At 44.1% G+C, this 54,580-nt stretch carries 40 protein-coding genes, 2 tRNA genes and 2 pseudogenes; 25 read left to right on the forward strand and 19 right to left on the reverse strand.

Annotated elements, in window-relative coordinates:
* Positions 1-434 precede the first annotated feature (434 nt).
* The 8 genes and pseudogenes from AACQ42_RS05675 (at position 435) to choV (ending at position 10,609) form a co-directional block, all read left to right on the forward strand.
* Positions 435-2,582, forward strand: coding sequence for an AAA family ATPase (locus AACQ42_RS05675; protein WP_254918595.1), 2,148 nt, complete (start codon positions 435-437; stop codon positions 2,580-2,582).
* Positions 2,583-2,753: 171 nt separating this feature from the next.
* Positions 2,754-3,529: pseudogene (locus AACQ42_RS05680) on the forward strand (lipase family protein).
* Positions 3,530-3,745: 216 nt separating this feature from the next.
* On the forward strand, positions 3,746-4,339 hold the full coding sequence (betI, locus tag AACQ42_RS05685) for a transcriptional regulator BetI (protein ID WP_017046103.1): 594 nt from the start codon (positions 3,746-3,748) through the stop codon (positions 4,337-4,339).
* Positions 4,340-4,360: 21 nt separating this feature from the next.
* Positions 4,361-5,821 (forward strand): betaine-aldehyde dehydrogenase, encoded by a 1,461-nt coding sequence (gene betB / locus AACQ42_RS05690; protein ID WP_088733435.1) that lies wholly within the window; start codon positions 4,361-4,363, stop codon positions 5,819-5,821.
* Between the two features lie 18 nt (positions 5,822-5,839).
* Positions 5,840-7,540 carry a choline dehydrogenase gene (gene betA / locus AACQ42_RS05695; protein ID WP_088733436.1) on the forward strand — a complete coding sequence of 567 codons (1,701 nt, stop codon included), beginning with the start codon at positions 5,840-5,842 and terminating at the stop codon, positions 7,538-7,540.
* A 36-nt stretch (positions 7,541-7,576) separates the two neighbouring features.
* The gene (locus AACQ42_RS05700; protein ID WP_094166100.1) at positions 7,577-8,521 is read left to right on the forward strand and encodes a choline ABC transporter substrate-binding protein; all 945 of its coding nucleotides are present in this window, start codon (positions 7,577-7,579) and stop codon (positions 8,519-8,521) included.
* 49 nt (positions 8,522-8,570) lie between these two features.
* A complete protein-coding gene (gene choW / locus AACQ42_RS05705) occupies positions 8,571-9,419 on the forward strand; it encodes a choline ABC transporter permease subunit (protein ID WP_017048787.1) in 849 nt (282 codons plus the stop codon).
* 2 nt (positions 9,420-9,421) lie between these two features.
* Positions 9,422-10,609: a choline ABC transporter ATP-binding protein gene (choV, locus tag AACQ42_RS05710; RefSeq protein ID WP_094166101.1), complete on the forward strand. Its 1,188-nt coding sequence runs from the start codon at positions 9,422-9,424 to the stop codon at positions 10,607-10,609.
* Positions 10,610-10,742: 133 nt separating this feature from the next.
* Here the strand turns inward: choV and AACQ42_RS05715 are convergent.
* The 4 genes from AACQ42_RS05715 to AACQ42_RS05730 form a co-directional block, all read right to left on the reverse strand.
* Positions 10,743-10,816: transfer RNA gene (locus AACQ42_RS05715), tRNA-Cys, on the reverse strand.
* 37 nt (positions 10,817-10,853) lie between these two features.
* Positions 10,854-10,940 (reverse strand) — tRNA-Leu (locus tag AACQ42_RS05720).
* A gap of 346 nt (positions 10,941-11,286) precedes the next feature.
* Positions 11,287-12,732, reverse strand: coding sequence for an ATPase RavA stimulator ViaA (viaA, locus tag AACQ42_RS05725; protein WP_019283198.1), 1,446 nt, complete (start codon positions 12,730-12,732; stop codon positions 11,287-11,289).
* A gap of 9 nt (positions 12,733-12,741) precedes the next feature.
* Positions 12,742-14,400, reverse strand: a complete 1,659-nt coding sequence (locus AACQ42_RS05730) for an ATPase RavA domain-containing protein (protein ID WP_013867938.1) — start codon at positions 14,398-14,400, stop codon at positions 12,742-12,744.
* Between the two features lie 277 nt (positions 14,401-14,677).
* On the opposite strand from AACQ42_RS05730, the gene AACQ42_RS05735 reads away from it, so the two are divergent.
* From AACQ42_RS05735 to AACQ42_RS05745, 3 genes are all read left to right on the forward strand, one after another.
* Complete coding sequence (locus AACQ42_RS05735) at positions 14,678-15,193, forward strand: NUDIX hydrolase (protein WP_017048791.1); 516 nt, start codon at positions 14,678-14,680, stop codon at positions 15,191-15,193.
* 145 nt (positions 15,194-15,338) lie between these two features.
* Positions 15,339-16,352, forward strand: a complete 1,014-nt coding sequence (ltaE, locus tag AACQ42_RS05740; protein WP_094125724.1) for a low-specificity L-threonine aldolase — start codon at positions 15,339-15,341, stop codon at positions 16,350-16,352.
* A gap of 114 nt (positions 16,353-16,466) precedes the next feature.
* Positions 16,467-17,177: a TetR/AcrR family transcriptional regulator gene (locus AACQ42_RS05745; protein ID WP_013867941.1), complete on the forward strand. Its 711-nt coding sequence runs from the start codon at positions 16,467-16,469 to the stop codon at positions 17,175-17,177.
* A gap of 10 nt (positions 17,178-17,187) precedes the next feature.
* On the opposite strand, the gene AACQ42_RS05750 is transcribed toward AACQ42_RS05745, so the two are convergent.
* Positions 17,188-18,453: a DEAD/DEAH box helicase gene (locus tag AACQ42_RS05750; protein ID WP_094166102.1), complete on the reverse strand. Its 1,266-nt coding sequence runs from the start codon at positions 18,451-18,453 to the stop codon at positions 17,188-17,190.
* 606 nt (positions 18,454-19,059) lie between these two features.
* On the opposite strand from AACQ42_RS05750, the gene AACQ42_RS05755 reads away from it, so the two are divergent.
* Together AACQ42_RS05755 and AACQ42_RS05760 are read left to right on the forward strand one after the other, a co-directional pair.
* Complete coding sequence (locus tag AACQ42_RS05755; RefSeq protein WP_094166103.1) at positions 19,060-20,277, forward strand: aromatic amino acid transport family protein; 1,218 nt, start codon at positions 19,060-19,062, stop codon at positions 20,275-20,277.
* A gap of 187 nt (positions 20,278-20,464) precedes the next feature.
* A pseudogene (locus AACQ42_RS05760) lies at positions 20,465-21,888 on the forward strand (methyl-accepting chemotaxis protein).
* Between the two features lie 95 nt (positions 21,889-21,983).
* Here AACQ42_RS05760 and galE read toward each other — a convergent pair.
* The gene (gene galE, locus AACQ42_RS05765; RefSeq protein ID WP_029189705.1) at positions 21,984-23,000 is read right to left on the reverse strand and encodes a UDP-glucose 4-epimerase GalE; all 1,017 of its coding nucleotides are present in this window, start codon (positions 22,998-23,000) and stop codon (positions 21,984-21,986) included.
* Positions 23,001-23,208: 208 nt separating this feature from the next.
* Here galE and AACQ42_RS05770 point away from each other — a divergent pair, with 208 nt between their 5' ends.
* Genes AACQ42_RS05770 through AACQ42_RS05780 form a run of 3 tightly spaced genes read left to right on the forward strand, consistent with a single transcriptional unit; the run spans position 23,209 to position 25,651 of the window.
* The gene (locus AACQ42_RS05770) at positions 23,209-23,952 is read left to right on the forward strand and encodes a 5-oxoprolinase subunit PxpA (protein WP_026028339.1); all 744 of its coding nucleotides are present in this window, start codon (positions 23,209-23,211) and stop codon (positions 23,950-23,952) included.
* Positions 23,953-24,005: 53 nt separating this feature from the next.
* Positions 24,006-24,725 carry a 5-oxoprolinase subunit B family protein gene (locus AACQ42_RS05775; RefSeq protein WP_094166104.1) on the forward strand — a complete coding sequence of 240 codons (720 nt, stop codon included), beginning with the start codon at positions 24,006-24,008 and terminating at the stop codon, positions 24,723-24,725.
* Positions 24,722-25,651, forward strand: a complete 930-nt coding sequence (locus AACQ42_RS05780; RefSeq protein WP_176429712.1) for a 5-oxoprolinase subunit C family protein — start codon at positions 24,722-24,724, stop codon at positions 25,649-25,651. Before AACQ42_RS05775 ends, AACQ42_RS05780 begins: the two co-directional genes overlap by 4 nt.
* 44 nt (positions 25,652-25,695) lie before the next feature.
* On the opposite strand, the gene AACQ42_RS05785 is transcribed toward AACQ42_RS05780, so the two are convergent.
* The 3 genes from AACQ42_RS05785 to AACQ42_RS05795 form a co-directional block, all read right to left on the reverse strand.
* Positions 25,696-27,177, reverse strand: a complete 1,482-nt coding sequence (locus AACQ42_RS05785; protein WP_094166106.1) for an FAD-dependent oxidoreductase — start codon at positions 27,175-27,177, stop codon at positions 25,696-25,698.
* Between the two features lie 275 nt (positions 27,178-27,452).
* Positions 27,453-29,894, reverse strand: coding sequence for an ABC transporter permease (locus tag AACQ42_RS05790; RefSeq protein WP_094166107.1), 2,442 nt, complete (start codon positions 29,892-29,894; stop codon positions 27,453-27,455).
* Complete coding sequence (locus AACQ42_RS05795) at positions 29,894-30,568, reverse strand: ABC transporter ATP-binding protein (protein ID WP_019283206.1); 675 nt, start codon at positions 30,566-30,568, stop codon at positions 29,894-29,896. Before AACQ42_RS05795 ends, AACQ42_RS05790 begins: the two co-directional genes overlap by 1 nt.
* Between AACQ42_RS05795 and tesA the strand changes: the two genes are divergently transcribed.
* The 4 genes from tesA (at position 30,567) to AACQ42_RS05815 (ending at position 36,304) form a co-directional block, all read left to right on the forward strand.
* Entirely contained in the window at positions 30,567-31,169 is a 603-nt protein-coding gene (gene tesA / locus AACQ42_RS05800; protein ID WP_069212086.1) for a multifunctional acyl-CoA thioesterase I/protease I/lysophospholipase L1, read from the forward strand. The two genes, AACQ42_RS05795 and tesA, sit on opposite strands and share 2 nt — an antisense overlap.
* Before the next feature lie 81 nt (positions 31,170-31,250).
* Positions 31,251-32,450: an enoyl-ACP reductase FabV gene (gene fabV, locus AACQ42_RS05805; RefSeq protein WP_017043170.1), complete on the forward strand. Its 1,200-nt coding sequence runs from the start codon at positions 31,251-31,253 to the stop codon at positions 32,448-32,450.
* A gap of 200 nt (positions 32,451-32,650) precedes the next feature.
* Complete coding sequence (locus AACQ42_RS05810) at positions 32,651-34,561, forward strand: bifunctional diguanylate cyclase/phosphodiesterase (protein ID WP_094166108.1); 1,911 nt, start codon at positions 32,651-32,653, stop codon at positions 34,559-34,561.
* 87 nt (positions 34,562-34,648) lie between these two features.
* Positions 34,649-36,304, forward strand: coding sequence for an ABC-ATPase domain-containing protein (locus tag AACQ42_RS05815; protein ID WP_094166115.1), 1,656 nt, complete (start codon positions 34,649-34,651; stop codon positions 36,302-36,304).
* 166 nt (positions 36,305-36,470) lie between these two features.
* Here the strand turns inward: AACQ42_RS05815 and AACQ42_RS05820 are convergent, their stop codons facing one another.
* Complete coding sequence (locus tag AACQ42_RS05820) at positions 36,471-37,094, reverse strand: DNA-J related domain-containing protein (RefSeq protein WP_174223880.1); 624 nt, start codon at positions 37,092-37,094, stop codon at positions 36,471-36,473.
* 306 nt (positions 37,095-37,400) lie between these two features.
* On the opposite strand from AACQ42_RS05820, the gene AACQ42_RS05825 reads away from it, so the two are divergent.
* Positions 37,401-38,069 carry a DUF2238 domain-containing protein gene (locus AACQ42_RS05825; RefSeq protein ID WP_064626276.1) on the forward strand — a complete coding sequence of 223 codons (669 nt, stop codon included), beginning with the start codon at positions 37,401-37,403 and terminating at the stop codon, positions 38,067-38,069.
* Between the two features lie 114 nt (positions 38,070-38,183).
* On the forward strand, positions 38,184-38,396 hold the full coding sequence (locus tag AACQ42_RS05830) for a hypothetical protein (protein ID WP_010318303.1): 213 nt from the start codon (positions 38,184-38,186) through the stop codon (positions 38,394-38,396).
* On the opposite strand, the gene AACQ42_RS05835 is transcribed toward AACQ42_RS05830, so the two are convergent.
* From AACQ42_RS05835 to AACQ42_RS05845, 3 genes are all read right to left on the reverse strand, one after another.
* On the reverse strand, positions 38,353-39,045 hold the full coding sequence (locus AACQ42_RS05835) for an HAD family hydrolase (RefSeq protein ID WP_172859073.1): 693 nt from the start codon (positions 39,043-39,045) through the stop codon (positions 38,353-38,355). The genes AACQ42_RS05830 and AACQ42_RS05835 overlap by 44 nt on opposite strands.
* Positions 39,046-39,185: 140 nt before the next feature.
* Entirely contained in the window at positions 39,186-40,976 is a 1,791-nt protein-coding gene (locus tag AACQ42_RS05840) for an HD domain-containing phosphohydrolase (protein WP_094166110.1), read from the reverse strand.
* A 70-nt stretch (positions 40,977-41,046) separates the two neighbouring features.
* On the reverse strand, positions 41,047-41,556 hold the full coding sequence (locus AACQ42_RS05845) for a hypothetical protein (RefSeq protein WP_094166111.1): 510 nt from the start codon (positions 41,554-41,556) through the stop codon (positions 41,047-41,049).
* Positions 41,557-41,744: 188 nt separating this feature from the next.
* Between AACQ42_RS05845 and AACQ42_RS05850 the strand changes: the two genes are divergently transcribed.
* The 3 genes from AACQ42_RS05850 to AACQ42_RS05860 all read left to right on the forward strand — a co-directional run bounded on the left by AACQ42_RS05850 (position 41,745) and on the right by AACQ42_RS05860 (position 45,652).
* Positions 41,745-42,221: a CreA family protein gene (locus AACQ42_RS05850; protein ID WP_141195664.1), complete on the forward strand. Its 477-nt coding sequence runs from the start codon at positions 41,745-41,747 to the stop codon at positions 42,219-42,221.
* 113 nt (positions 42,222-42,334) lie between these two features.
* Positions 42,335-43,639 carry an inosine/guanosine kinase gene (locus AACQ42_RS05855; protein WP_013867964.1) on the forward strand — a complete coding sequence of 435 codons (1,305 nt, stop codon included), beginning with the start codon at positions 42,335-42,337 and terminating at the stop codon, positions 43,637-43,639.
* Between the two features lie 297 nt (positions 43,640-43,936).
* The gene (locus AACQ42_RS05860) at positions 43,937-45,652 is read left to right on the forward strand and encodes a putative bifunctional diguanylate cyclase/phosphodiesterase (protein WP_088733452.1); all 1,716 of its coding nucleotides are present in this window, start codon (positions 43,937-43,939) and stop codon (positions 45,650-45,652) included.
* A gap of 120 nt (positions 45,653-45,772) precedes the next feature.
* Here the strand turns inward: AACQ42_RS05860 and AACQ42_RS05865 are convergent, their stop codons facing one another.
* From AACQ42_RS05865 to AACQ42_RS05890, 6 genes are all read right to left on the reverse strand, one after another.
* Positions 45,773-46,492, reverse strand: coding sequence for a carbonic anhydrase (locus AACQ42_RS05865; protein ID WP_088733453.1), 720 nt, complete (start codon positions 46,490-46,492; stop codon positions 45,773-45,775).
* 158 nt (positions 46,493-46,650) lie between these two features.
* Positions 46,651-48,333: a pyridoxal phosphate-dependent decarboxylase family protein gene (locus AACQ42_RS05870; protein WP_094166112.1), complete on the reverse strand. Its 1,683-nt coding sequence runs from the start codon at positions 48,331-48,333 to the stop codon at positions 46,651-46,653.
* Between the two features lie 53 nt (positions 48,334-48,386).
* On the reverse strand, positions 48,387-50,297 hold the full coding sequence (locus tag AACQ42_RS05875; RefSeq protein WP_094166113.1) for a methyl-accepting chemotaxis protein: 1,911 nt from the start codon (positions 50,295-50,297) through the stop codon (positions 48,387-48,389).
* A gap of 266 nt (positions 50,298-50,563) precedes the next feature.
* The gene (gene speB, locus AACQ42_RS05880; protein ID WP_013867969.1) at positions 50,564-51,493 is read right to left on the reverse strand and encodes an agmatinase; all 930 of its coding nucleotides are present in this window, start codon (positions 51,491-51,493) and stop codon (positions 50,564-50,566) included.
* Positions 51,494-53,404 carry an arginine decarboxylase gene (gene speA, locus AACQ42_RS05885; RefSeq protein ID WP_176429714.1) on the reverse strand — a complete coding sequence of 637 codons (1,911 nt, stop codon included), beginning with the start codon at positions 53,402-53,404 and terminating at the stop codon, positions 51,494-51,496.
* Between the two features lie 187 nt (positions 53,405-53,591).
* On the reverse strand, positions 53,592-54,422 hold the full coding sequence (locus tag AACQ42_RS05890; RefSeq protein WP_254918596.1) for a tetratricopeptide repeat protein: 831 nt from the start codon (positions 54,420-54,422) through the stop codon (positions 53,592-53,594).
* Between the last annotated feature and the right edge of the window lie 158 nt (positions 54,423-54,580).

The raw sequence follows: 54,580 nt of genomic DNA on the forward strand, positions 1-54,580 counted from the left end.
ATCGTAAATACTAGGGGCCGACAGGTATAGGAAAATAATTAATATAGTATGATCGCTTCTAATCAAACTTGATCATTTACAACAAAATTTGTCAGTTTTCCCTCTGTCAAGGCAGCAGAAGTTATTTAAACAACTTAAACACGCTCATTATGCTTTCGAGTAGAAGCTTATGACGAGGTGTTCCTCCTCTTTTAGGGGGAGGGAATTAATTTCGTGAGTATTGGGTATGCTATTTATGATGAGCGATATAGGTTGTTGGAATGTTTTTGTCCCATTCTGAGTTTCCACAAAAATCTTGCGAACTACCTTAGTAATAAATAGCCCTAATTTTCCTAATAGTAGGTAATGCAGCAAGCGGCTGATTTGAATGCAATGTTGGGATACGGAAGGGAAAGCACAGTTTTATCAGAATATCATCCCTAGAATTGCACTTTATGCAACTTACTGCTTTTGTGGTGAGCTTAGAGACTGATCTTTGTATGGAATTTAATATGCTAATAGACATAAGTAACTGTAATAACATTGACAGTGCCAGCTTAGAAATTAAAAAAGGTAAACTGAATATAAAATTTGCCCCAAACGGCACAGGCAAGAGTACTATAGCCAAAGCCTTAATCTCTAATAGTGATGCAGAAAAGCTCTCTGAGCTGATGCCCTTTAAACTAAGAACTGAAAATCCAGATAAGCTAAAGCCACAGGTGACAGTTACAGAAGAGTTGAACACGGTAATGTGTTTTAACGAAGATTATGTCAGTCAGTTTACATTCCAGTCAGATGAACTCTTAAGTAATAGCTTTGATATATTTATTCGCAATGAAGCATATATTGAGACTGAGAAAGAGATTGAAGATATTGTTAATAATATCAAAGTATTGTTCTTAGATAACATAGAATTAGACACGTTTATTGCAAACCTGAAGGAACTAGGAGCAGCTTTCAAGCTTACAAAAACCGGAATTTCAAAAGCCTCGACTGGTATGAAAGGTTTGTCTTCTGGAAATAAGATTGAACATATTCCTGCTGGTTTAGAAGTATATAAACCGTTTATTAGAAGCACTAGTAACGTAAACTGGATTGATTGGCAGACTAAGGGACAAAAAGAGTTTTCAGAAATATCAAATTGTTGCCCATTTTGCTCTAGCGACACTCAAGAAAAAAAAGAGCAGATAGAAAAAGTTGGGAAGGAATATGATAAAACAGTCATCAAAAACCTCGTTGGCATAATCGCTGTCATAGAAAAGCTAGGAGACTATCTTTCAAATGATACTAAAGAAAAGCTAGCGGTAATAACCTCTCTACCCGATGGTTTGGGTAAGGAGCACGAACAATTCTTAAGTGATATAAAAAACCAAATTGATAACCTTCTTGAAAAGCTTGAACTACTAAAAAAACTCAATGGATTCGATTTTAAACAAGGTGAAAAAGTTAACGAAAAGTTAAGTAATTACAAGTTAGATTTGCAATTTTTCGCCATTATCGACTCAAAAAAGACTCAAGTGGCAATTGCCTCAATTAATAATTCCATTGATAACGTCAGTAAACAGGCGGGTAAGCTTCAAGGTAAAATCAATATGCAGCGGGCAGGAATGCAAAAACTCATTAGTAAGCATCAAACAGATATAAACGACTTCTTGTCTTACGCTGGGTATAAGTATTCAGTCGAAATTTCTGGTGAGGATGACAAATCACAGTTAAAACTTCGACATATAGATTACAATGATTTTGTTAGTAGAGGTGATCAACACTTAAGTTTTGGTGAAAGGAATGCCTTCGCAATAGTCTTATTTATGTATGAATGTTTAGCTAAAAAACCAGACTTAATTGTATTGGATGATCCCATTTCATCTTTTGATAAAAATAAGAAGTACGCAATATTAGAGATGTTGTTCCGTAGGAAGTCAAAAGAATGCTTACAAGGTGACACTGTCCTGATGCTAACGCATGATGTTGAGCCAATTATCGATACTGTCAAAGCTGTTTCTGATCAGTTTAATAATACAGTAGGGGCATCTTTCTTAAAGTTCACTCAAGGGAAATTATACGAGCAATCAATAACAAAGGCTGATATCAAAACTTTTTCTCAGATCTGTAGTGGAGTCATAGATAAAGAGTGTGATGTCATCCTTAAGCTCATTTATCTTCGAAGACATTATGAAATCTTGGATGACAAAGAAGATGTTTATCAAGTGCTTTCGAACTTGTTCCATCTAAGAAAGGTTCCTGTTGATAAAAGGGAACCTATCGTTGGTGAAGAGTATCCTGAAATGGATGCACAGAAATTTGATTTAGGCTGCTCAACTATTGCAAGTAGAATCACTGATTTTGACTATGCTGTCACTTTGGAACGTTTGAAAAATCAAGCTTCTTTAAAAGAAATTTATAAGGGGTGTGGCAACGGTTATGAAAAGCTGCAAGTATTTAGGCTGTTTAATATGGATGTTAAAAACTCTGTCATACGTAAATTTATTAATGAGACTTACCATATTGAGAATGAGTACATCTGTCAGCTTGATCCCAGTGAGTTCGACCTCATACCTGAGTATGTCAGGATAGAATGCGATAAATATTTAGAAATAGAGTGAATTAAGGTTCTACCCCTCCCCTTGAAGGGGAGGGAATTTTGATATTCTGTCCTTCGCATCTTTATGGCTGACTGCATTTAAATACAAATACTCCCCCACCCTAAACTGCATCATTCATAAAGTGTTCACATTCAATCGCTACGTTAGCTCAATATCTTCGAGAGCTGTCATGTGAAACCACTTAAACGCTATCAATACGAACGCTATGCCGTGCTGTGCAACCTTGCTTATCCCAGAGTGTTTAGGCAGACACGTTACGGTTTTGACCCGAACGGTCAGCACATCATCCGTAACCAGTTTGGTAAAGTCATGATTCGAGTGCTGTGGAGTAAAAACCAAGAAGAGGCGGTGGTCGTCATCAAAGGTTCGCACAGTGTCGGTACTTTGCAATGTGGACACGCAGTTGCAAACACTTAGGATTGGATTACCGTATTCATGCGGGCTTTTACCATCTCCTGCATCAAGAGAGCCTGCCAACGCGCAACGAAGATAAACTCGGCTTATCGGTTTTACAGCGGCTGGAAGCCGTCGTTGTTCCTCTGATCGAGAGCGGCAAACGAATTGCCATCACTGGTCACTCTTCGGGTGGGGCTATTGGGTGTATCTTTGCTGACTACATCGAAAAGAAATACCCAAAATGCATCAAACGCATTGTGACATTCGGCCAACCCGCGATTGGTAATTGGCGTTTTCGTCAACGCTACGCGCTTAGTCACAAAACCTATCGTATCTGTTGTGACCTCGACATCGTCACCTTTATGCCACCCATTCCTTTAATTTATTGGCATGTGGGTAAATTGCTGTGGCTTTACAATGGGCGTATTTACGAAAACACACCAACGTTCATTCGATTAGGCAGGTCTTTATTGAGCTGGCTAGTTCGCCCCTTCTCTTATCACCTCATGAGTAAATACATCCGCAATAAAGATTTCTTCGATGAACGATAGAAGCTAGCACCGAACAAAAAACACGGTGACTTCAAATATTTTTCACACTAAACAATTATGGAAAATTAATTGTAATCAATTGAATTAAAATAATATTTATTATTAACCATGCAAATTCAATGGCAATTATTACGCAAAAATAGATTTGAACTCTAAACATTATCATGGCATTTTATATTTAACTAATCGTTCAATATAAAATAATCAGGATGAATTATGCCAAAGGTAGGGATGCCAGACATACGCAAACCTCAACTTGTTGCCGCAACAATGACAGTCATTGAGCGCGTTGGATTACATGGCGCAAGCATCGCTTTAATCAGCAAAGAAGCGGGGGTCTCGACAGGGATTATCAATCACTACTTTGGCGGCAAGCATGGATTATTGGAAGAGACAATGCGTGTTGTTTTACGTGAGCTTTCAACCACCATCACTCAGCATTTAAACCAACTCCCAAAAGAGGCTCATTACGAACGCATTAATGCCATCGTAACCGGCAATTTCAAAGGGTTCCAAGCGGAAAACCAAGTTGTTAAAACATGGTTAGCGTTTTGGGCTTACTCCATGCACGACGCACAGTTAAATCGCCTGCAATACGTCAATGAACAGCGTTTACTTTCTCATCTTAAGATTGAACTCAAGCCGCTGCTCCCATCAGAACAAGTCAACCTCGTGGCTCATGGCATCGCGTCACTGATTGATGGCATTTGGCTACGCGGAGCATTAAACCCCAAAGGGATAGACCCTGCTCAAGCACATTCCATCATTAACGATTACCTCAATAAACAATTAGCGTTTTATGCGCAATAACAACTCACTTCAGGCCTTAAAATGGAAATACAATCGCTTTATATCAACGGAACGCTCCGATCTGCGACTTCAGGAGAACGTTTCGATACCTACAACCCAGCAACAGGTGAAGTGATAGCAAGATTGCAGCACGCCAGTGCCAATGACGTTGAACAAGCTATCACCTCAGCCAAGCAAGGATTCGCGATATGGTCAAGAATGACCGCGACAGAACGCAGCCGTATTTTGCTAAAAGCAGTAAAAATACTTAGAGAACGAAACGATGAACTTGCTGTACTTGAAGTTCTCGATACCGGTAAGCCGATTCAAGAAGCCAATTGCGTTGATATTGCTACTGGCGCAGACGTCATTGAGTACTTTGCAAACTTAGCCCCATCGCTTCAAGGCGAGCAACAGCCGCTCAATGAACATCAGTTTTTTTATACTCGCCGCGAGCCATTAGGCATCTGCGCGGGCATTGGCGCATGGAATTATCCGATTCAAATCGCGATGTGGAAATCAGCGCCAGCACTGGCTGCCGGCAATGTGATGATTTTCAAGCCCTCAGAGGAAACGCCATTAAGCGCATTAAAACTGGCAGAGATCTTCAGTGAAGCCGGAGTGCCAGACGGCGTCTTTAACGTGGTTCAAGGTGATTACCGCGTAGGTCAAATGCTGACGGCCCACCCAGATATTGCCAAAGTCTCTTTTACCGGTGAATCGGGTACCGGGAAAACCGTGATGGCAGACAGCGCTCGCAGCTTGAAGTCTGTCACTATGGAATTGGGCGGAAAGTCACCGCTCATTATTTTTGATGATGCCAAGCTTGATCAAGCCGTTTCCGCTGCCATGGTGGCAAACTTTTATACCCAAGGTGAAGTGTGTACCCATGGGACACGCGTTTTCGTGCACGACAGCCTCTACGATGCGTTTGTCGCTCAGCTTAAGCTGCGTACTGAACAATTAGTGATTGGCGATCCTATGAATATCAACACCCAGATTGGCGCGTTAATTTCCAAACCTCATTTAAACAAAGTGCTCACAGCGATTGAGCAAGCCAAAGCTAGCCAAGCAACTTTACTCACTGGCGGTTATCAAGTTACCGATAACGACCTAGATAAGGGCAACTTTGTTGCACCAACTGTTTTCATTGATTGCACTGATGACATGCCTCACGTGCAGCAAGAAATCTTTGGCCCTGTGATGTCAGTGCTTAAGTTTAGCGATGAAGACGAAGTGATCGCGCGCGCGAATGACACACAATATGGTTTAGCGGCAGGAGTGTTCACACAGAACCTTTCTCGTGCACACCGAGTAATTCACCAACTTCAAGCCGGGATCTGCTGGATAAATACCTGGGGAGACTCTCCAGCAGAAATGCCTGTCGGTGGTTATAAGCATTCTGGGATTGGCCGTGAAAATGGCATAGAAACCCTGAAGCACTATACCCAAACCAAAAGCATTTTAGTGGAGCTAGATGATTTTGCTAGCCCATATGCTTAATCGTCAAAGGAGCCTTCTATGTTAAATCACTTTGATTACATTATCGTCGGTGCGGGCTCAGCAGGTTGTGTTCTTGCCGATCGCTTAACCGAGTCTGGCGAGCATCAAGTTTTACTGCTCGAAGCTGGCGGAAGCGATAAAAGCATTTTTATTCAAATGCCAACCGCCCTTTCTTACCCGATGAACAGCGAAAAATACGCATGGCAATTTGAAACCGAATCAGAGCCCGATCTTGACGGGCGTCAGTTACATTGCCCACGGGGAAAAGTACTCGGTGGCAGCTCGTCTATTAATGGCATGGTATATGTTCGTGGTCACGCTTGCGATTTTGATGAATGGGAATCACTGGGCGCTAAAGGTTGGAATTATCAAAATTGTTTACCCTATTTTCGCCGCGCTGAATCTTGGATAGGTGGCGAGAACGCTTATCGTGGCGGCAATGGGCCCGTCGGTACTTGTAACGGTAACGACATGCAATTGAACCCACTTTATCAAGCCTTCATCGATGCGGGCAAAGAAGCCGGTTATCCAGAAACTGACGATTACAATGCTTATCAGCAGGAAGGTTTCGGGCCAATGCATATGACGGTAGATTCTGGAGTTCGCGCCTCAACGTCCAATGCCTATTTACGCCGCGCGATGAAGCGCCCGAACCTCACCGTAAAGACAGGAATTGTGACACATAAAATCTTGATTGAAGAGCAAAAGGCCATCGGCGTTGAGTTTGAAAAATCAGGCAAGATCCAACAAGCGTTTTGCTTGCGAGAAGTGATCTCAAGTGCTGGTTCTATTGGCTCTCCTCAACTTTTGCAACTTTCGGGTATTGGCCCTAAAGCGCTGATTGAACAAGTTGGTGTGAAACTGGAGCAAGACCTGCCTGGCGTGGGTCAAAACCTGCAAGATCACTTAGAGATCTATTTTCAATACCATTGTAAACAACCGATCACACTAAACAGTAAACTCGGTTTAATCAGCAAAGGGCTTATCGGCACTGAATGGATCTTAACTCGTAAAGGATTAGGGGCAACCAACCACTTCGAGTCGTGCGCGTTTATTCGCTCTCGCGCAGGGCTCAAATGGCCAAATATTCAATACCACTTTTTACCTGCTGCGATGCGGTACGACGGCCAAGCGGCCTTTGATGGTCACGGCTTCCAAGTTCATGTGGGGCCCAATAAGCCAGAAAGCCGAGGACAAGTACAAATTGTCTCTCGCGATCCAACGGTTTCACCCTCTATCGCATTTAATTACCTATCAACCGAACAAGATCGCCAAGATTGGCGCGATTGCATTCGTCTCACCCGCGAAATTCTAGCGCAACCAGCATTGGATAGTTATCGGGGCGAAGAAATTCAACCGGGTGAAGAGATCCAAAACGATGACGATATTGATTCATGGGTCAAACAGAATGTGGAAAGCGCTTATCACCCCTCTTGCAGCTGCAAAATGGGCGCAGATGACGACCCAATGGCCGTGGTGAATGAACAATGCCAAGTGCGCGGAATTCAAGCTTTACGCGTGGTGGATTCCTCGATATTCCCAAGCATTCCCAACGGGAACCTGAATGCGCCAACCATCATGGTCGCAGAGCGCGCCGCCGATCTTATTTTAGGCAAACCGCTATTAGCCAGTACTGAAGCTCCAGTATGGATTGCACCAGACTGGCAAACCAAACAAAGAATAAAACCACCAATGAGAAAGCCGGACGCTTACTCATAAAATTTATAAAGTCAGTCAAAAATACAAGGAAATAACATGTCTATTACTAAAAAAACCGTGCTCACACTTGCAATGACGACTCTGCTCAGCGCCAATGCTTACGCTAATCAGTGCGATACCGTGCGCTTTGCTGATGTAGGTTGGACAGATATCACCGCCACGACGGCAATAACCACAGAGTTGCTCAAAGGGTTAGGCTATCAGACAAAAATCGATTTGCTCTCAGTACCCGTGACCTACTCATCTATGGCGAACGGTGACATTGATGTATTCCTCGGTAACTGGATGCCAACCATGGAAGGCGATATTGCCAAATACCGTGAAGCTGGAACGGTTGAAACTCTGCGCGCTAACTTGGAAGGAGCAAAATACACACTCGCTGTGCCTAAGTACGTTTATGATGCCGGTGTCCAATCGTTTGCTGATATCGCTCAATTTTCAGATAAATTTCGCGGCAAAATCTATGGTATTGAACCGGGCAATGACGGTAATCGCTTGATCCAATCGATGGTTGATGAAAACGCTTTTGAGCTGAAAGATTTTAGCGTTGTTGAGTCAAGTGAAGCGGGCATGGTGTCACAAGTGGCACGCTCGGTACGTCGTAATCAGTGGATTGTGTTTCTAGGTTGGGCTCCGCACCCAATGAACAGCAATGTTGAAATGGAATACCTTGATGGCGGTGACGATTACTTTGGCCCAAACTACGGTGGTGCAAATGTCTACACCAATGTGCGTCAAAACTACCTAGCACAATGCCCAAATGTCGGTAATTTATTAAAAAACCTATCCTTCTCGCTTGAAATGGAAAACCAACTGATGGAATCCATTCTCAACCAAGGCGTGTTACCAGAACAAGCCGCTCGCCAATGGTTAGCCAAACATCCAGAAAGTATTGTTCCATGGCTAAAGAATGTAAAAACCAAAGCTGGAACACCTGCACAACAAGCTATCAGCAACTATTTAGCGCCATTTAAAGCATAAATTAATTTAAAGGAGGAGGTGAGCATTTCACCTTCCAAAAGGCTATACCGTGAATTTTATTACAGAGAACAAAATCCCCTTAGGTCGTTGGATGGAAAGTGGCGTTGACTGGCTGACCATCCATGCAGCCACATTTTTTGATACTGTTTCCTACTTACTTGAGACCATCATTTTATCTTTAGTTGATGTGTTTAAATGGATGCCCCCTGCCGTGCCGATTTTAGTCACCGCAGCCATTGCATGGTATCTACATCGTCAGATTTCATTGGTGGTATTTGTTATTGCTGCCCTACTGCTTATTCTAAACCTTGGCTACTGGCAAGAAATGCTGGAAACCTTTGTCTTGGTGTTTGCCGCGACAACGATTTCCGTATTAATTGGCGTACCATTGGGCATTATCGCCGCGCATCGACCATGGCTTTATACTCTGATGCGCCCAATTCTTGACTTAATGCAAACGGTACCAACCTTTGTTTACCTCATTCCAACGCTAGTTCTGTTCGGTTTGGGTATTGTTCCGGGGCTCATTTCGACCATTATCTTTGCCATCGCCGCCCCCATTCGCCTCACCTATCTTGGGATTACTAAAGTACCGGAAGAGTTAGTTGAAGCGGGTAAAGCATTCGGCTCTAGTCGTATGAACTTACTGCTCAAAGTGGAGTTGCCAGCAGCGCTACCCAGCATAATGGCAGGGATCACTCAGTGCATTATGTTATCACTCTCAATGGTTGTGATTGCCGCCTTAGTTGGTGCTGACGGCCTTGGCAAACCCGTGATTCGTGCACTCAACACCGTCAATATTTCTCAAGGTTTTGAAGCTGGTTTAGCCATCGTTTTAGTCGCCATCATTCTTGATCGTTTATGCAAAACCCCACATCAAAATAATAAGGACGCATAATCATGGATGCAATTACCATTAAAAACCTCGATGTTATCTTTGGTCAGAACCCAAATGAAGCACTGCAACGACTCGACGCGGGTGAATCTCGCCAAGAGATTATCGATGCCTGTGGTCAAGTCGTAGGGGTAGACAATGTCAGCCTTACTGTTAAAGAAGGCGAAATTTGCGTCTTGATGGGACTGTCTGGTTCAGGGAAATCGAGCTTGCTACGCGCGGTGAATGGCTTGAATACCATCAGCCGGGGATCATTAGAATTAAAAGATGGCAAACGCTTTGTTGACCTTGCCAGCTGTGATAAAGCAACGCTTCAGCATTTAAGAACAAATCGTGTCTCGATGGTGTTTCAAAAGTTTGCCCTTATGCCTTGGTTATCGGTTTTAGATAACGTGGCGTTTGGCTTAGAAATGCAAGGAATGAGTAAGAAAAAACGCCACCAACATGCTCGTGCTCAGCTCTCGATGGTTGGCCTTGCTGAATGGGAAGATAAATTCCCCCACGAACTTTCTGGCGGCATGCAGCAACGTGTCGGTTTAGCACGTGCTTTTGCAATGGACAGTGACATCCTGTTAATGGATGAACCGTTCTCAGCACTTGATCCGCTGATTCGTGCGCAACTGCAAGATGAGTTATTAGAGCTACAAAGCAAACTCAACAAGACGATCTTATTTGTTAGCCACGATTTAGATGAAGCACTAAAAATAGGTAATAACATCGCGATTATGGAGTCAGGTAAGCTGATTCAACACGGTAAGCCTGAAGAAATAGTCCTTACTCCCAAAACGGACTACGTCAAAGAGTTCGTGGCACACACTAACCCTCTTAACGTACTGAAAGGACGTTCGTTAATGCAGCCCATCGAACAGTTAAAGCAACAAGACGAACGTTGGCAGGTCTGCAAAAAACAGGATATTTGGGTCGCACAACATGATAAAACTCTGACACTATATGGAGCAACGTCGACCGCTCTTATCAACTGGGATACCCAAGTCAGCGATATGTCGAACATTGATTCATCGATGATGATCATTACAACACCTGATATTGATATGCGTAGCGCGATTGAGTTGAAACATCGAACTCAAAATCCGATTCTTCTGATGGAAAATAATCAGCTCGTCGGCGTCTTAAGCGACCAAGAAATTTACAGTGCCCTATTGGGAAATTATCAAACCGAAAAGGCGGCTTAACACTCACCTCTGTGCATTGCTGTCAATGTCATAGTTAACGCCATCATACCGATGGCGTTATTTTCTAAGCAGGCTGTTGATTCTTAATCACATAGATCAAAAAAAGACGCTAAAAAGCGTCTTTTTTTGTTTTTGGAGGCGCGACCCGGAGTCGAACCGAGGTCCACGGATTTGCAATCCGCTGCATAACCAGTCTGCCATCGCGCCTTTAATTTTTTGTTGCTCTTAATGAGCAAAGAATAGATGGTGCCCCGGGCCGGACTTGAACCGGCACGACTCGAAAGTCGAGGGATTTTAAATCCCTTGTGTCTACCAATTTCACCACCAGGGCACGCAATTCTGGATTGCGATGCCGTCAACTGAATCAGTTACACACCATCGAAAATTTTTTGAAGTACATTCGCTAGCTTTGTTATTAATAACATTTGGTTATTAACAACATTTGTTATTAAACATTGCTTTGCAGCTTCTAATAACTTTGCTCATCTTGCTGAGCAACTAACTCCTGACATTGTTCTTTTGGGCTTTTCCGTGAGAACGAGGCGTACTTTAACGGATTAAGAAAATGAGTCAACAATAAATTTTCCACTTATGAATCAAGTGACTAAGAATCGACCCGCAAAGGATAGAAGGCGAACAATTAGAGCAACAATCCATCAGTTTTTATCAAGTGATCGTTACCATTTTTTCATCAGTCGCCCGACGAGATTAGGATGGTATGCCCAGCAGTGATCAAACATCGCCATCAACTGTGGATTACCATAGCGAGACAAACTCACCGCATGGAAACGATTTTTTTGATGTTTTAAGGTCGCGATTTTTTCTAGCAGAGCTTCCGGCGGTTTAGGTGCGATGAAATCCGACAATACGACCAAATCTGCATTACGGTATTTGTCACTGTTCATCAGTTCAACCGATTGTTCTAGCACAGGGTCTAAATCCGTTCCGCCGTGAAATGAATAACTTAAAAAATCACTCGCTTCACGCAAGCCATCTTGCTTGGTCAGCTCATAGGTAATTTGCTGAGTAGAAAACAGCATCACGTAGCACTCGCGCCTCTCAGCAAGCGCGATCTGCATCAGAGCATAAGCCATCGCTTTTGCACACTGTTCTGGGAAACCACTCATGGAACCAGAAGCGTCCACACATACGATGAACGGCCCTTTTTCAATCTCAAACTGTTTGTGTTCTGGTTGGTACGCTTTGACTTTACGCAAGGTGCGAGACTTGCCTTGCATGCGATAGTTCATCAAGCGCTTATCCACTAAATGCTTGTAGAAAACCACCTCAAGTTCAGGATAGGCAAGAAACATGGTTTCGTTGGGCAGTAGCTTGTTCAGATCATCACTTTCGTGGATGCCGACGATGTCATCCGTCGCTTCGTCCGATTTCTCCTCCACCATTTGCAGCGCTTCGGCTGGAGTGCGGTTGAGATCCGGGTCATCTACTTCGCCAGCCATGCGCCCAAGCTGTTCCGCAATCTCTTGCAATCCTTTGTTCTTTTTCAAAAATTCCGCATGGCGTTTCATGACACTAATGTCTGTTTTACTGAGCTTCGCCGATGCCATATCCCACAAGCGACCGACGCTGCTTTCATCACCCGATTCCGTGACTTTATCCATGTTTTTCATGGTTTCCATACGCTGGTACAAATCGGCCAACACTTTTTCTTTGTTACTTTCAAGTTCGTTGATTTGCGCTTGTTTAATCGCATGGCAAAGGCTTTGATACCATTGGTCACAAAAGAAATGAGGGAACATGGGGTTATGCAACCCCTTGTTTTTTTCGATTAAACGACGTGCTTGGAGATAAAATGCTGAGTGCCATTCCAACTGTTTGATTATCTCGTTAATCCGGGTAAAGAAGGTCTCTTCATCCCAGTGAATTACTTCTTGGTATAATGTCAGCTCTTGTTGAAAACGCTCAGTTTCACACACTTTTGTAATGCGTTTTTTGACACTACCACGCCACTTAGTTAGGTGATTTTTAACTGAATTCGCCACGCCGCGGTTTTCAGCCATCATCATCACTTGCGAGCGCGCAAGCAAATCATTCACTGCCGTATCAATGATGCCCGAATCGGCAATCATTAACGCTAAATTTAAACCATCGGCACCAAGCATCTTCTCTCCTTACGCAAAAAACTGGTTTAGGTTTTTAAAACGAAGCACCGTTTTTTCGCATTCGGTATGAGTCGATTCAAGTAATTGCTGCAGATGCTGCAGCGTCGCTTCCATAGCGGTGGGCAGCTCCGGATCAATGAAGTTATGCGGCAAAGCGCCGTGAAACTTAGAACGTACTTTACGCAAATGGTGTTCGGCATGTTGCAACTGTGCAACGGCTTGATCCGCTTTCGTAAGCCACTCTTGATAAAGACTTTCGTCTAAACCTTGCTCAGTCACCAAACTCACCAACACCGAGCGATTAGCAATATCTTTCAGAACGAGGTTATTACCAGCATCTAAATCAAACCTTAAACGGCACAAATTGGTATTTTGATTCACATAACCATACACATCGCCATGCCCCTCTTTGATCGTTCTTTCAAGCTCGCTTTTAGGCACATAAACCCAGCGGCTATCGCCTTTTTCGGCCTCAGAGACGGACATATTGCTTTGCAGCAATACCAATTTGACCAAGTCATGAGCGGTGCCTACCTGATAGGTTTTTGCCGATTTGGTATCAAACTGATGCACTTGCTTTTTAATCAAACCGGATGATGTTTCCAACGAGAGCAACATGCCAAATTCAGACTCTAGCTCTTCTTGAATCTCAGCCAGCTCTTCACGACACACTACGATTTGATGTTCAACTTCTTGTTGGTCAAAAGCATGTTTCAACGCAAAGTCGCGGATAACGCGGCGCACAATATCGCGAGAATCGGGGCTATTCCAAAGACAATCTTGCAGCAGCAGTAAATCAAGCGGGTTGATTGAGTCGCGGCCATTAAAAAACGCACTCGCTTTGAGCAACTTCACCGCTTTTTTCCAACGGCGGTCTGAAACGTACATATCAATACTTGCCGCAGCGGGCTGGTTTTCAACGGCATGCTCTAGCATGTTTTTCAGCTCAAATAACTTTTCAAACACGTCATCTGTCAACAGTAAATCGTCAAGTTGTCGCTGCCATGAGTGGTACTCTTCATCGGTAATCGCAAGCCCTTCAGGGATGCGCGCTTCTTGTGGCGTACCGACGGTCAGCATCGATTTAAAATTCTGCTTATTTTGAATACGGTTGACAAACACACGCACTAACATGCGATCGTATAAGGCGTCTAAACCACTCTCTTCATCCGGTAATTCATTCGATGCCGAAACCAGAAGACGCATTGGTACACGTTCAATATCGCTGCCATTTTTGAAGGTCTTTTCATTCACTACCGTTAATAAGGTATTCAAAATGGCGGGGCCTGCTTTCCAAATTTCATCAAGAAAAACCACTTGTGCGGTAGGAAGATAGCCTTTGGTTAGGCGAACATAGCGCCCATTATCTTTTAATTCTTGAATGCTTAATGGACCAAATACCTCTTCTGGTGTTGAGAAACGCGTCATGAGGTATTCAAAATAACTGCTGTTATCGAAGGCTTGGATCAGACGTTTCGCAATCAAACTTTTTGCAATACCAGGAGGGCCGAGTAGGAAAACACTTTCCCCCGCTAAAGCAGCCAGTAGACAAAGTTTGATGGTGTCTTCACGCTCATAAACACCATCCGATAAAGCCTTAGCAAGCTTATTTATGCGCTCTGAAAGTAGCGCTTTTTGCGCATGAGATGCAGGAGTAAAATTGATCACTTAAGCGCTCCAAATGGTTTGTATACATAACTTTATACGACTGTTATTGTTTTGTTACAAATAGATTTTAGTATAAGCGCCCACTTATAGCAGATCTCTTTTCTGTGAAATTCTTCGAAATCAATGTTTGCATATATGAGACTGACATCACTGATTGTGCAAGCAATATTGATACTTAGGTTATCGTTTTACTTTGTCTTAGCCACAGATTCTCGGTAAGGTTGAACCCTTATCACCATATCAGTCATTGGCTAGCCACAATTAAAGAAGAGTTTGCATGAGCAAAACCATACATACATGGAAAACCATTTCATTAGTGCAAGAGGATGTCACCCTTCCTACAGGCAAAAGCATTGAGCACACCACCATCGTCCATCCGGGCGCGGCCGTGATTTTGCCGATCACAGAACAAGGCGATATTATTCTGATTAATCAGTTTCGCCCCTCACTCAAAAAGTGGTTGTTAGAGCTCCCAGCAGGCACTTTAGAAAAGGGGGAGCTTCCAGCCGAATGCGCGCACCGTGAGCTTGAAGAAGAGACAGGATACAGCGCAAGTGAGCTGATCACTTTAGGGCAAGTCACACCATTAGCTGGATTTTGTGACGAAATACAGCACCTGTTTGTCGCTAAACAGTTAAGCAAAACTGCACGATTATCATGCGACGATGATGAAGTCATTGAGGTGGTGACGCTTTCGATCCAGGAATTGGAGCAAAAAATCATCACTGGGCAAATCACAGATTCAAAAACCATTGCCTGCCTAAGTAAGGCGAAGCTGTGTGGCTATCTATAAAATACTTAGCTATCGATAAAGTGCTTAGTTATCAATAAAGCACAAGCACAAGCACAAGCACAAGCACAAGCACAAGCACAAGCACAGATAAGCATTGAAGTGAAAATGCTTCTAGCAAAAATAGAAAAACGCATGAGGAGATTATATGGATTTTCGATCAGATACCGTTACTAAACCCACCGCCGCGATGCGTGAAGCAATGGCTAATGCCGACGTGGGTGATGATGTGTATGGCGATGACCCAACCGTCAACGCCTTAGAAGAGTGGGCCGCGCAGCGACACGGTTTTGAAGCGGCGCTATTTACCACGTCAGGCACACAAGCCAACCTGCTGGGTTTAATGTCACATTGTGAGCGTGGTGATGAGTACCTGTGTGGCCAACAAGCGCACAACTACAAATATGAAGCGGGTGGCGCCGCGGTTCTTGGCTCTATTCAGCCACAGCCAATCGAAAATAACCCTGATGGCACGTTAGACTTCGATAAACTGCGCGCGGCCATTAAACCTGATGATGCCCACTTTGCTCGCACTCGATTACTTAGCCTTGAAAACACCATCAATGGCAAAGTTCTACCACTCGCCTATTTAGCGCAAGCGCGAACGTTTGTTGATCAACACCATTTGGCACTGCATTTAGATGGCGCGCGCGTATACAACGCCGCTGTAGCACTGGATGTGGATGTTAAAGAGATTGCGCAATACTTTGACTCAATGACGGTCTGTTTATCTAAAGGGCTTTCCGCTCCTATCGGCTCGCTGCTGTTGGGTTCAAAAACCTACATTGCCAAGGCTCGACGTTTAAGAAAAATGCTCGGTGGCGGCATGCGTCAAGCAGGCATTTTGGCCGCAGCAGGCCATCTTGCATTGACTGAACAAGTCACTCAGCTGAAGACTGATCACGACAATGCCCAATATTTAGCGCGCAAATTAGCGGACTTAAACGGGTTTTCCGTCAATCCAGATTTAGTGCAAACCAACATCGTATTTGCCAAATTAGCCGACTCTATCGATATCCATACAATTACCAATCAGTTGGCGCAAGATGGAATAAAAGTTTCGCCAGGCAATCCGGTACGTTTTGTGACCCATAAAGACGTCTCACGCGATGATATTGATTTTCTAATCAGCAAACTCTCCCTTTATCTCCGATCCAATTAACATTGTGCAGTCATAACCTTATCATCGGCTATGACTGCCAAAGCGTTTTTTCCGTGAAACTACCTCTCAAATCTGGTACAACTGCGCTCGTTAAAAAATGAGACGAGTTAAAAAATGACCAAAAGACAAGGCCGCCGAAGTGCCACTGATGCCCAAAAAACCAAAAGAGACATTCTAGTGGTCGCTGCGGATCTGTTTTGCGAGCTAGGTTATGCACGAGTGTCATTACGAACGATCAGCGAAAAAGCTGGGGTTTCGCACAGTTTGCTGCGTCATCATTTCGGTAGTAAAGAGCAAATATGGCGCAGTATCAGCGATGGTCTCCATCTTTATATGGAGAATTATTTACGTCATATATTGAAAGAGATCCCAGCCAACACCCCCGCCAACGTGCAGTTGTATTTGTTCATTGTACGGCTGCTCGCGCATATGCTGACCGTCAAACAGCCGATTCAACTGATCGCCGATGCGGTAAGGCAAGAAGATGCTCTTTTTGATTATTTTATCGACAGTGCAGGTGAAATTGAGCAGCTCGTCGAACAACTTGCCGAGCAATACAACCGTGAATTTTCAGCCACACCAATAAAGGTGTGGGAGATAAAATGGCAGATGATCATGTACGCGCACGGCGCGGCGAGCCTCACGCCATTTTTAAAAGAAACATGGTCAGATGAAACTCAAGATGTGAACCAATGCTTACTAAAACATTGGCAACTCTTTAATGACTTGATGATCGCCAAGTTCCATATCGACGAAGCTCAGACGCTCTGTCCGAACTCCATCAATGAGTTGCTGTATGATATTGAATGTGACTGGGCCAGATAAAGCGGGCGCTTTATCGCTTACCTCTACCTGCATGGATGTTTAGTTTTGCTTTCATCTTTCTTTTTTCCGCTGAACGGCTAGGTTTACGGCTGCTACGCTCAGCCGGTAAGGCTTCCAACAAACTCGGCTCAAACCCTTTTAACCACTCTTGTGGCAGGCGTTGATTGAGTAAGGCCTCTATCGCTTCAAGCAGATACTCTTCATCTCGGCTCATCAAAGAGACCGCGAAGCCCGTTAGCCCGGCCCGACCTGTGCGACCAATACGGTGCACGTAATCTTCCGCTTTATAGGGCATGTCGTAGTTAACCACTTGCTCAAGTTGCTGAATGTCAATGCCACGAGCTGCAACATCGGTAGCGATCAACGCTCTAACTTTACCTGATTTAAAATCATCCAATGCTTTTTGGCGCGCCCCTTGGCTTTTATCGCCATTGATCGAGGCCGCTTTGATGCCGTCCAATTTCAGTTCTTTGGCTAGCTCATCGCTGCCTTGTTTGGTTTTGGTAAATACCAAGACTTGCTGCCAATTACGTGAACCAATTAGATAAGCTAATAACTCGCTTTTACGTTTTTTATCCACTGGATAAACGATCTGTTTTACAGTATCAGCGGTCGCATTGGCTGGTGAAATTTGCACGCCGACAGGGTCACGCATCATTTTGTGTGCTAATGCTTTGATTTTGTCATCAAAGGTGGCCGAGAAAAACAGCGTTTGGCGTTCATCATTCATGCGTTTCAAAATACGTTGGATATCAGGCAAAAAACCCATATCGAGCATGCGATCGGCTTCATCCAGCACCAACACTTCGGTTTGCGTCAGGATAATGTTGCGCACAAACAGATGGTCAATTAACCGCCCAGGCGTCGCAATTAAAATATCCGCACCACCACGTAAATTACGTGTTTGCACTTGCATGCTGGTTCCACCATACGCGGTGACAATCTTCAATGTAGTGCTTTGTGCATAAGCACTTAAGCTATCAAACACTTGTTGAGCCAGCTCACGAGTCGGAACCAAAACAAGCGCGCGCACAACTTTACTATTGGCTTCTCGCTCGGCTTGGTTATCAAGAAAACGTTGCAAAATAGGTAAACCGAAAGCTGCCGTTTTGCCGGTACCCGTTTGCGCCCCAGCCATGACATCTTTACCAGCCAAAACATGCGGGATAGCTTGAGATTGAACATCCGTCGGTTGTTCAAAACCTAAAGATTGCAGAGCGCTAACTAATGTGGTTGAAAGTCCTAAACGTTGGAATGGGTGCACAGTATCAGACATTGCAGCTTACCTATTGGAAATCAGGGCGCGGATTGTAACAAAGCGCAAGGTAATCGCCTATTCAAAATCAGCGGAAATTAATAGTGTTAGGGAATTGATACACGAGGGGGAATGTAAGGAGCATAGCCAGCATAGGCTGCTGGCTGGTACTATTCTGCGCTCTGTTCAGAGCATTCATGAGATACAGAGTCATAATCGGATAAATCAAATCCGATCTCCATGGCGTCGAGCCACTCTAAGCACTCATCGTTTTTATATTGGTCACTCATTAATCGACCTCCTTTGATATTGACTGAGACGGGATTATCACGTCGCAAGATCCTTTTTAAATGATTTATATGACAGTTTTTTGAAAGCGAATGGTCAAATTAATCATCACCACAATATCTATCACAGCGAAACGATTTCGACCACTCTTATTTAGCCGCCACCTTGCCATGTAAACAAAAAAATACGATCGTGGATTTTTATTTTTACAAATCTGTTGAAAATGAACTCGAAGTTCTACAATATAGCCCAAAATGAGTGGATTAATGGTCAACACCCCGTTGTATTCATATATATCACTCCCTGAAACACAACATAACGTATAAAGAACTTTACACCATGACTCAATCAAAGATTTTCGGCAGTACTTTGATCATCGCAGGGACCACTATCGGTGCAGGCATGCTAGCTCTACCGCTCGCTTCTGCAGGTATCGGCTTTGGCACATCATTACTGATTATGATCGCCCTCTGGGCATTAATGGCTTTCACTGCATTGTTAATGGTTGAAATCCATCAATATGCAGACAAAGACGCCACCTTACATACATTGGCTAAACAGATCTTAGGGCAAAAAGGAAAATGGGTAGCGAGCTTTGCTATGCTATTTTTGTTCTATTCGCTTTGTGCAGCTTACATTGCCGGTGGCGGCGCACAATTCACTCATCGCCTGACAGAGTTTGCTGGCATTGAGATCAGCAATCCGCTAGGCACCTTGCTTTTTACTTTACTGGTTGCACTTGTGGTGACGATCGGCACCAGCACGGTTGATAAAGTGAACCGCCTGCTGTTTGCCGGTAAAATGGTCGCGATGATTATAGTGCTCTCATTTCTTGCACCTAATGTTTCTCAGTCATACTTGCTTAGTATGCCACTTGAGCAAGGCTTAATCGTTGCTGCAATTCCCGTCATTTTCACCTCATTCGGTTTCCATGGCAGTATTCCGGCGATTGTGAATTACTTAGATGGCGACACCCCTTCGCTGCGCAAAGCCATCTTAATTGGTTCTGCTATCCCGTTGATTATTTACATTTTTTGGCAGATCGTCACGTTAGGTGTCGTTAGCCAACCTCAGCTGGTTGAGAATTCCGGCCTGAGTGCACTAATTGTGACATTAGGGCAAACCGTTCATCAATCCAATTTAAGCAGCATTATTGGCGTGTTTGCCGACCTTGCACTTTTAACGTCATTCTTAGGCGTAAGCTTGGGCTTGTTTGAATTCATGGGCGATACGATTAAGAAAAAGAACATTCCATTGCACCGTATGGCTGCCTCCGTCATCACCTATCTGCCACCATTAGTCTTTGCGCTATTTTACCCTCAAGGCTTTATTATGGCGCTCGGTTACGCAGCTATTGCGTTGACTATTTTGGCCATATTCTTACCGATTGTGATGGTGATTAAAGTGCGTTCAAACCAAATATTCCAACCGCAGGGTGGAACACAATATCAAGTCAGAGGCGGTAAACTGGCTCTGACCATGACAGCAACCATTGGTTTGATGATCGTCACTTCGCAAATCTTTATTAGCCTTGGTGTACTACCCGCTCTGGGTTAATCAATTAAAGTTAAAAGTGGGGAGAGTAATATTACTCTCCCCACTTTTTTTAACCTAAAATAAGATCAAAGTCTCAATCTTGATATTTAAGTCAACATTCATTTCATAAAATTCTGCACGAACACACACATTTAGCCTTAGTATATTTATAAAATTTACTATTACTTTTTTGCATATCGGAGCAGCAATGAAAGAAGTTCAGTTCAGGACGATTGACCGCGTGTTCATTAAAATGTCAATTAATGACAAGATGTGGGTGATCTTCGCTTTATTCCTCACCGCTTTAAGCTTTGTCGCAGGAAATCGCTATGTTGATTCACTGGCCCAGATAGAAGCGCAATCGAAGTTGGCCGTTGAGTACAAACTGCAAGGTCTGCTTGCCAGCGGCGCAGATCCACAAACCCTTTCAGCGGTTGAAACTCGCCATTCTTTAGCCGCAACTAGTTATCAAAAAGGGGTGATTACCGCCACAGCAAAACACAGCGATGGCAAAGTTTACGCACTGACAGAGAATCTCTCTTATCTTGAAAAAGACGCTCAGCGATGGGCACTCTCGACTTTTCTGTTGAGCTATTTGTGGGCAATCCCTTTTGCTATTTTCCTCTATTGGGTCGCTACTTTTATTGGCGGTGCATTGTGGGTGCTATACACAACAACCTTGAAAATTTCAAAAGGTGATTTAACTTCACGATTAGGTTTTCATCCCGGTCGAGATGAGTTTGGCACCATTGGCTGCGCGCTCGATAACGCCATGGATACCTTGACCGAACTGGTAGTTTCAGTAAAACAAAACGCCACCACTCTCGGTGAGACATCCAGCTCTTTTGCCCATGAGATGAAAGAGAGCGAGCAACAAATCAGTAGCCAGCTTCATTGGATTCCGTCGCCACGGCCATGGAAGAGATGACGGCCTCGGCGCAAGAAGTCTCCACAATTTCCCAACAAGCCAATCAGCAAGCCGATCAAGATTCAAAACAAGCGGAAGAGAGCTCACAACTAGTTCAGCAAGCGATTAATGAAATTTCCCAGTTGTCAAAGTTCATTGAACAAGCCTCTCATTCGGTGTCTACATTGAATGAAAATACAGCGCAGATTAATGATGTGATCACCACCATCAATGCCATTTCGCAACAGACGAACTTATTGGCACTGAACGCTGCAATAGAAGCGGCACGTGCTGGTGAACAAGGGCGCGGTTTTGCCGTGGTAGCTGATGAAGTTCGCACCTTAGCTAGCCGCACGCAAGCGGCTACTGTTGAAATTCAATCCATGATTGAGAAGCTGCAAACCGAAAGTCAAGATATCGCACGCATTACTGAGCAAACGGTTAGTCAAGCTCAAACCAGTAGTGATTTAGTCGCTAACATCGGCAATAACGTCAATCAAATTGCTGAATCAGCAAAAATGATCAATGACATGAGTATTCAAATTTCAACTTCAGCCGAAGAGCAAAGCGCCGTTGCTAATGATATTGCTGCTGAGCTGAGTGATATTCGTACACAATCCAATGCGATTCGCAGTGTTGCGCAAACCTCATCGCAAGGTGTCGCTAGCCTTGCAAACGCTTCGCGCAACCTTGGTGAAATTTTAAGCCGTTATCGGACTAACTGATCATTGGATTGCTTGAGTAATCAAGTCAGATCAAAATAGCCAGTCATTTGACTGGCTATTTATTTCATTCATCGCAGAGAAGTTGAAGCAAGAGCTTAAGACTCAGGATAACCTTGTGGATTATTTGACTGCCAACGCCACGTATCTTGTGTCATCGCTTCTAGGCTGCGAGTCGCTTTCCAACCTAGATCCGCCATCGCTTTGCTTGGATCTGCCCAACACTCCGCAATATCACCAGCGCGGCGTTCGACCAATTGGTACGGCACGCTTTTACCTGACGCTTGTTCAAACGCTTTCACCATCTCTAGTACACTGTAGCCATTTCCTGTGCCTAGGTTATAAATGTGCAAGCCTGCTTGTTGGCCTACTTTTTCCAGCGCAGCAATATGACCATCGGCTAGGTCCATTACGTGAATATAATCGCGAACCCCTGTGCCGTCTTTAGTTGGGTAATCACTGCCAAAAACAGAGAGAAATGCTCTTCGACCCACGGCCACTTGCGAGACAAAAGGCATTAGGTTGTTCGGAATACCTTGTGGATCTTCACCTAACTCGCCTGATGGATGTGAACCTACAGGGTTAAAATAGCGCAGCAGTGTAATGCTCCAATCTGGGTTGGCTTTATGGAAATCGGCCAAGCACTCTTCAACCATTAACTTACTACGGCCATAAGGGTTGGTCGCACTGGTTGGGAAGTCTTCGGTAATAGGCACTGAGGCTGGGTCACCGTATACGGTTGCAGATGAACTAAAAACAAGTGCCTTCACGCCAGCTTCACGCATGGCCGCCACCAGTACCAGTGTGCCATTCACATTGTTATCGTAATATTCCAATGGTTTTTCTACTGACTCACCGACTGCTTTTAAGCCTGCGAAATGGATCACCGCTTGAATATTTTGCGCTTTCATCACTTCAACCAGTTGTGCTTGGTTGCGTACATCACCATGAACGAACAGCGGCTTCACACCGGACACTTTTTCGATGCGCTCTAAAACCGATGCTTTACTATTGTATAAGTTGTCAAAAATTACGGGTGTCATACCGGCGTGGATCATTTGAATGCAGGTATGGCTACCGATATACCCCATCCCGCCTGTCACTAATACTTTCATTGTTTTTACCTTCTGACATTGGTTGTGCAAGTTTAACGACTTTCAACCTAAACTTCACTTATAAATCAATCTGCTTTAATGTTTGTCTATCAGGCCAATTCGCTCTCTTTCGGCCCATACTTATCGCCAAACAATGAATCGGATCACTGTATATTGCCTTTGATTACGGCAAGTTACTCAACATGGACACTCAAGGATGATGCAACCCGTGACAAGAAGAACAATCACTCTCAATTGTGACATGGGCGAGAGCTTCGGTGCATGGCAAATGGGCGCTGATGAGTTGGTGATGCCTTGGATTGACATGGCCAATATTGCGTGTGGCTTTCATGCCTCTGACCCACACGTGATGAGCCGAACGATTGAGCTGGCGATTCAATTTGATGTAATGATTGGCGCTCACCCGGGTTACCCCGATTTGCAAGGTTTTGGTCGCCGTTCAATGAGTTTTAGCGAAGAAGAGATATGCGAGTTACTGATTTACCAGATTGGCGCACTCAAGGCATTATGTGAGAGCAAAAATGCCGAGATAAGCTACGTTAAACCTCATGGGGCTTTATATAACGATATGATGCGTGACAAATCTGTCTTTCGCGCAGTGGTCGATGCAGTTTCTTGCTTCAATGTGCCCTTGATGATCTTAGCTTCAGGCAATAACCAGGATTACCTTGATATCGCCGATATTTATGACGTGCCATTGCTGTTTGAAGCCTTTGCCGACCGAACTTATCTCGCTAATGGTATGCTCACTCCAAGAGGCCAAGCCAATGCGGTGCTGACTAATGAAGAGGCGATCATCAATCAAATTAAACAACTGGTTGATTACGGAAAAGTGACCAGTTCGGATGGCTTTGTGATCCCTATCGAAGCCGATACGATTTGCGTGCATGGCGATAATCCGGCAGCGATTGAACTGATAGAGAAAATCCGAATTTGTCTACGAGAGCGTTGAACCATTACTCGTGTATCTCCTAGCAGCCACAACGTCATCACAAGGAGTGTTAAGTGCCATTGAACTACAGCATTGAACCCGTTGCGGAATGCAGTCTCTTACTGCGTTTTAACCATTCGCCATCGGCCGAACTGTCACTCGATATCGGACAAATTGCGCAACAGATCATGGTGCAGTTTTCTGCTTACCTGATGAATGTCACCCCTTCTTACACTACCATTTTGATCGATTACCTTCCTTATCGTATAAGTCAAAGGGAGCTAGAGCAGCAATTGATCACAGCGATCGCGGCTTTATTATTGCCTGTAGAAGCCACCCACAATTTGGTTGAGCTTGGCGCTTACTACGATGAAAGTGTCGGCCCAGATTTGAAGCGCTACCATGCGCTTGGTTTATCCACGCAACAAGTTATCGCGCTACACACTCAAACGGTCTACACCGTTTGTGCCGTCGGTTTTGCACCAGGCTTTGCCTTTATGGCTGAAGTAGATGAACAATTACGCTTACCGCGCCATGCCACCCCACGCCTTAGTGTGGCCAAAGGCAGCGTCGCGATTGCAGAACAGCAAACGGCCGTCTATCCGAACAACTCTCCCGGAGGATGGAATATCATCGCCAATTGCCCCCATGCGCTCTTTTCTCCTCATCAAACACCAATGACGCCTTTTTCGATTGGAACTAAAGTGAAGTTTACAGCGATGACTCGCGAGGAATTTTTATCATTAGGAGGTGAAATACCTCAATTAGCCGCGCAGTGGGAGCACCATTCATGAGCCCCCTACTACAGGTGATAAAACCCGGTCAACTGAGCTTAATTCAAGATTTTGGCCGCTTTGGTCTCAGTCATATAGGTGTGACTCAATCAGGACCAGTCGATGATTATGCCTACAGTTGGGCCAACCATTTACTGGGTAACCAAGTCAATTTAGCAACGCTTGAAATCACGCTTGGTCAGGCGGAATTTCATGTTAAACATCCATGTATGCTGGCAATTGCAGGTGGTGATTTATCGGCCACGTTAGATGGAAAACTTATTGGTAATTGGCAAAGCTTTAGCGCGCAAGCCGGGCAAACACTGAAATTTGGCCTAGCCAAAAATGGCTTAAGAGCTTATTTGGCCGTGCGCGGAGGGTTCATTGTGCCTCACCATTTAGGTAGTGTTGCCACCGTACCCAAAGAACAGCTTGGTGGGTTAACGCAAAACGGCGTACCACTGCAAGCGGGCGATTCACTGCACTTTAATCCCCACGCTATCGATAACAAACCCGTACACATCACTTTTCGTTATAAGCCTGATTATAATCTGCCACTTAAATTACGCGTCATTGAAGGCTACCAAGCCCTGCAATTTTCATCGCAGCAACTCGATCGCTTTTATCAAACCAGCTTCACTGTCAGTCAGCATGCCGATCGCATGGGCTATCGTCTTAATGGCGATACGGTTACCCCACCAGCGACACCTATTTTATCGGAAGGAATTGCTTTGGGGGCGATTCAAATCCCGCCAGATGGCCAACCGATCATTTTACTCAACGATCGCCAAACCATCGGCGGTTACCCTAAATTAGGGTGTGTGGCTCGCATTGATCTGCCCCGTTTGGCACAAGCAAAACCGGGACAGAAAATACGTTTTGTCAAAGGTGATATACAAGGCCTGCAAGAGGTTTGGTGCCAATGGGCGCGTTATTTCGGCTACTAACGACTATCACCTTGCTCCTTTAGAAAACCGCAAGGTGTCACCCATCAAACCATACCGACAATTTTTGCCAATGCTTCAGGATAAGCACGTGCCTTAGCTAACGCGATGGCTTTCTCTTCCACCTGTTCAAGAGCCAAACTCATGCTGATTGGGTGACGAGCTTCTATCGATTGTAGCAAGTCTTCATCGTTCACTAACTGCCAATGCTGAACAATTTTAGTTGCCGCTTCCAACGCGGATGAACCTTTGACCACTTCAATTCGCGCGTAATTATGAGCTTCAAACGTAACATCAGCGGCTCGTAATGTGGCATCTTGGCCGGGAATTTGCTGCGCACCAAACAGTGGCTTACCAGCCACTTGTGCTTGAATATACTGTGGGATGAACTGACTCATGTGGTGTATGGCTCGTTCACTGCGCTCTTGCAGTGCGTCCTGTTGCCAACCGTTCTTAATTTTGCGTTCGAGATAATCAGGCAATACGGGCTGTGATGATCCAGCTTGCGAGGCCACTAACCCATCTTTAAATAACGTGATTCCTTCAGTCATACCATGCAACTGAAATAGACCATCAGCATACGGTGTTAACTGAGCCATTCCTTGTGGGGTGCCTCTTGGCCCGTGAAAAATCACTTCTGGCCATTGCTGATCGCATTCTGCCCAACGGGTAACGTAGGCCGCTTTAAATTCCACCAAGCGTTGACGCGGAGCCTTAGCCAAATCATCGACTATTCCCGTTTCATAACCACATGCATTGACTAAATAATCGGCATGGATAACGTGTTCATGCTTATGAGCATCCAAATAAGCGAGCTGCCATTGCTCATCAATAAAATCAGATTTGATTAATTGAGCGTGCGTTAAAACTTGGCAATGAGGCATCGCCGCTAACGCAAGCTCAGCACTGGCCGCCAGCCGAAAAACACTCCAACCGTATTCCTGCACCGCAATGACTGGGTATTTCAACTGATTTAAATCTGCATGTTGAGCAAAAGGGATCACCCAATCATCGAATGATGTCGGTTGATCACTCTGTTGCTGAGTTGCTAATACCTGCAGTGCTTCACGGCTGTAGAGTTTGAAATACTCTTGGGGTTGACCAAGCTGCTGATTACGTGGGTCTTCATCAACCAATTGTTGATAGCTGCGCTGAATAAGCTCTAGCCTTGGTAATAAGGCTTGCGGCTCACCGCCATCACTATGCGGAACAGCAATCACAGTCGGTCGCTTATTCAACGTGTGGGGGTAGAGCCTGACGGTTTCAATCGACTGCTTAAGTAACTCAAGACACTGCTGCTGCGAAATTTCGCGATAGAGGTTACCACCCGCGTGCAGATGGCAAATCGGCGGCCCATTAACGAGACCGGCGCTTTTTTCCAAAAGCAGCACATTGAGCCCCAGTTCTCCCATATGAACGGCGGCAGTGGCACCAGCCACACCCCCACCAATAATTGCGACACATGGAGAATCTGTATTGAACTTTTTATATGACATAAGATACGAGTACTCTGGAAAACCCGGATGCATTCTAAAGCTTGTAAAGCGTTATTAAAATCACATTTTTCACGTGGTCTTATCTGTTTTACGACTAACAAGCAATACGCATAATCGACAAATAACTTAAAAAATTGCTTGACTCAATAAAGCCAAAACGACGTTTTTTCAACCTTGTGAATAACAAAACTGCGCAACCCAAGGTAACTACGGGGCTAAGCGCAAATAGGCCGTTATCAAGCCGTCGAGTTATCCCAAACTTTATCCACTGTTTTTGTGGATAACTCAGTCTGGGATTATGGATATCGCTAGTTAAACTCTTTATTTATAGGGGTTAGCAGCCGCTTAATTAAACTACTCACGACCAGCGATAATGTGCAAAACGTCGCCAAGGGTAGCACCAACCACAGGCTGTAATGCGCCATAGGTTCTAGTTCAAAACCGAACTTCATGACGCTGGCCACCACCGCGTCAGAGCCAAGGCTTGCGACAACTCCGGCAATGAGCGCCATCAAACCGTATTCAGCCCAAATAGTCTGCTCGACGCGGCGCTTGCTGGCTCCTAAAGTGCGGTATAAGCGAATTTCTTGTTGCCTCTGGCTTAAACTTAAACGCAACAGAGTAAAAATCAGCAAAATACCAGCAATCACGCCCATTGCGGCCAGTACCGTCACTGACCAGACAATTTGCGTCAACAAAGTTTGAATTTTATCGCCCATTGCCCGGATATCCATCAAACTGACGGTGGGATAAGTGCGAGCAAGCGTAGCAAGTAAGGCGTTATCTTGATCTTGCGCTCTAAAACTCACCAGCCACGTGGCAGGGATCTCCTGCAATAGGTCTGGGGTAAAAATGAAATAGAAGTTAGGCTTCATTTCTCGCCACTCGACTTGGCGAATCGAATTTACTTTCGCTTCCACGGTTTGGCTATTGATCACAAACCCCAAACTATCACCCAGTTTTAGCCCCAAATCACGAGCAACGTCGGATTCAACCGAAACGCCACCTTGCTCTGTCCACGCTCCTGCCGTCAGTTGGTTGTTGCTGGGTAGCGATTCTCCCCAAGTGAAATTGAGCTCTCGCCTCAACGCATCACTCCCCTCTTCACCTTGAGCTTGCTGCTGGGCCTCTATGCCATTAATGGTCGATAAACGCCCTCGGATAATCGGATAGGCTTGCGAACGCACAATGTTGGCACTGTCTAGCGTGTTGAGGTAATCATTAACTTCAGTTGGAGAAATGTTGAGTGCAAATGCGTTGTGAGCATCGCTAGGTAAGGTTCGCTGCCAATCAGAGAGTAAATCGGTACGCACTAACCAGATGATCGCCAATAACATTAACGATAGTCCTAACGCGCCGAACTGGACTCCGGTCGTGATTGCCGAACGATTGATTCGGCTGAGCGCTAATTTAAGCGCGGTAGAGAGCGGAAGACGTCCTAAACTACGAGCCACCAAAACACTGACCACAGCAAGCACCGCAAAAAGCGTCACGATCCCAGCCAACACAATCCACACTAAGAGATTATTCCAATAAGCCCACAGCATCGGCACTAACGGAATCAAGATGAGCAACCCATTACGGCGATGATTCGGTTTTGCTCGCTCTGTTTGCATGACATTGAGCGCACTGGTATCTAGCAAATGCAGTAAAGGAATGCCGAGTGCAGGAAAAGCGATCAATACACTCGCCATCAGCGCAATAAAAGCGGGTTTAGCGCCATAACTCGGTAAAGGCGTAGGCAATAAATCCACCAGCGGCACGCGTAATAAAGACTCTAGGCCAATGCCGATCAATACCCCAAGCACCGCAGCAGAAACAAACAAAATCACCACTTGTACGATCAACCATTGGCGGATCCAACGTTTGCTCGCTCCAAGGCTTTTTAACATGGCGATGGTTTTTTGCCGCGTAGAAACATAGTGCTGACAAGTCAGGACTAATGTGGTTGCCGCCATGATGATCACAATCGCTACGGTTAACGACAAATATTGCTCTGTGCGTTCAAAAACCTCATTCGTCCGGCTGGCGCTATTTCGGTCGCGCCAACGATCGCTAGGCGTTAAACTAACGGGCTGTTTTACTGCTTCAATCTGTCCATCATCACCATTAATGAACACGCTAAATTGCACTCGGCTCCCCAATTGAAGTGCACCAGTACGAGCCACATCGTCTTGGTGGATCAACACCGCTGGCATCTGTTGAAACGGATTAAAGCTGAGTCCCGGCTCCTCAAGGATGCGTCCCGATACCGTAAAGTCGGCATCGCCCAGCGTGACCTGATCACCAATTTGAACGTCTAATTGCGCAAACACTCGTTCATCTAACCACAGTTGATTCGGCGCAAGGTGCTGAAATGTCGTCACATCATCAGAAAGACGCATTTCACCGCGTAGCGGATAAGCACTATCCACTGCTTTGACAGTGACTAACTGCATACCGCGCTCACTGAATGCCATTGTCGCGTAACGTGTAAGTAGTGAAGACGGCAATTGCAAGCGCTCGATCTGATCGAGCAATGACGCTGGGGGTGGGTTTGCGGAAACAAACACACTATCGGCAGTGAGTGCGTCTTTACCTTGTTTAACAATCACTTGCTCCATACGCTCAGCTAAGGCAGTCAGCGCAAAAATACAAGCAATGATCAAGGTTAACGCCACTGAAATAGGCCACAGCTGTCCGTGGCGGATTTCACCTAAGCTCCAGCGAATTAATCGTTTATTGAGTGAACGGCTCGACATCTCGCTCATTACCGCTCCTCCAACATACCGGCTTGCATGTGGAAAATACGATCACATTGATCCGCAAGAGCGGGATCATGAGTAACCAGCACTAAGGTCGTTCCGTGCTGCTTATTTAATTCAAACAATAATGAAACCACTTTTGCCGCAGTTTCTTGATCAAGGTTGCCAGTAGGCTCATCGGCAAACAGCACTTTCGGATTGATCATAAAAGCTCTTGCTAGCGCGACTCGTTGCTGCTCGCCCCCTGAAAGTTGTGCAGGAGAGTGATGCATTCGATGCGATAAACCAACGGCCGTCAACAAGGATTTAGCACGATCCACATCCTCTTTTTCGCCTTTTAACAAACAAGGTAGCGTCACGTTCTCTAACGCAGACAAACTTGGGATCAGCAAAAAGCTTTGAAACACAAAGCCAACCGATTGACTGCGGATCGCCGCACGTCCTTCATCGTCCAGTTGAGACAATGGCTGACCCAATAGCTCTACCTCTCCGCGTGTCGGCGTATCAAGCCCAGCCAACAGCGTCATCAGGGTTGATTTCCCCGCACCAGACGTTCCGACTATCGCCACGCTTTCACCACTTTTGATCTCTAGGTTTACCTCTTTTAGGATTGTTAAATGCTCTTGATTGGTAGAGACTGTTTTAGATAATGAATGTGCCCTAATAACGGATGTTTGCATGACTCGACTTCTTTCCTTGATTTGTATTTTATTATTCTCGGCTAGCGCTAGTAGTACCACACTCTTGATATTGGGTGATAGTTTAAGCGCCGGTTACCAAATGCCGATTGAAAAAGCTTGGCCTAGCTTGCTACCTAATGCGTTACAAGCTGAAGGTAAATCAGACATTGATGTCATTAATGCCAGTATTTCTGGCGATACAACGGGCAATGGCCTAGCCCGCTTACCGTCACTACTCACCCTGCATACCCCTGATGCGGTGCTTATTGAGCTTGGTGCGAACGACGGATTGCGTGGCTTCCCACCTCAATTGATCAGCAGCAATTTAACCGCCATCATTGGCCAAATAAAAAAAGCAGGCTCAACCCCTCTTTTGATGCAGATCCGCATTCCACCAAATTATGGCAAACGCTACAGCGATGCCTTTTATAGCCTCTATTCTGAGCTTAGCCTCCAACATACTGTGCCGTTACTGCCCTTTTTCTTAGAGCAAGTGATCATTAAACCAGAGTGGATGATGGCTGATGGCTTACATCCGACGGTCGACGCTCAGCCGTGGATCGCCAATTTTGTTGCGCAACATTTAGCAGAGCATCTCTGATTTTAATGCCTCAGCTCAATGAACTTTACCTAGTTTTACGATATTTTTTAGACCATTCCCCTAACCGCAAAGGTACAAACTATGCACATTGAACCTGTGATCAAAGGTGTGGTCGCTCGCTCTGCTCATCCACTAGGATGCGAACAAGCTGTGTTACAACAGATTAATTACGTAAAATCTTGCAGACCGATCACTCACGGGCCAAAACGAGTTCTCATTTTAGGCGCATCTTCAGGCTTTGGGCTCGCCGCCCGCATTGCCCTGACCTTTGGTGGTTCAGAAGCCGATACGATTGGCGTTTCCTTTGAAAAAACGCCATCAGAAAAAGGGGTTGGTAGTGCTGGTTGGTACAACAATCTCTTTTTTAAACAACAGGCCGAGCAAGCGGGTCGAGTCGCCGTCAATATCGATGGGGATGTTTTTTCACCATCAGTACGCGAGCAAGTGATTGAAGCGATAGAGACCTATTTTGAAGGGGAAGTCGATTTAGTCATTTACAGTATCGCCAGCGGCATGAGACCAAAACCCAATTCAGATCAGTATTGGCGCTCCGCCATTAAACCGATTGGTGAGGCCGTTTCTGGTGCGACAATATTACTAGAAAACGATACGTGGGTAGAAACCACCATTGCCCCTGCAAATGACGAAGAGATCGAAAGTACACTGAAAGTAATGGGTGGCGAGGATTGGGAAAACTGGATAGATACGCTGATCAACACTGAATCGATTGCACAAGGGTGTAAAACCATTGCTTTTTCATACATCGGCCCTCAGATTACTCACCCCATTTATCTTGACGGTACACTGGGGCGCGCCAAAATTGATTTGCACCAAACCAGCCACTCTCTCAACCTAAAATTGTCTAACTATGGCGGCGGGGCTTATGCGACTGTTTGTAAAGCTTTAGTCACGAAGGCGAGCGTGTTCATTCCCAATTTAAGCCCTTACATTGTCGCATTGTATAAGGTGATGAAAGAAAAAGAGACGCACGAAGGATGTATCGAGCAGATGCAGCGTCTGTTTAGCGAAAAACTCTCTAGCAAAGGCAAAGTACCCGTTGATGGCGAACGACTGATCCGTATGGATGATTGGGAGCTCAACCCAGATACTCAGCAAAAAGTGGCCGATTTACTGGAGAAAATGGATCAGTACAACTTTAAGCAACTAGGTGACTATAAGGGCTTTAAGCGAGAATTCATGCAGCTCAATGGCTTCGACTTTGACTGTGTTGATTATGCTCAAGAAATTAATATCGACCATTATATCAAGCAAGCCGATTAACTCCTTCCGTATCATTTACGAGACACAGCTAACTATCTCAATGCCCCAATATTTTATTGGGGCTTTTTTTTGTTACATTGGCGGCGCGTTCTTATTCTTAATACCATACTATGGTCATAGGAGCGGATCTTGTCATCGTCAGTCTAGAGCAATGAATGCTCGGCTTTTTTAAGCTTTGTCGTCCAAAGGAATTTGATAATATGTCGAAAATAAAGACACATGAGATGCTCATCCCCTCTTCAATGATGGATGGATGGCAGCGCATTGTGAATTTACTCGCTGAAATTTTAAACGTCCCGAGCGCATTGATCATGCGTGCTAGCCAGCAAAAACTCGAAATATTCTGTAAAAATACCAACGTCGACAACCCCTATCAAACCGGACATAAAGAACCCTTAGGACAAGGTCTGTACTGTGAAACTGTGATGCAAACACAGCAGGAACTATTGGTCCCGAATGCTTTAGCCGATAAAAAATGGATGCATAATCCAGATGCACCACTGGGCATGATTGCCTATTGTGGCATCCCATTAAAGTGGCCGAATGGTGATATATTTGGCACCATTTGCGTACTCGATAACAAGGAGAACCATTTTGGCCCCACCTATCGGCAGTTACTGGAGAGTTTTCGCGATACCATTGAATCCCAGCTCACCACCTTATACCAACAAGTAAGACTTCAGCAGCTCAATGATGAGCTTCAGCTTCGCGTCGATAACCGAACACAAGATCTTGCTGATCTCAACTACTCGCTCACGCAAGAGATCGATAAACGCCGCGCCGCAGAACAACAGATTCAATATCAAAAGTGGCATGACATCAGCACAGGTTTTTTAAATCGCAACGCACTTGAACTGGAACTCAAAAATAGCCTTTTACAAGCAACAAAACAGCACACCGAAGTTGCCGCCATTCATATTGGTTTCACTAATGCTCGTCATATTCAATCTCACTTTGGCTACCGAGCATGGGATCAAGTCATCGCTCGATATCGTGAGCGACTAGGCCGCTGCGATAAAATTGAAATATTGACCGCTCGACCCACGTCGACAGATTTAGTCTTGATCGTCAAAACAAAACTATTAGCGCGTCACCTAGAAAAGTTGTGCCATAAATTGGTCGAAATCGGGCATTCTGAATTTAAGCTCGATGACCATAATGTTCATCTTCATTCCTATATTGGTATTGCAACGAGTTTAGACACTGACAATGCTATAGAACTGCTCAAACAAGCTTCTGCTGCCATGGTCTCTTGCAAAGATTCCGGTCATAAATTTTGCTATCACTCGCAAGTATTCAGTGACTCACTCCGGCAAATCAACCAATTAGAAAGCTACTTATTACGAGCAGTGCGCAACGATGAGCTCATGCTCTATTTTCAACCTAAGGTCTCTCCAACCACTCATCGCTGGACGGGGGCAGAAGCGCTACTACGTTGGCGGCACCCCGTATTGGGCGATATATCCAATGAAACCTTAATTCACATGGCCGAACAAAATGGACTGATTTTTGAAGTGGGTAACTTTGTCCTGCGATCGGCCATCGAAAAAACGAGCCAATGGGCAAAACAGGTCGATAATTTCAAAATGGCCATTAACGTTTCAGCCGTCCAATTGAAGAATGCCCAATTCGCAGACCAAGTTCGTGAGCTACTGAACACCTACCAACTTCCAGCTCGGTACTTAGAGTTGGAAGTAACAGAAAGCTGTTTGATTGCGGATGAAGTGGTGGCTCGCAACACACTGCGAATTCTACACCAACTAGGTGTGACGTTGTCACTTGATGATTTCGGCACGGGCTACGCCTCTTTCAGCTATTTGAAAAAATTTCCCTTCGATTGCATAAAAATAGATAAAAGCTTTGTACATCAATTGGATCAAAGTGAGGAAGATAAAGAAATTGTTCGCTCAATCATTCACGTTGCCAAAAAATTAAAGCTGAAAGTGATCCTCGAAGGGATTGAAAATCAAAGCCAAGAAGACTTTATCATCAGTGAAGGGTGTGAGTTTGGCCAAGGCTATTTCTATGGTAAACCAATGCCTTGTGACGAGTTTGAGACTGGGCTACTGAACCAAAATTATGCACACCCTGCCGAGACAAAGGTTTTGTAGGATAAAGGAATCCCTTATCATGTCTTTACTCTCAGTGTGGCGGTTCCTATAATCGCCGCCTTTCCTTTCCAAACGAGCGATATCGAGATGGATTTATTAACATCAATTCTCAAAAAGCTAGAAAAACAGAACTACCGCGCCTATCAGCAGATCAAAGGTCAATACGAATTTGGTGATTTCACCTTGCATATCGATCATATCCAAGCGGACCCTTACGCTTCTGCATCTCGCTTTCGCGCTACTCGAGCATGGTCTCTGACCGGTCTGGAATGGTTAAAAGAGAAATCACCTGCTTATCAAATGGCTGCAAGAGATTTTATCGCTCGTAGTTTTGCGGAGTTTGCTAAGCAAGAGAACCATATTGCCATCGCATTGACGGGCCAAACGGTGCTTGATAGTACCGCTGTTCTCTTTACGGAGCATGGTATTGAGCTTCGTTTTCGCATCAATTTACCCGCTGAAGGTCGTGACATTCTGGCCAAGAAAGCGCTCAACATCATCACCTTCTACCTGCCAAAATTCATTCGCAGGGCCACCATTGAACGTGAACTGGATAAAGATGCCCTACTTGAGCATTGCGCTGTGATCGAAGATCAAGAAGCAATGCGTGCACAACTAGCACAGTACAATCTGGTTGCTTTTGTGGCTAATGGCAGCGTATTACCTCGCTTGGCAGGTAACTGTGATCTGCCGATGAAAGACGCCGTTACTTTCCAAGCCCCTACATCGTTAGAAGTTGAGCTTGAGACACCAAACCAAGGCAAAATTAAAGGACTCGGCATCCCCAAAGGTATAACCCTTATCGTCGGCGGTGGTTTTCACGGTAAATCGACTTTGTTAACGGCGATTGAGCGTTCAATTTACAACCATATTCCCGGCGATGGCCGCGAGCGAATTGTTACGGATCATCAAGCCATGAAAATTCGCGCTGAAGATGGCCGTTGCGTACATAATTTAAATTTGTCCAACTACATCAATCACCTACCTATGGGTAAAGAAACCTCCGATTTCAGCACTCAAGATGCGTCTGGTTCAACATCGCAAGCAGCGTGGTTACAAGAATCCATTGAATCTGGCGCTAGTACATTACTGATTGATGAAGATACTTCCGCCACCAACTTCATGATCCGTGATGAGCGTATGCAAGCGCTGGTTAGTAAAGGTGATGAGCCCATTACACCATTGGTTGATCGTATCGGGCAACTTCGCGATGATTTGGATATCTCAACACTGATCGTCATGGGGGGATCCGGTGATTACTTAGATGTCGCCGATACTGTCATCCAGATGCATGACTACCACGCCGTTGATGTGACTAACAAAGCTAAAGAAGTCATCAAACAGCACCCAACTGCTCGTCACAACGAGTGTGAAACGCCACTGGCTATTTTCCCAGAACGCGCTGTGAATCGCACTGCGCTGCAAAAATTACTGGTTGATGGTAAATTCCGAGTCTCTGCCAAAGGCGTTGATTCGCTTCGCTTTGGCAAAGAATTTACCGATTTAAATGCGTTAGAACAATTGGAGTCACCTTCTGAAGTCAATGCGATTGGCTGGACTTGGTTCCAGTTTGCGCAGACTCCGGGGTGGTCAGCGCAACCAAGCAAAGAGATGATGGCTTTATTAGCAGGAACATGGCACCAAAATATGCCAAACCACGGTGACTTGGCGAAACCACGTGTCATTGATGTGATGGCGGCGTTGAACCGTATGCGCAAGTCGCAATTTAAAAACCACCAGTAAAGATTAACTCCCCAACAACAAAAGCAAAAAGAAGTGAGAGATCGCTTCTTTTTTACCTCAGTACCTTATTGCTTTAGTACATTACAGGTAGTTAGCTTAGGTATGCCTTACAGTGCCAGTTGACCTTATTCGGCGAACATCTTGTCTAGAGTTTAAGGTTTGGACTTTAACTATTTTGCCGCAAAATATTCCATGCTTCACACAACACTCTAAATGTTTCAGCATTGCCATTGTCTCTATCTGGATGCCACTTTAGTGCCAACTTGCGCCATGTTTTTCGGATTTCAATTTGCGTCGCTTCCGCTGGTAATTTAAACAACCTCAATGCTTGAAGACGATTCATATTAAGGTTACTCGTTCCACCCATTGCTTTACGGTAACGAGTCCAGAATTCGTTCAACAAGCGGCGCACTTCTCCTTCATCAGCCTCATAATTTTTCCACTGAGTGTAATAATCACGCAATGGTTCATCTGGGTCGATTTCACAATTAACGGCACGATGCGCAGGCATTAGTACAATGTCCATTGCTGATACTTGTAACCACTTTTCAGGGTAAAGCGTCTCTTGAAGCTGATAGAGCGCGTTCATGATCAAAAAATTACGCTTAAAGAGGTCTTTTTCAGGTGCGCTATCAAGTACAGGCATGAATCCCTGTTCACTTAAATGTGCCGCTAACGTATGGACTTTCCAACCGGAAGGCTGTTTACGCAACACCTCCAACATTGGCCAAAGCAGCGGATTTTCCATGTAAGATTGAAACTGAGCGGTAAGTTCTAAGCTTTCAGACATACTTTCGGGCCTACTTTGGGACATAGTCTCGACGTTCACATTAAGGTTCTCTCTTCATTCAAATCCAATATCGCTTTTTTGTCGAGTTTCTTACCGCATATTATCTTGGCTTTTTGAACTAGAGTCCGTTTATCACACGCACTATCTATCAATACATAAAAAGAGAAAGATCGAGTTGTTGCATGATCTTCTCCACCTTGCTGATCTCTTTGCTAAGACGATGCGAAAATCAATCACAAAACGAAGGTAGATACGCACATCTCAAACACAAATTTCTACGTCTATAAGATACAGAATTCAACAAAATTGAACATCGTGCAAAATAGTGGCACTATCCATCGGTATTTTGTGATAGGAAAAAACATGTCTCTCAACTTCTCACGCACGCTTTTATTTTTGACGGCGATCTACGGTGTACTCTTTCTATTTTCAGCGATCGCGCCGGTTTCTCGTGCTGTCTGGTTAGCAGAAATCATCCCTGCGCTAGGGATCTTAGCACTCGTCTATTGGGCTTCAACAAAACTACGCTTTAGCTCAACGGCTTATATTCTGATGTTTGTGTGGCTTAGTTTGCATACCATTGGGGCTAAATATACATTTGCAGATGTTCCGTTTGCTTGGTTCAACGAACTGATCGGATCATCTCGTAATAATTTTGATCGCGTCGCTCATTTCTCAATTGGCTTTTATGCCTACCCTATCGCTGAATATTTAATTAGAAAGCAGCTCTGTAAACCGCTAATTGCCTCATTGTTCGGGCTTTTCTCTATCATGAGTATCGCAGCAGGTTACGAAATTATTGAATGGTGGTATGCCTCAATCGCGGGTGGTGATGAAGGAATCGCTTTTCTGGGTTCACAAGGCGACATTTGGGACGCACAAAAAGACATGTTATGCGATACCCTTGGGGCAATGACGGCACTTTGCCTATTATGGTTTAGGCCAAAATCAAACATTCCTTACAGTGAAGTATGAAATGCCTCTAATTTTTGGAACTAAGGTAAATATTACCGAGAGCAAGTTTTGATTAGTGTTTATTCTGTGAGTACGGAGAACATGACTCTCCCTTTTTGCTGCTGAGAATTGATTATGAAAAATATAAATAAAACACTTGAAAAAATAGACTGCTGTCCACTTTGTCAACATGACGAATACTTTATTTCCACAAACAATGAAAAGTTTATCTGCGCACAATGTGGTTTTAAAACCGACCACTTACAAAGCGTCCAGCAAATGATTGGTGTACACACAGCGCTAATCAGTCATAAACACATTCATTGCTTGGCCAACAATGTGCATTGAGCCATGGCTTAAGCTCGAGTAATGTGTCGATAACAACGACATTAGGCGCTTGAGAAAAACCCTGTGGGTTAAGAGGTGCTAGCTGAACGGTTGGTACCTCTGCATTGATACCCGCTTCAACCCCTTTTGCTGAATCATCCACATAAATACATTCTTGCAAAAGAAATCCCATATTCATCGCACAATAACGAATCAAATCAGGTTCAGGCTTCCAGCTATTCGCATCAAAGGCTGAAAAAATGCGTCCTTCAAACAAAGGGAGCAAACCGCTCCGTTGTAAAATTGATGATATTTTTTCTTTAGGTGCATTAGAGGTGACACAGTATTCAATACCCTGCTGGCGTAAATACTCAAGTAGTTCTATCGCACCATCCATGGGTGAAAGATATTGCTCGAAGAGCTCATTAACTTTATCCCGATAAAGGTTCTCTAAAAGATCAAGATCGGCGTTAATGTTCGTATGTTCAAGTGCCTGAAACAGTATGTCCGCAATCTTCCCACCTTCAAAATGGTTACTCACTTGTGCAAAAGTAAGGTGGGCTCCTAGTTGGTTCAATACATTGACTAGCGCTTCGCAGCACAAACGCTCACTATCAACTAAAGTACCTTCACAGTCGAAAATAATACATTTTATTTTTTTCTCAGTCATAAACACTTCCTTCATCCAATGCTTAATTTTAACCGCTGGGTGAATGTATAAAATGATTGAGTTAACAGAATGAAGCGAAGATAAGAGTTGATATGCATAACTTATATCCGCATCACTCTTTGATACTCAATGGGGCGTATTTAGCCGGCTCTGTAGTAGCTTGTCGTATCGGGATACAAATTACGGATTTGGATAAAATCATCCAAATGATTAAGCAATAAATTGACTAAAGTAGGGTCAAACTGAAAACCGCATTCACGTTCAAATAAACTTACTACATTCTCAAGCGGCCACGCTTCTTTATAACAACGTTCACTTAGCAAAGCATCAAACACATCCGCTATCGCAGTAATGCGAGCAAATATATGAATGTCTGTGCCTTTTTTCTGATTAGGATAACCTTTACCATCCCAACGCTCATGGTGTTCATGCGCGACAATCGCAGCTAATTTAGTTATATCACCTTCGCTTGTATTGAGGATGTTATAACCAGCGGTAGTGTGAGTCTGCATGATTTCCCACTCATCTGGTGTTAATTTTCCAGGCTTATCCAAAATCGACTCTGGAATCGCAATTTTTCCCACATCATGCATTGGGCTGATGATCTCGATCATTTCTACCTCGCGCTGCGTTAACCCGCACAAACGAGCCAGCAGTGCAGAGAGCCTTGCTACCCGCTTAACATGATTACCCGTTTCACCAGAGCGCGTTTCTATTGCTTCTCCGAGTAAATGAATCATTTCCCGCTGTACGGCTAATGTACGCTCTTGCAATACCACTATTTTACGGTTTTTGACGCCAAGCTCTCTTTTTTGTCTGAGGGTCACCCCTTGCATAACAATCACAACCAGCAAACAGAGAATAATAAAGCTAGCCGCGAGTAACACTTTCCAATGCTGTTCAAAATAAGAGAGAGGACGATTAAGAACCAACACATCCTGTGGCAAGGCTTTCATGTCAATCTGATGTCGCTGCATGGCTTGGTAATCAAAAACCGCTCTTGTACTGCTGATTTGCATGTCAACTGCGGAGGCCAAATCTAATGATACAAATTGGTTTAACGCCATCAAGATATCTTTTCCCAGTTGCTCAGAACGATTAACATGCCCTCCAACGATACCATCACGAATATAAAACTCCCACAGTACAAAAATGGGGGCAGCGCTAGCTTGTGCTAGGCGGTAGGAAATCTCTTGATAAGTATGGTAAACACCTTGATTTGTCTCTGTATTAAAGTGCGATAGCAGTACCGCATCATCAGGGGACATCTGGAATAGCACCTTTTCTGCTTCAGCCAAAGTGATGGAGTTAATATCGATAAACTCGATACCTTTTAAAAGATCCGTAGCCAGCACTTCATCGACTTTTTTTCGGATCAATTGCGAAGTATGACTTTGATCTGATAAATAATAGATTTTCTTGAGTTTTGGCCGTAATGATTTGATTAAATGGAAGTTTTCTATGATAGCTTCAGATTCATAAATAATTTTATTGTACTTAGTCATGTCATCGAGTGTGGCACTTTTGTCGTTGATGCCAACCGCAACCATAGGCGTATCTGGTTTAAATAGGCTTGAGAGCCCTTTAGTGAACTTTAACGCATTGTCATCGGTAATAATAACCGCATCGAATGGATAATCACGATATTTAACGTGGAGGTATTTTTTGGCCTCCTCAAGATACTCTTGGCTATAAATTCTTTTTGTATCAAGGTATTCAATGGAGAGCTTAATCGGTGTTTTGCTGCTCTTAACTACAGCATCAATGCCCTTTTGAAATTCATATGTCCATTGATAAGATGATTCGTATGAATGCAGCACAAGAATATTTTTAGGCTCCCAGCGAGTTGACTTAGCAGGAAACGACAAAAACAGCGCATAACAGACCATAGCAGTCCAACTAAGCCAATATGTTATTTGCTGTTTATTCATACATAGCTCTCCGTGCAGGCTAAAATTAATACCAAACCAGGCGCTATAGTACCAATTTCATCAGGACAAGCTACTGTTCTATAAAAACATTACCATTGCACTCATGATTAGCACACCATTTTGCGAGCAACAACCGCGTGAATACATCCTCACCTCCAAATGCATTTTTATCCAGAGTCACGATGTCAGAGATGAGTATCTCATGTGAAGTGGAGGTGACGATACCAGCAGCCACAGGCTCCCCATTTTGAAAACCTAAGTAAAGTTCGCAAGGTGCTGAATAAATGATTTGGGTAAAGAATTCGATAACTTTTGATTGATCGTTTTTATCGCTCCATAAGCTTGCTTGCAACAGAGCAAACCATATTGTCATCCGATGAAAATCAACCAAATAAACCTCTTCGAGCAACGATAGGTTAGGCTCCTCAGTGAGCTCAATAAAAGGGCGAGAACTGCGTTGAACAACCGCTTTTTGGTAGAGATCTCGACCTTGTAAGCTCTCTTCTGTTGGAAATTCGACATTCACTTGGTCAAATAGCCATTGATTTTTAATGGCGGCAACGTCAGGTTGGTTAATCATTGTTATTTACTTCTTCTTCTAATTGTTGCAAGCAGGATACTGACCAGATCGATATGCGACAAGCCATTACTCACATTATCCTCATCTAAACTGCAGATATGCTGGTCAAAACATCAACATAACAGCCTATATCATTCTCCTTTGATGCTGCTATCATGTGCAGAAAGATGGATAAATGGATTATAGACATGAACAAGAAACTCATCACCACCGCATTCATACTTAGCTTTGGTTTAGTTGGCTGCGATAGCAATGAAGTTGGCGATGTATCGCTCGGATTTTTCACGCTTAAAGACGTAAAAATCGAAAATCTAAGTGATGATATTGTGACTGGTGTTACGTGCCATATTGCTTCAATTGAGGCTAATTTAAGTCTTTCTGATCCAAGTGATAGCTCAATCTCGTGTCGTCAGACTGGTGACATTACGCCAGAGATGATTGCAAAAATTGATAAGAGCAAATCAGGCGAAATCGTGTTTAAGAAGTCAAAAAGCATTTTCTTCAAGTCAATGAAAGTCAGACGTATCTACGATGCAGAAAATCAAACCCTGATCTACTTGTCTTATACTACCAAAGAAACAGATGGTAGCTTCAAGCACAGCCTATCGACCGTACCGCTTTGGGGGACCAAGGCTTATAGTACGGACATAACGCTCACTCAATAGCCGCTAATGCCTCGGCGATCTGGGTTTGGCTCACTTTTTTATGTAATAAAAATGAAAGTAACCTGTCATATCCGTGATATGATACGGGAAATTTTCAATTCTCATTTTTCAACATGAAGTTTCCTGGACAGCGTAAATCTAAGCACTATTTTCCGACTCATGCTCGTGACCCTCTTGTCAATCAAATTCAACAAACGGCTATGCTCCACCGCCCAACAGTGGTCGGTGTTGGGCAAACCATTGTTGATATTGAAGCTCGTGTAGACAATGAGTTCTTAGAGAAACATCAATTGAGTAAAGGTCACTCACTGGTGCTCGAAGAGAGCAAAGCCGATGCGCTCTATGAAGAGCTAGTCGAACGAGGTTTAATTACTCACCAATACCCGGGAGATACGATTGGCAACACACTGCACAACTACTCTGTGTTGGCCGATAGCAAATCCGTTTTGCTCGGCGTGATGTCCAAAAATATTGAAGTCGGCTCATACAGCTATCGTTATTTGTGTAGAACCTCATCGCGCATGAACCTAAACCATCTTCAAACTGTCGATGGTCCTATCGGGCGTTGCTACACCCTAATTTCTGATGATGGAGAGCGCACCTTCGCCATTAATGAAGGGCATATGAATAAACTTCGCCCTGATAGTGTTCCTGAAGAGGTTTTTGAAAAAGCTTCCGCTTTAGTTGTTTCTTCTTACTTAATGCGTGGAAAACCCGAAGATCCAATGCCACTTGCGGTCAAACGCGCTATTGAGATCGCTAAATCCAAGCACATTCCAGTAGTGTTAACCCTAGGCACTAAGTATGTAATTGAAGGTAATGCGAAGTGGTGGCAAGACTACATCAAAGAAAACATCACAGTCGTCGCCATGAATGAAGAAGAAGGTGAAGCGTTAACTGGTGAGAAAGATCCACTGCTTGCGGCTAACAAAGCACTCGAATGGGTAGATTTAATCCTCTGCACCGCGGGGCCCGTGGGTCTTTATATGGCTAGCTACACCGATGAAAGTGCAAAGCGCGAAACTGAACTGCCTCTCCTACCGGGTAATATTGCTGAATTTAACAAGTACGAATTTAGCCGTGCGATGCGAAAACAAGACTGCCTCAACCCAATAAAAGTGTATTCACACATTGGCCCTTACTTGGGTGGCCCATTGGAAATCAAAAACACTAACGGAGCGGGAGACGGAGCGCTATCGGCTTTATTGCACGATATGGCCGCGAATAGTTATCATCAACGCAATGTTCCAAACTCTGCCAAACATGATGTGCCGTACCTCACTTACTCTTCGTTATCTCAGATCTGCAAATATGCAAACCGTGTCAGCTACGAAGTACTCACACAGCACTCTCCTCGTTTATCGCGAGCATTACCAGAACGTGAAGATAGCCTAGAAGAAGCGTATTGGGATCGTTGAATCGTATGACTTCTACATGAATAAAAGCGACAATTTGTCGCTTTTATTATTTCCACAACGAATAAACCGCACGATGCGATCCTACGTTATTTAACGTCTCACCATTTCGTTTCAGAAATAACAACTTCCGTGAAATAAACTGATAACTTGTGCCTAATTGATGAATCAATAGTTTTATAATTGAGACATCCTAGTACAAGCGTTATAGTACTCTTTAAAGATGAGTCATAAAGCAATGTTTTGGATCAAGACTCACAATTATCATCCATTGCTGCTTTCGCTTGAATTAGGATTAACATGACCATGTCATTTCCGCAGGAAGAGTATTCAATTTCAGACCTAGACAGTGCCGTTGCAAAGCAGCGTCTGGTTCATATTCTCGATTTTTTTAGTCAAGGTCTGTTTTATATGAGCAGCGATGGAAACATGGTGCTCTATAATCCAACATTTTATGTACAATTTGGTGTAAACAGCGAAACTATTTCCTATGCTGATTGGCTGAGTTTGGTTCACCCTATGGATCGTGCACTGCTCAATAGCCGCGTCGACGAGCATATCAGCACCACTGAATCAAGGGAAACGATTCAATACCGAGTCAAAAAAGCAAATGGTCAATATATCTGGTTAGAGGGGAATGCGGTCACAAAAAGTGTGAACGGTGAACATTTTATGGTGGGTAGCCATAAAGATATCTCCGATCAAAAATTGATGGAAGATTACATTCATCAAGCTGCATTTTTTGACAGCTCATCAGGCCTCTATAATCGAAGTAAATTACTGCTCGATATTGATGAGAAAGCACTCAAAATTGGAGAGCCTTATTCACTTATCTACATCCAACTTGAAGATATTAAGTCTTATCTCAATCAATACGGCTCAGATATTGTTAAAGATTTACTGAATCACGTCGTCAGTGCACTGCGTGAACTGCCCGATGAATTTGCTGATTTTTACCGTATTCGTTCTGACGATTTTGCCATATTACTTAGAGGAGAACGCTCATACGATGAGCTCAAGCATATCTGCTCTCAAATAATGAAGCACTATTCGAAATCCGCCACGGAGCATGGGCACCTCTATGGTAATGATATTAGCATTGGTGTCTATCCTGAGATAAACCGTGCTATATCTGCCGATGAGTTGTTAAATATTGCATCACGAACTTGCCAATTTGCTAGTGCCAAAAATCATTCTCGTATCGAAATTTACAGTGGCCGAATTCAAAAAAACGTTGATCGTTATTTCTTCATCGAAAGAGGCTTAAAGGAAGCATTAGATCAACGTTCATTGTCCGTGAAATTCCAACCCATTATTCATGCACAATCAGGACAGGTATCCAGCTTTGAAGCCTTAGTCCGCTGGCGCTCAAAAGAGTTTGGTGAGATTTTCCCGGACGAATTTATTCCCGTTGCAGAAAAAAAGGGGCTGATTGTTGATTTAGGCTATTTTGTCTTCAAAAAAGCCTGTGAGTTTATTGGCCGTTACAATAAACAAAATGGGGTCAATATTCGGGTTAATATTAATGTTTCAGTCCTTCAACTTCTGAAAAGTGACTTCCCACAACAGATACTAACGACGGCTAAGGCTTCCGGTGTATTGCCCTCTTCTATTGTGTTAGAACTGACGGAAACTGTCATACTCGATGGCGATAAAAATGCGATTAACCAGCTTCACTCCTTAAATGAAATGGGGTTTCAACTGTCGCTGGATGATTTTGGAGCTGGTTTTAGCTCACTCAATAGCTTCTTTGATTTGCCCCTCAATCAAATTAAAATAGACAAAAGCATTGTATGGAAAACACTGACTAACCCAGCATCAGAACAATATTTGGCCTTTCTCATCCAGTTTTGTCACACCAATGGCGTCGACATTGTTATTGAGGGGGTTGAAAATGGCGACATGTACCAAAAATTTAAAGAGATGGGGGCAACTTATTTACAAGGTTATTGGTTTTCAAAACCACTATCTTTAGCCAGTGCAAGCCGCTATACATTAAATGCTGTTAATGAATAAGCACAAAAAATAGCTTAGCTAAATTAAGCACTTACACCTAAAATTTGAAGAAGCAGAGCGGAAAGGAAATAGTAAACCCTGTGAGCCCGACTGCGACTTCAAATCGCTTAAAGAACGTTGTTATTCTTTTTCTAGCACTAAGCGAGCATTGTGAGCTTGTATGGGCCGATTGTTATTTCCCATCACACTATGTAGTGCTGCACTTTGTTGCTGTGACAAACTTTTCGGCTGCTTGACCACCAACCATCTCACGCCTTCACTGCAAGGCGGCGTTGTGAGTGACCCATTAAAACGGTAATACTCATCTAGCTTAGGTAACAGTGACTGTACTGCTAACCCTTTTGCTAACTGCACACTCGTCCCAACTTTAGGCAACTCTGCAGTAAGCTGGGCTAATGGTTCATTCTGTGCGCCCGTTTCAAACATCACCGCCAAAACTGCCAGATTGCCAGCCGCATCAGCATGCACAAAATGCGCTTCTAAAGGATATTGATGTCCTTTAATTAAGTTTTCAGAAGGGGTATGGAAGTGAAATTGTTTGAGTTCAAATTCTGTACCATCCACTACCAGTGTATTTTTCCCTGAAACTGAGGCTTGCAGCGTGTGTCCATTGTTGGTCAATGTACCCACAACGCCTGAATAGTGGATATCTAAAGATTTTAAATCAGCTTCAACGAGGCCATTGATATCAATTGGGCTTTGATTTTTGCCCATTTCACAAATTTTAGAAACATGTCCCCAATGTTCAGGGCCACGTTCACCTTCATATCCCCATTCATTTGCTTGCGCCACATAGGTAAAGCAAACGCTAATTGCTAGAGTCAACAGTTGTTTTTTCATTATCGTTCCTTGAGACAGCTTGTTATCTAAAATGTAACATTCAGGTTAATATCACGCGCACATGGTAATACATTCTTCATACCGCATCCGTGGTGAAAAATAACATTACATTGACGTGACTAGTCATTCATTTCAGTTCGCGCTCACCCTTTCCATGGCTAGCGCCGAACAATGTTTTGGCAAAACTGTTCGATATGTTTTCGGGTGGTATTGGGGTTCATTAAAACCGCTTTTTCTCCCGGAATATGTAAACAATGTCCAGTGTCATCATAATGAGTGCGCGCAATCGAATCGACCCAATTGGTGTTGAGATGCTGGCCTTTATGAGATAAGAACTGATGACGATGGTAGAGCGTATTCTCTACTATCGAATCAACCATAGAACCCTGACGTGCGACGTTCATTTCTTGATCAAACATCGATTCAGCACACGTCACTTTCTGTGGGTCATAGAGACGAAAAGTAACACTTGGCCCTTGGTTTTCTACTGCTGCCACCTTGCAGTGTGGTAGAGCGGCTAATTGGCAGCGTAAATAATTAGCATTTTGCAATGTATGACCAATCACGGTTTGGTAGCCTTCGATACCTAAATGTTGCAGTGCTGAATAGGCAGAAAAAACACCCACGGCACTGCGTGAACATTCAATGGTCGATTGCAAATGGCTCTCTTCTCTTTGAGCATGTTCAAAGTAGGAGTAATAACCGGGATCTGTTTTTAATACCGCGAGATCGTGTTTATTTTTGAGCATCACCAAGCTGGAAGTATAAGGGACATAACCCCATTTTTGAAAATCGACCGTAAATGAATCCGCTAATTGTAAACTTTTAATCCTCGGCAATAAGGATTCAATACCCGTCAGTGTTGCCCGATTAAGCGATAAAGGGTTGCGTTCAAAATCATACTCTTGAAAAAACAACATACTCCACCCAACAGCAGCATCAACATGAATATGTGGTTTTATCGAAATCGCATATTCTTGGCATCTTCTTTCTCTTATCGCATAAACCTGTTCAATATCATCAGTTGCGAAGGTATCGGTACTGCCAAATGTCAGCATTATGCTAGGAACAGCAATGCCATTTTTAAAACAGAAAATCAATTGTTGGTCTAATTCAGCCAAATCCATTTCATTGTTATCTTTAACTTTGATCCGAATCGCTTTACCTTGAACATCAACCCCCAACAACGACAAATTTGTCATGTTTGAATAGTGACCTGCTTCTGAATTGAATATCCTGTAATCTTCTCCCGCCAAACCATTCAGAGCTGACTTTGGCAACACTTTTCGAATACCTAATAGATAGCCGTACAAATTACAAAATGTACCTCCTTGTGTGAATACTCCAGTCGCTTGATCACTATCATAACCAGCTAAATGCGCGATTTGCCGCACGACTAATTTTTCCAGTTCAATGGCATCTCCCGCATATTCGCTATAAACCAAGTTAGGGTTGGCGATAGTCGCAAGTAGCACACCGTGAATGGCCGGATCACAAGGTGTCGAGATCACATTTTCCACTGAGCGAGGGTCATCCCAGTTTTTTGAACGTTTGGCTGCATAAAGCGCTAAGTCGTTAAAAGGGTGAATGGCGTGGCTCGAGTGTCGAGGAATGGTGTTTGAATGCCGTAATTGTTGCTGCAATGCAGTATTTACCACGGTTGGCGCATCAATTTTTCGCTCTTCAAGCCAACGGGCGATCTCGTGAATACGATACAAAGGCCAACGATTGGGATCGCGAGCAAAAAAATGCGCTTTCACTGTCTGGAAAATTTGCTCAAACGCAGGGTTCAGTTGGTTGGCGTGCTCATCTAGCCACACGCTATAATACGCTGTTTTCATGATGCTCTCTCCATGCTTAATCCCAAATAAAACGCCGCGTTAGCGGCGTTTTATTACTTTAATTTAAAGTTGGAGACCAAGCGGTCAAGCTCATGGTTTGAGTAAGAGAGTGACTCTGTAGCACTAACGGTTTGTCTGCCACTCACCACCAATGATTCAACGATGTCTCTTATCGCTAGCATATTGCGACTGAGCTCTTCTGCGACTGTACTTTGCTGTTCGGTCGCAGCTGCGATCTGCGTACTCAAATCATCAATTTCGGAAACGGAAGTGCTCATGATGTTTAAACTGCCAGAAACTTCAGACGTTTTATCTGCTGTGGTTTGACATTGGTTTTTAGTTTTGTCCATTGCGGCTACAACGCTATCCGTCCCTTCAAGTAGCTTGGCCAGCATATCTGATATTTCAGTAGTGCTGTTTTGCGTTCTCGCCGCTAAAGCACGAACTTCATCTGCAACCACCGCAAACCCACGGCCTTGCTCACCCGCACGCGCCGCTTCGATCGCCGCATTCAACGCAAGCAAGTTCGTTTGCTCTGAAATAGCGCCAATCACGGTCAATACTTCGCTGATCTTGATCGCATCTTTGTTCATATTGGCAATGCGCTCAGACATCTGTTCAACATCACTCACCAATGAGCTGACCGTTTCAACCGCATTATTCACAATAATAATCGATTGTTTGGCCTCTTTGCTCGCCGAGTCAGTAATGTGATTCGATTGCGTGACGCTCTCTGCCACAGTACGTGCACTTTCACTCATTTCAGTAATGGCCGTCACCACTTGCTCTGTTTCAGATGAGTGCGAAAGCAGCATCCGCTCATTTTCCTTTGCCGTTTGACCTAACTGCTCAATATTAGAGGAGATGTTTTGACTGGCATCAGATATTTGCAACATCATTTTTTGTAGATTTTCTGAGAATAAATTGAAGCCTTGGCTTATCTGCGCTAAGTCATCATCACCATTCACCTCCAAGCGGCGTGTCAAATCACCAGAGCCTTTCGAAAGATCAAGTACCGCTTTTTTCAGGCGTAGCAAAGGCTTGTAGATATAATTAAGAATGACGAAGATTGCCGCGACGCTGATAATGAGCAAAATCACCCCAGTGTAAATAGCGCTACTTTGCGCTTCATACACATTAGCTAACGCCGTACCTTTGTCGACGAACACCATCATGGTCCAGTACATATTATCGGTTAGGTTAACGCGCTTGAAATAACCATCAAACTCAATGCCTAAATAAGGAAATGACAAATGACCAGCATCTTGCTGGCTAAAAAGTTTCTCCATTTCGAGGAAATTAGGGCTGACTTGCGAGGGCGTTCGTCCAATATCACTAGGATCATCACTAGCAAAAAAGACAGCATGCTTGTCGGTTAGTGTCGCTGCACCGCCGGCAAAGCGCATATTACTGACTTGGACAATAACCTCATCCAGTTGGATATCGCCAAGCAGTACTCCAATGAATTGACCTTGTTCATAGACGGGCATCACAGCACTGATCACGCGTTTTCCGGTGATTTTATCTTCATAAATTTCAGTTACCTGAGCAGTTCGAGAGGTTTTTGCTTGCTGATACCAATCCCTACTGGTGAAATTTTGTTGACCTGTAACAACTCCGTTGTCTTTGTCAAACGACATATAGGCACGGCCATCGTCATACGCCATAATGACATTTGAAATTTGCGCACTCTCAGCTAACAATCGAACTAAGTTGACATTCTCTTGATCAGAAAGAGCAGATCGGAAATGTTGTGAACCTTTAACTACGGCTTGATAACGTGTTTTCACCCAAGATTCGAGTTCAGAAACGTGATAGTTGAGCTTGTTTTGAGTTTCTGTGGTTAAAGAGGTAATCATCTTCTCTTTTAACGACAGCATGTTGATGGTGCCCAAAACGATTAAAGAAATCGCAACGAGCAGTGCTACGCTCACATATATTCTGCTTTTAAAACCTAAAGTCATAGATTCACCCTCACCGTATAACAGCTAGAAAGATTAAGGTGAAACTTGATCATATTATTAATATGAATGGTAGACCAATGAGACACCTAGCCAACTTAATAAAATTGGTACACGGCGAACACTTATGCAAGTTATGTCATTAATATTTATTATTGAGTGCGCAAAGTGAATTTTACATTGAAAGACAAGATGATGATTTTTAATGGAAATACGTTGAGATGATGGTTAAGAAAAACGCGCAGTGGTGCTGCGCGCTGACTTATTTTTTATGACGCCACGTTTGGCTTAGAAGCCCAAACGTAAAGCAGCTCTAGAGCAATTGTCGCACCAGCCAAAGCCGTTAGCTCACTTTGATCGTACGGAGGAGAAACTTCAACAACATCCATTCCCACCAAATTAATACCGGCCAATGCACGAATGATTTTCAGCACTTTATCGGAATTCAATCCACCACATACTGGCGTACCCGTTCCAGGAGCAAAAGCGGGATCTAAGCAGTCAATATCAAACGTTAGGTATACGGGTTTATCACCAATAGTTTGACGAATATTAGCGACGATCTCTTCCACTGACATATCATTCGCTTGCATCGCATTGATGACATTAAAACCGTGCCCTTCCTGTTTGTATTCGGTACGAATACCCACTTGCACAGAATGCTTGGCTGAGATTAACCCTTCCTTCGGCGCATGATAGAACATAGTGCCGTGATCATAAGCGCTGCCATTGGCATAGGTGTCTGTATGAGCATCAAAGTGAATCAATGCCATTTCGCCATAATATTTGGCATAAGCGCGCAATATAGGCAGCGTGATAAAGTGGTCACCACCTAAAGCAAGCATGGTTTTGCCACTTTTTAGAATTTCGCTAGTCGCCGCTTCTAAGCGATAAGTGAAATCTTCAGCGTCACCACAATCAAACACCAAATCACCCGCGTCGATCACTTTGGTATCTTGGAACAAGTTAAAGTTCCAAGGAAACTTTTTACCTTCCCATGCAAGGTTCACTGAAGCGCGACGAATCGCATCTGGACCCATTCTCGCCCCCGGGCGACCTGATGTAGCCATATCCAAAGGTACGCCCAGTACCACGACATCGGCATCTGCACTTACTGGGTCTTTAACATAAGGACGACGTACAAACGTCATCGCATTGGAATACAGGGAATAATCAGTTTTAGTAAACAAATCATTCATTTAGAAATCCTCTAGATAGGTATAACCGCTCAAGCCTTGCTCAAGCTCTTGCAATACATTTTCTTGTTCTTCAACCGCCACACGCTGGCTAACTAATTCGCGGTAGTTTTTACGGATAGCATCCACATCAATATGAACATAGCGCATCATATCTTCAACCGTGTCTCCTTCGTTGATCGATACGATTTCGGTTTCTCCATTCTCTGCCATGTTCACCACCACGCTGTGTGTGTCGCCAAATAGGTTATGCATATCGCCTAAGATCTCTTGATAGGCTCCTACAAGGAAGAATCCCATCAAATACGGTTCATCAGCATTCCATGCTGGCACTGGCAGCGTTGTTTCAATACCTTGCCCCTCGACGTATTGCTCGATGGCACCATCAGAATCACAGGTGATATCCAGCATCACGGCGCGGCGATCTTCCACTTTTTCAAGGCCAGACAATGGCAACACAGGGAAAACTTGGTCGATTCCCCACGCATCTGGCAATGATTGAAACAGTGAAAAGTTAACAAAAAACTTATCCGCCAAACGCTCATTCAGTTCATCCAAAATAGGACGATGGAAACGGTTTTTGGTACTCATTTGCAGTGTCAATTCGTGATAAATGCGCAGCGATAGCTGTTCAGCCCAAGCACGGTGCTGAAGGTTAATAACGCCAGTCGAAAACTGGTTGTGCGCTTCCGACAGATCGCTTTGTGTATCGTTGTAAATTTCAATCAGTGCACGCGCATCAGAGCCTTCACTTAAGCTTTGCCAGTTACGCCACATGTTTTGTAGCAATACCGGAGCTTCTTCACCGACTTCTGGAATCTCTTCTGGGTAATACGCTTCTGTACCAATAACATTAGTGATAAGTACGGCGTGGTGCGCAGTAATTGAGCGGCCTGATTCAGAAATAATGACTGGCCTTGGCTGACTATATAACTGGCACACATCGCTCACTGTGCTTACGATATTGCGTGCATATTCAGCTAAACCATAGTTCATCGAGTTGGATGATTGACTGCGCGTACCGTCGTAGTCCACCGCCAAACCGCCACCCACATCGAAGAAGTCAATCTCCGCACCAATATCACGCAGCTCGCAGTAAAAACGCGCCGCTTCGTTCACGCCATTACGCACATCACGAATATTCGCCATTTGCGAACCTAAGTGGAAATGCACCAGTTGCAACGCTTCTAATTGCTGCTCTTTTTTAAGGCGTTCGATAACGGTCAACACTTGAGATGCAGAGAGCCCAAACTTCGACTTTTCACCGCCACTCGCTTGCCATTTTCCCGCGCCTTGAGAGGCTAAACGAATGCGGAGCCCTAAACGTGGTTTCACGCCTAGGCTTTTCGCTTCTTTCAGCACGAGATCCAGCTCAGACAATTTTTCCAAAACAATGAATACTTTATGGCCAAGTTTTTCACCAATCAGGGCCAGACGAATGTACTCTCTGTCTTTGTAGCCGTTACATACAATCACTGAACTTGCTTGTTGGGCTAAAGCCAATACCGCCAATAATTCTGGCTTACTGCCCGCTTCCAATCCAAGCTGCTTAGTTTCTAGCTGGGCTTGGCTGGCTAAAATTTCATCCACCACTTCTTTTTGTTGGTTTACTTTGATTGGGTAGACCAACAAGTAGTTGTTTGGATATTGGTATTCTTCAATCGCCTGATTAAAGGCGTCACAAATGTTATGTACGCGTTGATGCAGGATCTGCGGAAAACGTACAAGCACAGGCAAATTTAAATCACGCGTTTCAAGCTGCTTTACGATCGAACTCAAGGGGGTTTGGTGCGCCTTATCATGGCGCGGCGAAACATAAACTTCGCCTTGATTGTCAATACCGAAGAAGCCTTGGCTCCAATAATGAACGTTGTAGTCAGCGCGAACGCGATCTAATTTGGATGGTTGTTCCACATCTAATCTCACAAAAACAGAGAGTAAAAAGTGAATCAGAAAGTCTGATATCACGACTTGACGCCTGTAACGTCAGGCGCATTAACGGTTAAAAGCGTATGTGTGTCTAATGATAATAATTTGTCGTTAAGATTACGTTTGATTATCACCAGTTCGCTATAAAAAGTGGATGAAATTTAATACAAAATCAAACGTTGCTACTGATAAGCTCGTCAAACTTCTTATTGCCGTGTAGCCCTTCTAAATCAGCTTCTTCTGCAATTAAATCTCGCAATGAAGCGCTAATTTCCGTGGCTCTTTGTAAATCCTCAATCGCTTGTTCTTCGGCTCCGATACGCGCATACGCACATGCTCGTTGGTACAAGGCTGGCGCATTAGCATCATCTAACTCTAGCACGCGATTACATAGGCTCAGTGCCCAGTAGTATTCCCGAATTTCCATCGCAGCATCTGCTTTGTATGTCAACGCTTCCAAATCTCCGGGACGGATTTTTAAAATTTCGTCATACACTTCAATACGCTGCTCTGGTGTTTGGACACTTTGCGCTCTCAACCATAAGTTATGGATTTCATTAATAATTTCAATTTCACGGTTGTTTTCGGTAATGATGCGTGTTTTGCGCTTAAGATCTCGCTCCAAGGCGAGGAATTTTTTCTCATATTCCTGCGCAATTTGATTTAGCCGTTTATCGGCCAACTCACGCGTGTTGTGCTTCACTTCTTTAAGTGACTGCCAACCAATTAATGCAACTAACGAGGCAACACCAGCGATGACATAGAAAAAATAGGTCACCGTCACATTCGAGTAATTCAGTGACTTGTCTGCAACGGACAGTTCTCTGTCGGTAATTTGAATCGTGAGTCGCCGTTCAAGATCTTGTTGATCTTGTCTTAACGCTTTCAGCTCATCCAATATGTAGCGCTCAACCAAAGGACGATCCAATATTGGCGATTCAGAATAAGGCTCTTCCTGTGCCAGTGTTGGGAAAGACGTTAGCACTATCAGGAACAAGAACATCTGCAATAATTGCCGCACAATCGGTTGCTCATTTATTTTTCTCACTCTCTACCTCTTTCATCAGACACGTTGTCGATTTATTCGTCGCCATTTTCAAATCTGCACACCGATGGACCCAAATTTCTCTGGCCTGTCATCCACACATAACCATTTTAACT

Origin of the sequence: Vibrio sp. V12_P9A6T4 (assembly GCF_963874835.1) — a bacterium.
Classification (GTDB): Bacteria; Pseudomonadota; Gammaproteobacteria; order Enterobacterales; family Vibrionaceae; genus Vibrio; species Vibrio anguillarum.

Coding starts and splice junctions, on each gene's coding strand:
- AACQ42_RS05675 (WP_254918595.1), top strand. CDS start 435: ATGCAACTTACTGCTTTTGTGGTGAGCTTAGAGACTGATCTTTGTATG.
- betI (WP_017046103.1), top strand. CDS start 3,746: ATGCCAAAGGTAGGGATGCCAGACATACGCAAACCTCAACTTGTTGCC.
- betB (WP_088733435.1), top strand. CDS start 4,361: ATGGAAATACAATCGCTTTATATCAACGGAACGCTCCGATCTGCGACT.
- betA (WP_088733436.1), top strand. CDS start 5,840: ATGTTAAATCACTTTGATTACATTATCGTCGGTGCGGGCTCAGCAGGT.
- AACQ42_RS05700 (WP_094166100.1), top strand. CDS start 7,577: ATGTCTATTACTAAAAAAACCGTGCTCACACTTGCAATGACGACTCTG.
- choV (WP_094166101.1), top strand. CDS start 9,422: ATGGATGCAATTACCATTAAAAACCTCGATGTTATCTTTGGTCAGAAC.
- viaA (WP_019283198.1), bottom strand. CDS start 12,732: ATGCTTGGTGCCGATGGTTTAAATTTAGCGTTAATGATTGCCGATTCG.
- AACQ42_RS05735 (WP_017048791.1), top strand. CDS start 14,678: ATGAGCAAAACCATACATACATGGAAAACCATTTCATTAGTGCAAGAG.
- ltaE (WP_094125724.1), top strand. CDS start 15,339: ATGGATTTTCGATCAGATACCGTTACTAAACCCACCGCCGCGATGCGT.
- AACQ42_RS05745 (WP_013867941.1), top strand. CDS start 16,467: ATGACCAAAAGACAAGGCCGCCGAAGTGCCACTGATGCCCAAAAAACC.
- AACQ42_RS05750 (WP_094166102.1), bottom strand. CDS start 18,453: ATGTCTGATACTGTGCACCCATTCCAACGTTTAGGACTTTCAACCACA.
- AACQ42_RS05755 (WP_094166103.1), top strand. CDS start 19,060: ATGACTCAATCAAAGATTTTCGGCAGTACTTTGATCATCGCAGGGACC.
- galE (WP_029189705.1), bottom strand. CDS start 23,000: ATGAAAGTATTAGTGACAGGCGGGATGGGGTATATCGGTAGCCATACC.
- AACQ42_RS05780 (WP_176429712.1), top strand. CDS start 24,722: ATGAGCCCCCTACTACAGGTGATAAAACCCGGTCAACTGAGCTTAATT.
- AACQ42_RS05785 (WP_094166106.1), bottom strand. CDS start 27,177: ATGCATCCGGGTTTTCCAGAGTACTCGTATCTTATGTCATATAAAAAG.
- AACQ42_RS05790 (WP_094166107.1), bottom strand. CDS start 29,894: ATGAGCGAGATGTCGAGCCGTTCACTCAATAAACGATTAATTCGCTGG.
- tesA (WP_069212086.1), top strand. CDS start 30,567: ATGACTCGACTTCTTTCCTTGATTTGTATTTTATTATTCTCGGCTAGC.
- AACQ42_RS05795 (WP_019283206.1), bottom strand. CDS start 30,568: ATGCAAACATCCGTTATTAGGGCACATTCATTATCTAAAACAGTCTCT.
- fabV (WP_017043170.1), top strand. CDS start 31,251: ATGCACATTGAACCTGTGATCAAAGGTGTGGTCGCTCGCTCTGCTCAT.
- AACQ42_RS05810 (WP_094166108.1), top strand. CDS start 32,651: ATGTCGAAAATAAAGACACATGAGATGCTCATCCCCTCTTCAATGATG.
- AACQ42_RS05815 (WP_094166115.1), top strand. CDS start 34,649: ATGGATTTATTAACATCAATTCTCAAAAAGCTAGAAAAACAGAACTAC.
- AACQ42_RS05820 (WP_174223880.1), bottom strand. CDS start 37,094: ATGTCTGAAAGCTTAGAACTTACCGCTCAGTTTCAATCTTACATGGAA.
- AACQ42_RS05830 (WP_010318303.1), top strand. CDS start 38,184: ATGAAAAATATAAATAAAACACTTGAAAAAATAGACTGCTGTCCACTT.
- AACQ42_RS05835 (WP_172859073.1), bottom strand. CDS start 39,045: ATGACTGAGAAAAAAATAAAATGTATTATTTTCGACTGTGAAGGTACT.
- AACQ42_RS05840 (WP_094166110.1), bottom strand. CDS start 40,976: ATGAATAAACAGCAAATAACATATTGGCTTAGTTGGACTGCTATGGTC.
- AACQ42_RS05845 (WP_094166111.1), bottom strand. CDS start 41,556: ATGATTAACCAACCTGACGTTGCCGCCATTAAAAATCAATGGCTATTT.
- AACQ42_RS05850 (WP_141195664.1), top strand. CDS start 41,745: ATGAACAAGAAACTCATCACCACCGCATTCATACTTAGCTTTGGTTTA.
- AACQ42_RS05855 (WP_013867964.1), top strand. CDS start 42,335: ATGAAGTTTCCTGGACAGCGTAAATCTAAGCACTATTTTCCGACTCAT.
- AACQ42_RS05860 (WP_088733452.1), top strand. CDS start 43,937: ATGACCATGTCATTTCCGCAGGAAGAGTATTCAATTTCAGACCTAGAC.
- AACQ42_RS05865 (WP_088733453.1), bottom strand. CDS start 46,492: ATGAAAAAACAACTGTTGACTCTAGCAATTAGCGTTTGCTTTACCTAT.
- AACQ42_RS05870 (WP_094166112.1), bottom strand. CDS start 48,333: ATGAAAACAGCGTATTATAGCGTGTGGCTAGATGAGCACGCCAACCAA.
- AACQ42_RS05875 (WP_094166113.1), bottom strand. CDS start 50,297: ATGACTTTAGGTTTTAAAAGCAGAATATATGTGAGCGTAGCACTGCTC.
- speB (WP_013867969.1), bottom strand. CDS start 51,493: ATGAATGATTTGTTTACTAAAACTGATTATTCCCTGTATTCCAATGCG.
- AACQ42_RS05890 (WP_254918596.1), bottom strand. CDS start 54,422: ATGTTCTTGTTCCTGATAGTGCTAACGTCTTTCCCAACACTGGCACAG.